The sequence below is a fragment of the Clostridium sp. D46t1_190503_E9 genome, from assembly GCF_015555225.1.
GTDB lineage: Bacteria > Bacillota > Clostridia > Clostridiales > Clostridiaceae > Clostridium.
On sequence record NZ_JADNKB010000002.1, the window covers coordinates 57,672 to 115,342 of the forward strand.

At 27.5% G+C, this 57,671-nt stretch carries 56 protein-coding genes, 1 tRNA gene and 2 other annotated features (2 of these 59 cut by a window edge); of the genes, 8 read left to right on the forward strand and 49 right to left on the reverse strand.

The window, feature by feature from the left end; translation table 11 throughout:
* From pyrR to ychF, 19 genes are all read right to left on the reverse strand, one after another.
* Window positions 1–23 carry the start of a bifunctional pyr operon transcriptional regulator/uracil phosphoribosyltransferase PyrR gene (gene pyrR, locus I2E83_RS02155; protein ID WP_195264057.1) on the reverse strand. The gene continues 517 nt to the left of window position 1, outside the view, so only the first 23 of its 540 coding nucleotides appear in the window; it begins with the start codon at window positions 21–23; the stop codon falls past the left edge of the window.
* An 11-nt stretch (window positions 24–34) separates the two neighbouring features.
* Window positions 35–949 carry an RluA family pseudouridine synthase gene (locus I2E83_RS02160; RefSeq protein WP_195264056.1) on the reverse strand — a complete coding sequence of 305 codons (915 nt, stop codon included), beginning with the start codon at window positions 947–949 and terminating at the stop codon, window positions 35–37.
* Between the two features lie 135 nt (window positions 950–1,084).
* A complete protein-coding gene (locus tag I2E83_RS02165) occupies window positions 1,085–1,678 on the reverse strand; it encodes a DivIVA domain-containing protein (protein ID WP_195264055.1) in 594 nt (197 codons plus the stop codon).
* Between the two features lie 17 nt (window positions 1,679–1,695).
* Window positions 1,696–2,466 (reverse strand): YlmH/Sll1252 family protein, encoded by a 771-nt coding sequence (locus I2E83_RS02170; RefSeq protein WP_195428382.1) that lies wholly within the window; start codon window positions 2,464–2,466, stop codon window positions 1,696–1,698.
* A gap of 260 nt (window positions 2,467–2,726) precedes the next feature.
* Window positions 2,727–3,179, reverse strand: a complete 453-nt coding sequence (gene sepF / locus I2E83_RS02180) for a cell division protein SepF (RefSeq protein WP_195264053.1) — start codon at window positions 3,177–3,179, stop codon at window positions 2,727–2,729.
* Window positions 3,172–3,849 carry a YggS family pyridoxal phosphate-dependent enzyme gene (locus I2E83_RS02185; RefSeq protein WP_195264052.1) on the reverse strand — a complete coding sequence of 226 codons (678 nt, stop codon included), beginning with the start codon at window positions 3,847–3,849 and terminating at the stop codon, window positions 3,172–3,174. Before I2E83_RS02185 ends, sepF begins: the two co-directional genes overlap by 8 nt.
* Before the next feature lie 93 nt (window positions 3,850–3,942).
* Complete coding sequence (locus I2E83_RS02190; protein ID WP_195264051.1) at window positions 3,943–4,677, reverse strand: DUF881 domain-containing protein; 735 nt, start codon at window positions 4,675–4,677, stop codon at window positions 3,943–3,945.
* A complete protein-coding gene (locus I2E83_RS02195; protein ID WP_195264050.1) occupies window positions 4,678–5,028 on the reverse strand; it encodes a small basic family protein in 351 nt (116 codons plus the stop codon).
* 14 nt (window positions 5,029–5,042) lie between these two features.
* Window positions 5,043–5,762, reverse strand: a complete 720-nt coding sequence (locus tag I2E83_RS02200; RefSeq protein WP_195264049.1) for a DUF881 domain-containing protein — start codon at window positions 5,760–5,762, stop codon at window positions 5,043–5,045.
* Window positions 5,763–5,778: 16 nt separating this feature from the next.
* Window positions 5,779–6,528 carry an FtsQ-type POTRA domain-containing protein gene (locus I2E83_RS02205; protein WP_195264048.1) on the reverse strand — a complete coding sequence of 250 codons (750 nt, stop codon included), beginning with the start codon at window positions 6,526–6,528 and terminating at the stop codon, window positions 5,779–5,781.
* 352 nt (window positions 6,529–6,880) lie between these two features.
* Window positions 6,881–7,999 (reverse strand): stage V sporulation protein E, encoded by a 1,119-nt coding sequence (spoVE, locus tag I2E83_RS02210; RefSeq protein ID WP_195264047.1) that lies wholly within the window; start codon window positions 7,997–7,999, stop codon window positions 6,881–6,883.
* Between the two features lie 22 nt (window positions 8,000–8,021).
* Window positions 8,022–8,996 (reverse strand): phospho-N-acetylmuramoyl-pentapeptide-transferase, encoded by a 975-nt coding sequence (mraY, locus tag I2E83_RS02215; RefSeq protein WP_195264046.1) that lies wholly within the window; start codon window positions 8,994–8,996, stop codon window positions 8,022–8,024.
* Window positions 8,997–9,030: 34 nt separating this feature from the next.
* Complete coding sequence (gene murF, locus I2E83_RS02220) at window positions 9,031–10,392, reverse strand: UDP-N-acetylmuramoyl-tripeptide--D-alanyl-D-alanine ligase (protein WP_195264045.1); 1,362 nt, start codon at window positions 10,390–10,392, stop codon at window positions 9,031–9,033.
* Window positions 10,393–10,407: 15 nt separating this feature from the next.
* Window positions 10,408–11,859 carry a UDP-N-acetylmuramoyl-L-alanyl-D-glutamate--2,6-diaminopimelate ligase gene (locus tag I2E83_RS02225; RefSeq protein WP_195264044.1) on the reverse strand — a complete coding sequence of 484 codons (1,452 nt, stop codon included), beginning with the start codon at window positions 11,857–11,859 and terminating at the stop codon, window positions 10,408–10,410.
* 101 nt (window positions 11,860–11,960) lie between these two features.
* Window positions 11,961–14,156 carry a stage V sporulation protein D gene (locus tag I2E83_RS02230; protein ID WP_195264043.1) on the reverse strand — a complete coding sequence of 732 codons (2,196 nt, stop codon included), beginning with the start codon at window positions 14,154–14,156 and terminating at the stop codon, window positions 11,961–11,963.
* 90 nt (window positions 14,157–14,246) lie between these two features.
* Window positions 14,247–14,684 carry a cell division protein FtsL gene (locus tag I2E83_RS02235; protein WP_195264042.1) on the reverse strand — a complete coding sequence of 146 codons (438 nt, stop codon included), beginning with the start codon at window positions 14,682–14,684 and terminating at the stop codon, window positions 14,247–14,249.
* 36 nt (window positions 14,685–14,720) lie between these two features.
* On the reverse strand, window positions 14,721–15,653 hold the full coding sequence (rsmH, locus tag I2E83_RS02240; RefSeq protein WP_195264041.1) for a 16S rRNA (cytosine(1402)-N(4))-methyltransferase RsmH: 933 nt from the start codon (window positions 15,651–15,653) through the stop codon (window positions 14,721–14,723).
* A gap of 11 nt (window positions 15,654–15,664) precedes the next feature.
* Window positions 15,665–16,093 carry a division/cell wall cluster transcriptional repressor MraZ gene (gene mraZ, locus I2E83_RS02245; RefSeq protein ID WP_195264040.1) on the reverse strand — a complete coding sequence of 143 codons (429 nt, stop codon included), beginning with the start codon at window positions 16,091–16,093 and terminating at the stop codon, window positions 15,665–15,667.
* Between the two features lie 213 nt (window positions 16,094–16,306).
* A complete protein-coding gene (gene ychF, locus I2E83_RS02250; protein ID WP_195428383.1) occupies window positions 16,307–17,404 on the reverse strand; it encodes a redox-regulated ATPase YchF in 1,098 nt (365 codons plus the stop codon).
* Between the two features lie 394 nt (window positions 17,405–17,798).
* Between ychF and pdaA the strand changes: the two genes are divergently transcribed.
* Window positions 17,799–18,581 carry a delta-lactam-biosynthetic de-N-acetylase gene (gene pdaA, locus I2E83_RS02255; protein ID WP_195428385.1) on the forward strand — a complete coding sequence of 261 codons (783 nt, stop codon included), beginning with the start codon at window positions 17,799–17,801 and terminating at the stop codon, window positions 18,579–18,581.
* Between the two features lie 22 nt (window positions 18,582–18,603).
* Here pdaA and I2E83_RS02260 read toward each other — a convergent pair whose 3' ends face one another.
* The 8 genes from I2E83_RS02260 to I2E83_RS02295 all read right to left on the reverse strand — a co-directional run bounded on the left by I2E83_RS02260 (window position 18,604) and on the right by I2E83_RS02295 (window position 28,005).
* Window positions 18,604–19,257: a cyclodeaminase/cyclohydrolase family protein gene (locus I2E83_RS02260; protein ID WP_195428387.1), complete on the reverse strand. Its 654-nt coding sequence runs from the start codon at window positions 19,255–19,257 to the stop codon at window positions 18,604–18,606.
* A 2-nt stretch (window positions 19,258–19,259) separates the two neighbouring features.
* Window positions 19,260–20,408, reverse strand: coding sequence for a glycosyltransferase (locus I2E83_RS02265; protein ID WP_195428389.1), 1,149 nt, complete (start codon window positions 20,406–20,408; stop codon window positions 19,260–19,262).
* A 2-nt stretch (window positions 20,409–20,410) separates the two neighbouring features.
* A complete protein-coding gene (locus I2E83_RS02270; RefSeq protein ID WP_195428391.1) occupies window positions 20,411–21,691 on the reverse strand; it encodes a glycosyltransferase in 1,281 nt (426 codons plus the stop codon).
* A 9-nt stretch (window positions 21,692–21,700) separates the two neighbouring features.
* A complete protein-coding gene (murJ, locus tag I2E83_RS02275; protein ID WP_195428393.1) occupies window positions 21,701–23,233 on the reverse strand; it encodes a murein biosynthesis integral membrane protein MurJ in 1,533 nt (510 codons plus the stop codon).
* Window positions 23,226–23,960, reverse strand: coding sequence for a WecB/TagA/CpsF family glycosyltransferase (locus I2E83_RS02280; RefSeq protein ID WP_195428395.1), 735 nt, complete (start codon window positions 23,958–23,960; stop codon window positions 23,226–23,228). The genes murJ and I2E83_RS02280 overlap by 8 nt, the downstream gene beginning before the upstream one ends.
* 221 nt (window positions 23,961–24,181) lie before the next feature.
* Window positions 24,182–25,216 carry a tetratricopeptide repeat protein gene (locus I2E83_RS02285; RefSeq protein WP_195428600.1) on the reverse strand — a complete coding sequence of 345 codons (1,035 nt, stop codon included), beginning with the start codon at window positions 25,214–25,216 and terminating at the stop codon, window positions 24,182–24,184.
* 336 nt (window positions 25,217–25,552) lie between these two features.
* Window positions 25,553–27,280 carry a phospho-sugar mutase gene (locus tag I2E83_RS02290; protein ID WP_195428397.1) on the reverse strand — a complete coding sequence of 576 codons (1,728 nt, stop codon included), beginning with the start codon at window positions 27,278–27,280 and terminating at the stop codon, window positions 25,553–25,555.
* 125 nt (window positions 27,281–27,405) lie between these two features.
* Window positions 27,406–28,005 (reverse strand): 50S ribosomal protein L25, encoded by a 600-nt coding sequence (locus tag I2E83_RS02295; RefSeq protein ID WP_195428399.1) that lies wholly within the window; start codon window positions 28,003–28,005, stop codon window positions 27,406–27,408.
* A gap of 205 nt (window positions 28,006–28,210) precedes the next feature.
* Between I2E83_RS02295 and I2E83_RS02300 the strand changes: the two genes are divergently transcribed.
* A complete protein-coding gene (locus I2E83_RS02300) occupies window positions 28,211–29,674 on the forward strand; it encodes an aminotransferase class I/II-fold pyridoxal phosphate-dependent enzyme (protein ID WP_195428401.1) in 1,464 nt (487 codons plus the stop codon).
* A gap of 103 nt (window positions 29,675–29,777) precedes the next feature.
* On the opposite strand, the gene I2E83_RS02305 is transcribed toward I2E83_RS02300, so the two are convergent.
* The 16 genes from I2E83_RS02305 to ytxC form a co-directional block, all read right to left on the reverse strand.
* Window positions 29,778–30,905: a M15 family metallopeptidase gene (locus I2E83_RS02305; RefSeq protein ID WP_195428403.1), complete on the reverse strand. Its 1,128-nt coding sequence runs from the start codon at window positions 30,903–30,905 to the stop codon at window positions 29,778–29,780.
* A gap of 76 nt (window positions 30,906–30,981) precedes the next feature.
* Window positions 30,982–32,034 carry a hypothetical protein gene (locus tag I2E83_RS02310; protein ID WP_195428405.1) on the reverse strand — a complete coding sequence of 351 codons (1,053 nt, stop codon included), beginning with the start codon at window positions 32,032–32,034 and terminating at the stop codon, window positions 30,982–30,984.
* 2 nt (window positions 32,035–32,036) lie between these two features.
* A complete protein-coding gene (locus I2E83_RS02315) occupies window positions 32,037–32,486 on the reverse strand; it encodes a DUF523 domain-containing protein (protein WP_195264027.1) in 450 nt (149 codons plus the stop codon).
* Window positions 32,487–32,577: 91 nt separating this feature from the next.
* Window positions 32,578–34,935, reverse strand: coding sequence for an endonuclease MutS2 (locus tag I2E83_RS02320; RefSeq protein WP_195428407.1), 2,358 nt, complete (start codon window positions 34,933–34,935; stop codon window positions 32,578–32,580).
* A 20-nt stretch (window positions 34,936–34,955) separates the two neighbouring features.
* On the reverse strand, window positions 34,956–35,315 hold the full coding sequence (locus I2E83_RS02325) for a hypothetical protein (protein ID WP_195264025.1): 360 nt from the start codon (window positions 35,313–35,315) through the stop codon (window positions 34,956–34,958).
* Between the two features lie 10 nt (window positions 35,316–35,325).
* Entirely contained in the window at window positions 35,326–37,677 is a 2,352-nt protein-coding gene (locus I2E83_RS02330) for a U32 family peptidase (protein WP_195428409.1), read from the reverse strand.
* Between the two features lie 164 nt (window positions 37,678–37,841).
* Window positions 37,842–38,699 carry a cell division protein ZapA gene (gene zapA, locus I2E83_RS02335; protein ID WP_195264023.1) on the reverse strand — a complete coding sequence of 286 codons (858 nt, stop codon included), beginning with the start codon at window positions 38,697–38,699 and terminating at the stop codon, window positions 37,842–37,844.
* 203 nt (window positions 38,700–38,902) lie between these two features.
* A complete protein-coding gene (locus I2E83_RS02340; protein WP_195428411.1) occupies window positions 38,903–39,712 on the reverse strand; it encodes a DUF368 domain-containing protein in 810 nt (269 codons plus the stop codon).
* Window positions 39,713–40,065: 353 nt separating this feature from the next.
* Entirely contained in the window at window positions 40,066–42,444 is a 2,379-nt protein-coding gene (gene pheT / locus I2E83_RS02345) for a phenylalanine--tRNA ligase subunit beta (protein ID WP_195428412.1), read from the reverse strand.
* A gap of 19 nt (window positions 42,445–42,463) precedes the next feature.
* On the reverse strand, window positions 42,464–43,483 hold the full coding sequence (pheS, locus tag I2E83_RS02350; RefSeq protein ID WP_195264020.1) for a phenylalanine--tRNA ligase subunit alpha: 1,020 nt from the start codon (window positions 43,481–43,483) through the stop codon (window positions 42,464–42,466).
* Window positions 43,484–43,531: 48 nt separating this feature from the next.
* Window positions 43,532–43,759: a binding site (T-box leader), on the reverse strand.
* A gap of 67 nt (window positions 43,760–43,826) precedes the next feature.
* On the reverse strand, window positions 43,827–44,609 hold the full coding sequence (locus I2E83_RS02355) for an RNA methyltransferase (protein ID WP_195428414.1): 783 nt from the start codon (window positions 44,607–44,609) through the stop codon (window positions 43,827–43,829).
* A 13-nt stretch (window positions 44,610–44,622) separates the two neighbouring features.
* Window positions 44,623–45,291, reverse strand: a complete 669-nt coding sequence (locus I2E83_RS02360) for a TrkA family potassium uptake protein (protein WP_195264018.1) — start codon at window positions 45,289–45,291, stop codon at window positions 44,623–44,625.
* Between the two features lie 13 nt (window positions 45,292–45,304).
* Window positions 45,305–46,645, reverse strand: a complete 1,341-nt coding sequence (locus I2E83_RS02365; RefSeq protein ID WP_195428416.1) for a TrkH family potassium uptake protein — start codon at window positions 46,643–46,645, stop codon at window positions 45,305–45,307.
* Between the two features lie 256 nt (window positions 46,646–46,901).
* Window positions 46,902–47,261 (reverse strand): 50S ribosomal protein L20, encoded by a 360-nt coding sequence (rplT, locus tag I2E83_RS02370; RefSeq protein WP_008679234.1) that lies wholly within the window; start codon window positions 47,259–47,261, stop codon window positions 46,902–46,904.
* 20 nt (window positions 47,262–47,281) lie between these two features.
* Window positions 47,282–47,479: a 50S ribosomal protein L35 gene (gene rpmI, locus I2E83_RS02375; RefSeq protein ID WP_008679235.1), complete on the reverse strand. Its 198-nt coding sequence runs from the start codon at window positions 47,477–47,479 to the stop codon at window positions 47,282–47,284.
* Window positions 47,480–47,732: 253 nt separating this feature from the next.
* Window positions 47,733–47,868, reverse strand: a sequence feature (ribosomal protein L20 leader region).
* A gap of 40 nt (window positions 47,869–47,908) precedes the next feature.
* A complete protein-coding gene (gene ytxC / locus I2E83_RS02380; protein ID WP_195428418.1) occupies window positions 47,909–48,799 on the reverse strand; it encodes a putative sporulation protein YtxC in 891 nt (296 codons plus the stop codon).
* A 136-nt stretch (window positions 48,800–48,935) separates the two neighbouring features.
* Here ytxC and I2E83_RS02385 point away from each other — a divergent pair, with 136 nt between their 5' ends.
* Entirely contained in the window at window positions 48,936–49,637 is a 702-nt protein-coding gene (locus tag I2E83_RS02385; RefSeq protein WP_195264015.1) for a DUF6873 family GME fold protein, read from the forward strand.
* A gap of 212 nt (window positions 49,638–49,849) precedes the next feature.
* Here I2E83_RS02385 and I2E83_RS02390 read toward each other — a convergent pair whose 3' ends face one another.
* Together I2E83_RS02390 and I2E83_RS02395 are read right to left on the reverse strand one after the other, a co-directional pair.
* Window positions 49,850–50,371 (reverse strand): hypothetical protein, encoded by a 522-nt coding sequence (locus tag I2E83_RS02390; protein WP_243242093.1) that lies wholly within the window; start codon window positions 50,369–50,371, stop codon window positions 49,850–49,852.
* A gap of 249 nt (window positions 50,372–50,620) precedes the next feature.
* The gene (locus I2E83_RS02395; RefSeq protein WP_195428419.1) at window positions 50,621–51,295 is read right to left on the reverse strand and encodes an HD domain-containing protein; all 675 of its coding nucleotides are present in this window, start codon (window positions 51,293–51,295) and stop codon (window positions 50,621–50,623) included.
* A 98-nt stretch (window positions 51,296–51,393) separates the two neighbouring features.
* Between I2E83_RS02395 and I2E83_RS02400 the strand changes: the two genes are divergently transcribed.
* Window positions 51,394–51,468 (forward strand) — tRNA-Cys (locus tag I2E83_RS02400).
* 39 nt (window positions 51,469–51,507) lie between these two features.
* Here I2E83_RS02400 and hslO read toward each other — a convergent pair.
* The 3 genes from hslO to I2E83_RS02415 form a co-directional block, all read right to left on the reverse strand.
* Window positions 51,508–52,389, reverse strand: coding sequence for an Hsp33 family molecular chaperone HslO (gene hslO, locus I2E83_RS02405; RefSeq protein WP_195264013.1), 882 nt, complete (start codon window positions 52,387–52,389; stop codon window positions 51,508–51,510).
* 13 nt (window positions 52,390–52,402) lie between these two features.
* Complete coding sequence (locus I2E83_RS02410; protein ID WP_195264012.1) at window positions 52,403–53,137, reverse strand: class I SAM-dependent methyltransferase; 735 nt, start codon at window positions 53,135–53,137, stop codon at window positions 52,403–52,405.
* Between the two features lie 223 nt (window positions 53,138–53,360).
* Window positions 53,361–53,612, reverse strand: a complete 252-nt coding sequence (locus I2E83_RS02415; RefSeq protein ID WP_195264011.1) for a small, acid-soluble spore protein, alpha/beta type — start codon at window positions 53,610–53,612, stop codon at window positions 53,361–53,363.
* A gap of 366 nt (window positions 53,613–53,978) precedes the next feature.
* Here I2E83_RS02415 and I2E83_RS02420 point away from each other — a divergent pair, with 366 nt between their 5' ends.
* From I2E83_RS02420 to I2E83_RS02435, 4 genes are all read left to right on the forward strand, one after another.
* Window positions 53,979–54,971 (forward strand): aspartate-semialdehyde dehydrogenase, encoded by a 993-nt coding sequence (locus tag I2E83_RS02420; RefSeq protein ID WP_195264010.1) that lies wholly within the window; start codon window positions 53,979–53,981, stop codon window positions 54,969–54,971.
* Window positions 54,971–55,849: a 4-hydroxy-tetrahydrodipicolinate synthase gene (dapA, locus tag I2E83_RS02425; protein ID WP_195264009.1), complete on the forward strand. Its 879-nt coding sequence runs from the start codon at window positions 54,971–54,973 to the stop codon at window positions 55,847–55,849. The genes I2E83_RS02420 and dapA overlap by 1 nt, the downstream gene beginning before the upstream one ends.
* A 10-nt stretch (window positions 55,850–55,859) precedes the next feature.
* A complete protein-coding gene (dapB, locus tag I2E83_RS02430; protein ID WP_195264008.1) occupies window positions 55,860–56,615 on the forward strand; it encodes a 4-hydroxy-tetrahydrodipicolinate reductase in 756 nt (251 codons plus the stop codon).
* A 258-nt stretch (window positions 56,616–56,873) separates the two neighbouring features.
* Window positions 56,874–57,038, forward strand: coding sequence for a hypothetical protein (locus tag I2E83_RS02435; protein WP_195264007.1), 165 nt, complete (start codon window positions 56,874–56,876; stop codon window positions 57,036–57,038).
* Between the two features lie 37 nt (window positions 57,039–57,075).
* Here I2E83_RS02435 and I2E83_RS02440 read toward each other — a convergent pair whose 3' ends face one another.
* On the reverse strand, window positions 57,076–57,671 hold the final stretch of the coding sequence (locus I2E83_RS02440; protein WP_195264006.1) for a peptide ABC transporter substrate-binding protein. It continues 1,051 nt past the right edge of the window; only the last 596 of its 1,647 coding nucleotides appear in the window; its start codon lies beyond the right edge, outside the window; the stop codon is at window positions 57,076–57,078.

A 57,671-nucleotide genomic window follows, 5' to 3' on the forward strand; every position in this document is an offset into this window, starting at 1 on the left:
AGCAAATTTGCTTTTAATTTCATTTAATCCACCTCTATTTTCTTATATTTTCTAATAGTTCTAAATAATATTTAGGTAAGTCTGAATCAAACTCCATATACTCATTACTTCTTGGATGAATAAATCCTAATGTTTTCGCATGCAATACTTGCCCTTGTAATTTAAATTTTTGCTTTTTATTACCATACAAAGGATCTCCTACTAAAGGATGACCAATTGAAGCCATATGCACTCTTATTTGATGTGTCCTTCCAGTTTCTAAAGTACATTTTACTAAAGCAGTTCCATTATTATATTGTTCTAGTACATTATAGTGAGTTACTGCTCTCTTACCATCCTCCACTATAGCCATTTTTAATCTATCTTTCTTATTTCTTCCTATAGGCTTATCTACTGTACCTTCTATCTTACTAAACTTACCTTCAACTAAAGCATAATATTCTCTTTTAATAGTATGATCTTTAAATTGTTTAGCTAAATGATTATGTGCATCATCATTTTTTGCAATAACTAATATTCCAGATGTATCTTTGTCTATCCTATGAACTATTCCTGGTCGTATAACTCCATTAATACCTGATAGATCCTTACAGTGATAAAGTAACCCATTTACTAATGTACCACTATAATTTCCTGGAGCTGGATGCACAACTACTCCTTGCGATTTATTTAAAACTATTACATCTTCATCTTCATATATTATGTTAAGATCTATATCCTCCGGTTCAACATCAAGTTCAATTGGTTCTGGCATAATTACAATAATTTCATCTTGGTTTCTCAATTTGTAATTACTCTTGACTTCTTTATTATTTACTAATACAACTCCTGAATCAATTAGTCCTTGTATAAATGATCTTGATTTTCCTTCTATAATATTAGATAAATATTTATCTATTCTAAGTCCTATATTTTCTTCTTCAGTTATTTTAAATATTAATTCATCCATTAATACGAATCTCCACTTTCTTCATAATTGTTAACTCATTATAATTCTTAACACATTATAATACATTAAAACATTACACTCAATAGTTTAAAATTTATTAAAAATAAAAAATCCGTATTAAACGGATTTTATGTATTAGTTTTTAGCGAAAAAGCTCTTTATTTCGTCCATATCCTCAGTATAAACTTCTTCTAATTCCTCTATGTTTTTACTGGATAGTTCTATGCTTTTTTCTACAGCTACTTCTTGTAACGGCTCTGCAATATTATAATTTTTAGTTAAATCTTTTTCCAATTCATCAAAAGTTTCAGTTTGAGCATTCATAAAGTTTCTAAATTTAGCTCTAAACTTTACAAATTCTTGCTTAACTTTCTCATATTCATCATTTATTGAAACTACATCGTTATGAGCCTTATCTAAAATTTTCTTAGCTACATCATTAGCATTTTTCAAAATCATTTCAGATTCTTTTTGAGATGCTTCTCTAGCTTGCTCAGCTGCATTTTGAGCCAATAGCAATGTATTTTGAATAGTATTTTCTATCTTAACATAATGTTCTAATTTTTCATTTACTCTTGATAGATTTTCTTTTAATCTTGAATTTTCTTTATAAAGCTCTTCATAATTTTCTATAATTTCATTTATAAATTCATCAACCTCATCAGTATCGTATCCTCTAAATCCCTTTTTAAATTCTTTGTTACTTATATCCATTGGAGTAAGCTTCATAAAATCACCTCTACACATTATATATATTTTTTAATTACAATTCTCTTTTTACCACTTCTAGTTCCGCCAATAACATCTCCAATTATAAATTTTCCAATTCCTCTAATTGTAATTCTAGTGTCTTTCACAATGTCTTGACTTTTATCTTTTGCTTTTACATAATTTATTAAAACCTTGCCACTATCTATAAGCTCAATAGCTTTTGCTCTTGACAGGTTGGAGAGTTTTGCAACAATACTATCAGCTCGTAAAGAAGAAACATTAATAACTATTTCTTCAAAATTAACAGATGGTATATCACTAATATTATCTATAACCTTTATCTCTATTGGGGATTTCCCAATATGAGATAAATTACTTATTATATAACCACTTATTTCATCTAAAACAGGCAAATATGCCTTATTTTCTTTTACAATTATATCACCTAATTTATTGCGTTCAATTCCTAAAGATAAAATTGAACCTAAATAATCCTTATGCTTTAAATTAGAAAAACTTGATTTGTTCTTAATTTCCAATATTTTTATAGGATAATCAACATTGTAATAATTATTAAAACAAATCATTCTTCTTTCACACTCTTCAAAGAAACCATTTGCTTCAAATGTAATTTCATTATTACAACAATAATTTTCAAAAAAGCTCCATATATTAGGTGAATAAAAGCTATTTGTAAAAACAGTTATGTCTTTTTCATAAGCTATCTTATATTTTTCATATATTTTTATAGCATCCTTTGCATCATCTTCATTAAAACTTTTTAATATTGTTTCTTTTTTAAGCATTAAAATAACACCCTAATATAAGATAATAACATAATAGCAAATAGCGGTGAGAAGTCAATCATACTATTTCTTAAAAGTTTATCTTGTAAAATCCTAAAAGGTTTTAATATCGGACTATTAAATGATGCAATCAGCCTATAAAAATCACTTTCTCTAATACTTGGTAAAATAGACATTATAACTTCTGCAAAGATAGTTATCTCTAAAACTCTTGTTATTAAATTTATTGCTGCAAATATTATTCCTATTTAAATCTCCTCCTACTTGTTCCAATTAAATAATGCCTTTGAACTAAGTTCATTTTTTAATTCATTTGTAACTTCTACATTTGAAGGTGATAATAAGTAAACTCTTTGTTCAATTTCTTGTAAAGTAGCACCTAAAACATAACAAGATCCACTTATAAAATCTACTAATCTTTGTGCTACTTTTGTTTCTAAAGTAGTAGCATTAACTAAAACTATTTTTCTTGCTTTAATTGCATCTGCGATTTCTCTAGCATCATCATAATTAGTAGGCTTTGTTACCATTACTTTAGCAGTTGATGCAGTATGAATATTTACCACTTTATTTCCTTTTTGCTTTGATATAATTGGCTCAATTTCCTCTTGTACTTCTTCTTCCTCTACTTCAGTATCTTCTAAATCTTCAAAATCATCCTCATATTCACCAAGACCAATTATTTCCCTAAACTTTCCAAACATATTACCCATTCTTCAATCCTCCCACTACATTTCTTTTACCAAATATTCCTTCTCCAACTCTTATCAAGTTAGAACCTTCTTCAATAGCTATTTCATAATCATTTGTCATTCCCATAGATAAAATCTCCATAGAAATATTGTTATATGATTTTTTACTTAAATCATCATATATACTTTTCATTTTCCTAAAATAATATCTATTTTTATCTTCATTTCCTTTTGGAATTATGGCCATTAATCCTTTAATCTTGCAATAATTGCAGATTTTAATTTCATTTATCAAATCATTTAGTTCTTCTTCAAAAATTCCACTTTTACTTTCTTCTTTACCTATATTAATTTGAATTAAAAGATTCGCTATACAATTTTTTTTAGAAAATTCGCTTTCTATCTTTTTTAATAGCTTAATACTTGATAAAGAATGTATTAAGTGAACTTTACCAACTAAATATTTTACTTTATTAGTTTGTAAGCTTCCTATGAAATGCCATCTTATATCTTTTTCAAGAGATTCTTCTTTATCAATAAGTTCTTGGACTTTATTTTCTCCAAAATCTCTTTGACCAGTTTTATACGCAATTTCTATATCTTCTATAGGCTTAGTTTTTGAAACTGCTACTAGTGTGACATCCTTAGGTAAACTTCTTTTTAATTTAATTAAATTTTCTTCTATATCCAAGTCATTTCCTCCTAAAGAAGTTATTTACACATTGTAAATATTCTTCAAAAAAACTTAAATTCCTTCAATTTTAAAATATTTTTTAATAAAATTTTATTTTTCTTCATATCTTTGCATATATCTTGCTTCTACGCTTTGCTTTGTAACAGGAACAATTATCTCATTCCTTACTTCTATTTCTACACTTATCTTTCTTATAAGCAATTTTTGTATAAAACTAGTCTCTGATAATAAATATGCCTTCATTTCTTCTGGATTACCTATAGCATAAATATAAAATGGGGCAGAAACACTTGATTCATCTTCAAATCCTATAGCAGCCGAAAAACAAGCAACTCCAGTATTAGGCAATATCCTATGATCATTTATAGCTATAGCTTCTGCACCCGCATTTTTTAATTCGTTTAGCACCATTGCCATATCTGCATCATGCAATATTTTTCTTGCTATATCTTCATTAGTATCAAATTTAAAATCTATATCTCCATCTTTTATCTTAATTACTAATCCTGATCCTTTAACTGATGCAATTCCACTTAAAGATCCATAATCAACTAGTTGACTTTTCATATCTTCCACTAATTTTTCTTTTTTTTCAGGATCATTTCCTTTATATTTACTTATTTTATATCTATAATCTATATTTTCACTTTTTATGCTTTCTATTTCCTTATATAATTTACTTCTTTCTTCTACTGCATTTTTATATTCTAATGCATTTAAAGAGATGCTTCTTCCTGTATTATTTAAATTAATACTATTTATTATTAAAAATCCTGTTATGATTGTAGCTATTAAAATAAAAAATCCTGATTTTATATTTTTCATTTATTCACCTCGTTTACGAGATTTTAACTTTTCAATTAATAGTCTTCTTATAACTGCAAAGTTATCAAATATTCTACCTCCAAAAACAATAACCGCTGCTATATACATTGGAATTCCAAGTTTATCTCCTAAGTAAGCAAGACCTGCTGCTAAAGCTGCATTACCAAAAAAACCAGAAATAAATATATCTGACTTAAAGTTTTTTGATAAAGATGCTCTTACTGCTCCAAAAACAGAATCTAAGCAAGCTAAAATTGCAACAGACATATAGGGAGATAATGTATCTGGTATATTTACGTCTAAAATTAAACCTAAAAGCACACCTATCAATAATCCTATAAATGCTATCATATAATCCCCCTCCTTTAATCCACAGGTCTAATAAATTCACTTTTTAGAGACTGTGTAGTTTTATTTATAATAATTTCATCACTTTCTTTTACTTCACTATTATAATTTTGCAGCGCACCATACTCTAGCACTCCAACAAAAGTTACTGCATTTTTTAAGATTTGTTTATCACCTATGGCCTTTATTACTATCTTATCATTTGGATCTATTTTCCCAGCAGTCCCTACCCAAATCCAATTACCTGAATTTTTAATACCACTTTGAGGAGTAATTATATAGTCATTTACAGATATAGCCTCTGCCTTTGCGAATTTTAAAGAATTAACTATATAAACTATTTCTTCTTCACTAATAATTCTAGTTGAAGTTGAATTATTTGATCCAAATATATTATTTTTAGAAGTTATAGTTATAACTATACCAGGCCCCTTTACATCTAGTAATCCTAAGTTCATTCTTGAACTGTCAAGTTGTTTTTTTATTTCCGCTTCAACTTCGCCTTCCTTAGCTGCTGTTTCTTCTAATTGTTTTAATTCCTCTGACAAGTTATTATTTGATTTAACTAATTCTTCTTTTTCCTTCTTTAAAGCTTCTATCTCAGCATTTATATTTAAATTTTGCGTTGCTATATTACTTTTATTTTTTTCATTCAACAGCTTAAATTGATGTGCAAGCAAAAATCCGAGAAACGCACAAACAATAGCTATAAATATTTGTGATGTAGTTCTTTTCATATAGTTTCCCCCTTATCTAGTTAATTTGCTTTATAACTGCTGGCCCATTAAAACTCATATCAATATAACCTTTTGAAATAACTCCTTGTTCAATAGCATTAAGTGCTAAATTCATTTTATCCGTCAAGTCACTACTATCACCAATCATTATTTCTATATTTCCTATATAACATACTATATTATTTAAATTTTCAATTTCTATTTGAGAAAAAATATACTCTTGTGGCATAACTTCTATTATGTTATAAAATTTTTCTAGGGTATCTGGAATATTTATATTCTCTGATATCTTATCTCCAACGGTTTTCCCAGATAAATCAATCCCTGTTAGCTTAATTAAGTTTCTATCATCCATTTTATCTAATTCCTCAACTATTACCCCTTCATTATTAATAGCTTTTATTTTTCCATCACTTTCGAAATAATATGCAATTTTATTTTCTTTTATGTTTATATTTAAAGAATTTATTCCCTTTTTATTAACTTTAATTTCTTTTATATATGGATTTTCTTTTAGCTCTTTTTCTATTTCATTATAATCTATAGTAAATATATTTTGTCCTATATAATATTTCAAGTTTTCTTGTAAGCTCTCATTAGATAATGTAACTAAACCAGTTATATCTATTTTCTTTAAATTAAAAATTGGAGATTTATATATAAATATTATAATACCGACTATAATAACAAATAAACCCAATATTAATCTCTTAATTATTTTATTCCTCTTTTTTCTTCTTATAAACTTATTCGACTTATTATTCATAATTCCCCTACTTTTACATAATATAATGACATACTATAATAATATCACTTTCTGGGTATTTTTTCATTATTATTTTTACTAAATTTAAATTTTTTATAATAATTTAATATTTTTTTAATTATTTTAATAACTGCAAAAAAGTGTATTAATTAGTTTCCTTATTATGTAACTTGAAATTTATCAGTATATACCAAATTAAAACTGTATAAAAGAAGGTATAAAGTCGTATATTGATTTTAAAAGTAGTAAATAATTTATATAACTTATTCTTTAAAACATTATACTTTACTGACTATTAAATAAAAAAAGAGTAAAGATCTTATTAATATCCTACTCTTTTTTTATTTAATAGTTATACTTCTTTTCCTTGTACTTGCCTTGATATGTTCAAAAGTATTCCCATTGCCATCATATTTATTACTAGTGATGTTCCACCATAACTAATAAAAGGCATTGGTACACCAGTTACAGGCATTGATCCTGTTACAACCGCAATATTAATAATAGCTTGAACTGCAATTATAGATGTTATTCCTATAGATAAAAGTGTTCCATAAGTATCCTTGGCTTTCATGGCAACTTTAATTCCCCTCCAAACAAAGAATACAAATAATGCAACTATAAATAAACATCCAATTAACCCAAGTTCTTCCCCTATAATAGAGAAAATAAAATCATTATGTGGTTCTGGCATATATAATGTTTTTTGTCTTGACTGTCCAAGACCAAGTCCTGTTATTCCTCCAGCTCCTAATGCATAAAATGATTGAATCAACTGATAACCATCTCCAGCTGGATCTTTCCATGGATTTAAAAAGTTAAGCATTCTTGCTCTTCTATAATCTTCTCCAAATATAAAAAACATAACAGCAACTAATAACACTGGAGCAACTTTCCCAAATAAATCTTGGATTCTTCCACCTGCTACAAATAACATTATAAATGTAACTATCATTATAATAGCTGCTATACTTAAGTTTTTTTCTAATAATATCATACCTGCGAAAAAACCTGCAACTCCTAAATATGGTACTATACCAGTCCAGAATTTTTTAACCCCATCTCCCTTTAAATCTAAGCTCATTGCTAAAAATAAAACTACTACATATTTAGTAAGCTCAGATGGTTGAAAAGATAATGGTCCAAGTTGTATCCATCTCTTTGCCCCATTTACTGCTGGAAAGAAAAATACTGCTACTAATAACGGTATAGTTATAATTAAAAGATGAGGAGTAAATTTTTTCAGCTTATGATAATCTATACTGGCAATAAACACCATAACTACTAACCCAGTAATAGCCCAAATCAGTTGCTTTTTTAAATATAGCATGCTATCGCCCTCTTTAAACATAGCATAATATGAACTTGCTGAATATATCATAATTACCCCTATTGCTAATAATAATATAACAGCATAAAATATACCATAGTCAATTTCGCCCATTCTTACTTTTGGCTTTTTTTCTCTCATAAAAACTCCTCCAATCTAGTGATTAAAGGGCTATAAATCCTACAAAGCATAATATTACAGTTACTATAGCAAAGACTGTAACGATTTTTGTTTCACTCCATCCTACTTGCTCAAAATGATGATGAATTGGTGCCATTTTAAATAATCTTTTTCCTCTTAACTTGTATGATGAAACTTGTAAAATTACTGATAAAGTTTCAAATACATATATTCCACCAACAATAAATAATATTAAAGGTAATTCTAAAATCAATGCAATAGTTGCTATTGCACCTCCAATTGCTAAAGATCCAGTGTCACCCATAAACACTTTTGCAGGATATGCATTAAACTTTAAAAATCCTAACAATCCTCCTGCTAATACAATTGAAAATACCGCTAATGATTCATGCTTCATTGTAAATGCTATAACTGCAAAAAATGTTAAAACTAAAACACTAACAGTAGATGCTAATCCATCTAATCCATCTGTTAAATTTACTGCATTTGTCGCACCAGCATAGTATACTATTACAAAAGGAATATAAAGAATTCCAAGTGGAATTTTTGTATCTATAAATGGTATTCTTAAAGCCGTTCCTAAATTAACATATCCATATACTGCAATTGCAGTTGAGAAAATGATTAATAGCAACATTTTTTGCCATGCTTTTAATCCTTCATTTTGTTTCTTTATAATCTTTAGAATATCATCTAAAAATCCTATAAATCCAAAAGCAAGTAATGAATATAGTGCAATCATTGCTTCATCTGTAGGACTAAATCTCATTACCACCATAACTATTGCTGTTGAAATTATAAATATAATTCCCCCTATAGTTGGAGTTCCTGCTTTTTTTAGATGGCTTTGAGGCCCTTCTTTTCTTATATTTTGACCAAACTTTAATCTTCTAAGCATTGGTATAGTTATAGGACCCAGTATTAATGATACTATAAATGCTAATACTAACCCTATTGTTAAGTTAGACGTAAATATGTCTATTATTTTATCCCCCATTGTACCTGCCTATAAAGGCAGTTCACCTCCTTCGTTATATTGAGACTTCTTCTAATGAACTAACTATATCTTCAAACTTCATACCTCTTGAAGCCTTTACTAAAACTACATCATTTTCTTTTATTATAGTATCTAATTTATCTATACATTCTTCTTTTGTAGTAAAAGTAATTATATTTTCTTCTGTAAATCCTTTTTTAAAACAATCTTTGTATTCTCCTATTGCTATTAATAAATCAACTTTATTTAAAGCATAGTTTCCTACTTCGATATGTGACTTTACAGCTTCTTCACCTAATTCATTCATAGTCCCAAGTATAGCTATTTTTCTTCCTATTTTATAAGTACTAAGTACATCCATTGAAGATTTCATTGAATCCGGGCTAGCATTATAACAATCATTTATAATTGTTATTTTATTTTTCTTAATAACTTGTAGCCTCATTGATGTAGCTTCTAAATTTTTTATACCTTTTTTCATTTCATCAAAAGTAACATTTAATTTTTTAGCTACCCCTATAGCAATCATTGAATTTAATATATTATGCTTCCCCGCCATAGGAATTGTAAATATACTCTCTTCATTTTTATCTTTAACTGTAAATGTTGTTTTATCTTCCTCTAGTATAATATTAAATGCACATACATCATATTCATGATTATAACCAATTTTTAGAATTTCAAAACACTTATCTTTTATTTTTAATAAATTTTCATCTTCTCCATTTATTATAAGAGTGTTTGTTTCATCAAAATAATTAAATATTTCACTCTTAGCTTTTAATATATTTTCTTGAGTTTTTAAATTTTCTATATGAGATAATCCTATATTTGTGATAACTGCTATATCCGGTCTTGCACAATTTGCAAGAACATCTATTTCACCTAAGTTACTCATTCCCATCTCTAAAACAGCTACATCTATGGAATTATCAAGTTCTAAAATCATAAGAGGCAAGCCTATTTGATTGTTGAAATTTCCTTTAGTCTTAAAGACATTGTATTTCTCGCTTAAAAAAGCAGCAATCAAGTCCTTTGTAGATGTTTTTCCACATGATCCAGTAACTCCAACAACTTTTACACCTAGCTTCTTTCTATAATAATGAGCAAGATTTAGTAAAGCTTTCTCAGTATCTTCAACTTTTATTATTGTTTGCAGATTTTGGGTGTTATTTACATCAAATAATATTTCATCAACTATTGCTATAGAAGCTCCTTTTGAAAAAGCTTCCACAACAAATTTATTTCCATTAAACCTTTCGCCTTTTATAGCAAAATATATATTGTTCTTTTCTATTTTTCTTGTATCAATACAAACTCTATTGAAATCAGTTTTTCCTTTAACTATTAATTCACCACTCACGGCTTCTAAAAGTTCATTTAAAGATAATTCCAATTCATCCACCTCTAATTATTTCTTCTTACTTATTAAAATTTCATCTACTACTTCTCTTTCATCAAAATGAATTACACCTTCACTTGTGATTTGATAATTTTCATGACCCTTACCAGCTAAAACAACTACATCGCCTTCTTCAGCCATTCCAAGGGCAAGCTTAATTGCTTCCACTCTATTTTCAATCGCTAAATAATTTGATTTTGTAATACCTGCAACTATTTCTTTTATAATTGCCATCGGATCTTCTTCCCTAGGATTATCTGATGTAATTATAGCTAAATCTGCAAGTTCTGTTCCAATCCTTCCAAGCTCAGCTCTCTTTACCTTATCTCTATCTCCACCACATCCATATACAGCTATTAATCTATTTTTAGTAAATCCTTTTAATGTTTCTAAAATATTTTTTAATCCATCAGGAGTATGCGCAAAATCTATTATTATGTCATAAGGTATGTCATATTTATAACCTATTCTTTCGCATCTACCTGGTACAACAACATCTAATAAGCCTTTCCTTATTGACTCATTGCTAATTCCTAAAATACTCATTGCGCCTACTGCACCTAAAGCATTATATACATTATATTCTCCTGGTAAAACTGAATTGAATTCTTCTCCATTTATTTTAAAATGTATATCTCCTTCTTTTAACATAAGATCTGATGCTTTAAAGTCACTATTATTTTTTATTGAATAAGTTTTGATTTTCTTATTTTCTAATTTTTCAACATCTTTTAACACTCTATATCCAAAATCATCATCAACATTTATTACGCAAGCTTTACTTCTTTCAAACAATTTAAATTTTGCATTGTAATAATTATCAAAAGATTTATGGAAATCTAAATGATCTCTTGTTAAGTTTGTAAATATTCCAACTTCAAACTCACAACCATAAACTCTATCTAGCTGTAATGAATGTGATGAAACCTCCATAACACAATACTCACAATTCGCATCTACCATATCCTTAAATAATTTTTGAAGTTCTAATGATTCAGGAGTAGTTCTTTCAGATTTAAGCTTATTTTCTCCAATATAATTAGCTATTGTTCCAACAAGACCTACTTTCTTCCCTGCTTTCTCAAGCATTGATTTTAGTAAATATACTGTTGTAGTTTTACCATTTGTACCTGTAACACCTATTAATTTTAAAGCTTTTGTTGGATGACCATAATAATTTGCTGACATCGTAGCAAGCGCTTTTCTTCCTTCCTCAACAAGAAGAACTGTTATATCTTTACTTTTTATATCTATTTTTTTCTCACAAAGTATTACTTTTGCCCCTGCTTCTATAGCTTTATTTGCATAATTATGTCCATCAACTTCGAAACCCGTAAGACATACGAATAAGTCACCTTCATTTACTTTTCTACTATCATATTGAATGTGATTTACTTCTTTTTCTACTGTTCCTTCTAATAATTTATAATCTACTCCCTTTAATAAATCTAATAACTTCATTTCACCATCTCCTTAATATTCTAAAAAGAACTCCCTATGTCTTTTGTATAAAAATTTAGCATGTGAGTGTCCCACATGCTAATGTAAAGGGATATTCTAAATTAATCTCCATATTCTTCGTTTAATACAAGTTTTACATTCGTTCCTTTTATTATCATTTCACCCTTTGGAATACTTTGCTTAACTATTGCACCTTCACCTTCAAATGTATAATTTATACCTAAATCATTTAATATTTTAGATGCAGACTCTAAGGAGTACCCCCTTAAATCAGGCATAACGACATTTTTATTATAAGACTCTGAGTCTCCTGTGTCTATATTAATCTTAGAATTTTCTTTAACTGTGTATCCTGGATAAGGCTTCACACTTGTTATTATAGACCCATTTCCTTCGATATTATACTCTAAATTATATTCTTTTAATATTTTTTTTGCTTCTTCTATTTTAAGTCCTCTTATTTCAGGAATAACTACATCTTTAACAATACTATCTATATCATCCTTTGATATTTCTGAGTTCATATAATTAAATATATCTGTAAATAATTCATTAGCAAGTGGAGCTACTATTTGTCCTGCATAATAAGTCCCTGTCCCAGGTTCATCTATAGAAATAAACACTGAAATTTGTGGATCATCAGCTGGTGCAAATCCTGCTAAGGAAGATATATATTTACCTGATTCATATCCACCACCATTTGGATTAACTTTTTGAGCTGTTCCTGTTTTAGCCGCAATATGATATCCTTCAACGTAAGCCTTGCTTGAACCTCCATATGAAACTACTCTTTCTAAATAATCTCTTAAAATAGCAGTATTTTCTTCACTTAAAACTTCTGTTACTTTTGGTTCAAATGTTTTATCAACAACGACATTTCCATTTTCATCTTTAGAAACAACTTCCTTCATTATATGAGGTTGGATTAACTTTCCACCATTTACAATACTATTGAATGCTGTCATATATTGAATTGCATTTACTGTGTTTGTTTGACCAAATGAAATTGTTGCAAGATCAGCTTCATTAATATTTTCTGTTTTCTTAACAATTCCCTTTGCTTCTCCTGGTAAGTCAACTCCACTAACTTTACCAAAGCCTAATTTAGCTATATACTCATTTAACTTTTCTTTTCCTATTCTTTTACCAATTTCCATAAATCCAACGTTACATGAGTTTTGAAGTATTTCTGGTAGTATTTGTGTTCCATGACCTGACGTTTTCCAACATTTTATAGTATGAGGACCAACCTTTAAACTTCCGTTACAAGTAAATGTATCTGACTCCTTAACAAGACCTTCTTCCAAGTTTCCAATCATAGTTACAACTTTAAAAATTGATCCTGGTTCAAAAGTATCATTTACTAAATGATTTCTCCACATTTTTTGAACTTTTTCCCCTGTAGTTGAACCTTCATAATTTTCTGCGCCTTCATATGGATTATTTGGATCAAAATCAGGTTTATTTACCATTGCTAATATTTCACCATTATTAGGATTCATTATAATTATAGAAACTTGTTTTGCCTGGTTATCTTTATAACCTTTTTCAGCTATTTTCTCCGCAAAAGACTGCAAATTAGCATCTATTGTTAATGTAACATCCTTTCCATCTACTGGAGCTGTAAATTTGGATATTGTATATGGTAATTCATCATTATACTTATCTAATTCTGAAATACGAAGTCCTGGAGTACCTGATAAATAATCATTATACTGTAACTCTACCCCAGTTAAACCTTGACCATCAATATTAGTACTACCTAAAACATGGGCCAAAAAGTTTCCATTTGGATAATATCTTTTTGTATCTGGCGATACTATTACTCCTGGTATGTTTAAATCTTTAACTTTATCTGCCTGTTCTTTTTCTATTCTTCTAACTAATGTTGCTGCACCAGCATTAGCCCCACTTGGTAGCTTTGTATTTAGCTTTTTTAAAACTTTTTCTACATCCATTTCTAAGGCTTCTGATATTTTAGGAGCTATGGAATCATTTGTTAAATTTTCTTTCCTTAAATGTGATCTTATTGAATTTAAGTCAAAATCTACTCTATAAACATTTGCAGATACTGCAAGTTCTACCCCATTCCTATCAAGTATTCTGCCTCTTCTCGCATCAATTTTAACTTCACTTGTCCACTGTTCTTCAGCCCTTGCTGAATAATCTCCTCTTTTAACTATCATTATGTAGGAGAGTCTAATTATTAAAAGAGCAAATAAACACGTTAATGCGGTAAGCGCTAATGATATTCTTTTTTTCATTAGCGCTTTATCTCTATAATTCTTCTTATTCACATCAATGCCTCCATGTAATTTTTTAAAAACATGTCGAGTGTAAACTTAACACTCTTTATCTTGGCAAGTGTACTATTTTATAACTTATGTTTATTCCCCTAAGTTAGCAAAAAAGTTTTTAGTTAAATCCACTTCTACTGAATCATTTTTTTCAGGAATTTTCATTCCTGATTTATTTGCTATATCTTTTATATCTGCTAGTGATGAATATCTTAGTAAGTTTACCCTCAATGCTTCTCCTTCCGCAGTAACAGTCTTTATTTCACTTTTTACTTTTGAAAGATCATTTTGCATTCTATAAACTTTGCCATCTCTTGCAATAGTACTAACACCTAATATTAAAGCAATACAAGATACTTGTAATATACTTTTTACAATAGCCTTCTTTGCTGCCTTTTCTTTTCTTTGTAGCTCTCTTTGTTTTCTTTCTTGTTTTTCTCTCTCTATTCTCTTGTCTATCTCATTATACTTTCTCTTTGGAGTTGTTACTGTATTACCCCTTATATAATCATATTCTCTATCAACCATTTTATTACATCCCCCATACATTTTACTTAACTTTTTTTAAATTCTCTCTATAACCCTTAATTTAGCACTTCTACTTCTTGGATTTTCCTCTACTTCTTCTTTTGTGGGTTCAATAGCCTTTCTACTAATTAATTTAACTTTTGCTTTCCCACCACAAACACAAATTGGAAACTCTTTTGGACAAGTACACGATGTTGCTAATTCCTTAAATTTTAGTTTAACTATTCTATCCTCTAAAGAATGGAAAGTTATTATAGCCATTCTTCCACCTTTGTTTAATCTATTTACACCATCTTCAATGGCCTTATTTAGTATAGATAATTCACTATTTACTTCTATTCTAATAGCTTGAAAAGTTCTTTTTGCCGGATGCGGCCCTTCTCTTCTAGCCTTAGCAGGTATAGCAGCTTTAATTATTTCCACTAACTCTAAGGTAGTTTCTATCGGTTTATTTTCTCTATTTTCTACTATAAATCTTGCAATCCTTTTAGCGAACTTTTCTTCACCATAATCTCTAATTATTCTATAAATTTCTTCTTCAGCATACTCATTTACAACTTCATATGCAGATAAAGAGTTTTCTCTATTCATTCTCATATCTAAAGGTGCATCTTGCATATAGCTAAATCCTCTATCACCCTCATCTAGTTGATAAGATGACACACCAAGGTCCATCAGCATTCCATCTATTTTTTCAATTTCTAAATTATTCAAAATAGAATCAATATTATAAAAATTACTATGAACAAACTTTACATTTTTATAGTTTTGTAGCCTTTCTCCTGCTGCTTTAAGTGCATCTTTGTCCTGATCTACCCCAATTAAAGTTCCATTCTCAGATAACTTTTTTAATATTTCTAAAGAATGACCTCCACCACCAAGTGTTCCATCAACATATATTCCATCTTCTTTGATATTTAATCCCTCTATGCACTCATTTAAAAGTACCGATACATGTTTAAATTCCATAATACTACTCCTTATATTCCTAAATCGCTCATTTTTTCAGCAATAGAATCAAAATCTATATCTGATTCATTATATTCTTGCCATTTTTCTTTGCTCCAGATTTCAACTCTAGTTAATACTCCTATACTTACTATTTCCTTTTCTATACATGCATATTCCTTTAAATTTTGAGGAATTAAGCCTCTTCCTTGTTTATCAACTTCAACTTCACAGGCTCCTGAAAAAAAGAATCTAACAAATGCTCTTGCATCTTTATTTGTAAGTGGTAAAGATTTCAATTTAACTTCTAGAGCTCTCCATTCTTCCATTGGATATGCGTAAAGACATCCATCTAAGCCTTTAGTAATAACAAAATTACTACCTAACCCCTCTCTTAGTTTTACAGGGACTATCATTCTATTTTTAGCATCTATTGCATGTTGATATTCTCCTATAAACATCTTTACCCCTACCTCATAATAATATATCCGCTCCACTTTCAACCACTTTTAACCACTTTATAATACTATTTTATAGAATTTAAACCAATTCTTCAAGGCTTATTTGATTTTTTAAGAATTTATTTTACATAATTAATAAAAAGTTATAATTTTTGTAATTATTAGTTTGAAAATAAAAAAGGCTGATACAAAATCAGCCTTTTTAAGAAGTAGCTATACATTAAATCTAAAGTTTACTACATCTCCATCTTTCATAACATATTCTTTACCTTCTAATCTGTAAAGTCCCTTTTCCTTAGCTGCTGCTTCTGAACCACATTCTACTAAATCATTATATGATACTATTTCTGCTCTAATAAATCCTCTTTCTATATCTGAATGTATCTTACCAGCTGCTTGTGGTGCTTTTGTTCCTTCTTTTATAGTCCAAGCTCTTACTTCTTGAACTCCTGCTGTTAAATAACTTATTAAACCTAATAATTTATAACTAGCTCTTATAAGTTTATCTAATCCTGATTCTGTTAAGCCATATTCACTTAACATTTCTTGTTTTTCTTCTTCTTCTAATCCTGATAGTTCTTCTTCTAGTTTTGCACAAACAACAACAACTTCTGAATTTTCACTTTCTGCATGTGCTCTTACTTTTTGAACATACTCATTATTTGTGTTACCTTCCATCATATCATCTTCTGATATATTGCATGCATAAAGAACTGGCTTTGAAGTTATTAAGAATAATCCTTTTATTATTTCTTCTTCCTCTTCTGTTACTTCTAATGTTCTTATAGGTAAGTTTTTCTCTAAATGAGCCTTAACTTTTTCCATTAAAGCATATTCTTCCTTAGCCTTTTTATCTCCAGATCTAACTTGTTTAATTGATCTTTCCATTCTTCTTTCTAAAACTTCTAAATCAGCAAATATAAGTTCTAAGTTTATAGTTTCTATATCTCTTATTGGATCAACTGACCCTTCAACGTGTACAACATTTCCATCGTCAAAACATCTTACAACATGAACTATTGCAGAAACCTCTCTTATATGAGATAAAAATTTATTTCCTAATCCTTCACCTTTAGAAGCACCTTTTACAAGTCCTGCTATATCATAAAATTCAACTGCAGTATAAACCTTCTTTTTAGTATTATACATTTTTTCTAAAACATCTAATCTTTTATCTGGTACACTAACTACTCCAACATTGGGCTCTATAGTACAAAAAGGATAGTTTGCTGACTCTGCTCCAGCTTTTGTAATTGCATTAAATAAAGTACTTTTACCTACGTTTGGTAAACCAACTATTCCTAAATTCATCTATGTACATTCCTTTCTTCTCTTAAATCATATCCTTAAAATTATACTCTACAATATTAATTATTTCAATATATATAAGTTTTAATATAAATTTAGAATTTAATAAAAACGAATATTGATTAATATTATATAAATTGTAAAAAAGCTTTCATTCTCTCATTTTTTTCGTAAAATATTATTTTTTCTCAAAATTCTACCTTCTGAAATAATGCTAATTATGTAGTTTATTAACTAAAGATATATGAACGGTAATTAATAGCATTTATACATTGTATTTCTATGTGTAAAAGATTTATTTTAGATAAAAATAAATTTATATAAGTTGCAATTAAAAATTCTATTTTTATAGACAACTTATAGAAATAGAGATTATTTATACAAAGGTGGTGAACTAATGAAAAAAATAAATATTTTTGCTACTTTTATACTATCTTTAATTATTATCTTTACTTCATCTTTTATACCTGTTAATGCTCTAGCCTCTGATGATTTAGAGCTAAATTGGTATTTTGTAAACAGAGAAAAAGGTAAAACCCCAGAACCGCCTAAAGAGTCTGCTGACTTTTTCAACGACTTTGGAGCCTATTATGTAGGTGATACAAATTCAAAAGTACTATATTTAACTTTTGATGAAGGCTATGAAAATGGCAATACTCCTAAAATCTTAGATATTTTAAAAGATGAACAAGTTCCTGCTGCATTTTTTGTAGTTAAGCCTTACATAAAGGAGCAACCTGAAATAGTTAAAAGGATGGTAGATGAAGGACATTTAGTTTGTAACCATACTTCGCATCATCCATCTATGGCTAGTATTTTAGATAATGAAAAATTCAAAAAAGAATTCACTGATGTAGAAGAAGAATTTAAAACATTAACTTCACAAGACATGCCAAAATTCTTTAGACCTCCGATGGGAAAGTATTCTAAAAATTCTTTAAAGAAAACTCAAGATTTAGGATATAAAACAATTTTTTGGAGTTTTGCTTATAAAGATTGGCTTGTTGATAATCAGCCTGAAGAATCTGCTGCAGTAAAAAAGATAGTAAATGGAGCTCATCCAGGTTCTATAATGTTATTACACGCAGTATCTGATACAAATACCAAAATATTAAAAACTGTAATTCAAGAACTTAAAGCTCAAGGATATGAATTTAAAGCTTTAAATGAATTACCCTAAAAAAATATAGTCTCTTTTGAGACTATATTTTTTTAGGGTATATCATATTTTCGACTTCATTCATTAAGTTAGACTTTTTAATATAAGAATCATTAAGTATATTCTTACATTTATTTTCTATTTCCTCACAAATTTTTTCTTCTCTTAAGAAATTTAAATTAACTTTTACATTAATTATCGAACTTTCTATTGCTGAATGTAATAAAACAGTTGCAACACCAGCATCAGAAATCAAGTTTTTATTACCATATTTAATTGCAAATTCAATATTATCATAAAACTTAATACACTCTTCTGCTAATAATAGTGGTGTCTCCATTGCTTTAATGGTGTTTTCTTTAATTTTCGCTTTCCTTATTATAATCTCTTTTTCATTATCTTTAGATAATTTATAGCTATCCATTAAACTTAAAAAATCATTTCTATCTTGTTCCATGAAATTTTGGGCTTTTTTAGTAAACTCTTTAGCTTCTTCTTGCAGTTTAATCATCTTATTTTTTTCATTATCACTTAGTTTTTCAAAAACCTTTTTGCCTATTGTTAATGAATAAACCATAGAATTTAAACTACTAGATAAAGCTGCAACTAATGCAGCAGTACTTCCACCTCCTGGAGAAGGCGCATCTGAAGATAATTCTAATATAAATTTATCTATATTATAATCTTTAAACAACATAATTAACCTCTCTTTTCTAATACTAAATCATAAATCTCTAGTATTTCATTTGTTATTTTTTCTTTAGAAAATTTTGATATACAATCTTTTCTTATATCTTCTGCATTATAGGAATTAATATTTTTCATTATATATTTCATTGCATTTCCTAATTCATCAACATCGTCAACTTTAACAATTAATCCATTTTTAGAATTTATAATATCCTCAGCTCCACCATTATAAGTTCCTATTATAGCTTTTCCTGATGCTAAGGCTTCAATATAAACAACTCCAAATGTTTCATATTTTGATGCTAAAACAAACGAATCACATTTACTCATATAATGTGAAACTTCTTTTCTAGATAAGGCTCCCAAAAACTCCACTTGATTTTTTACTTTTAAATCCTCGCAGAGCTTAATTAAAAACTCCTTTTGACTTCCATCACCACCTATTAAAAGCTTAGAGTCAGTCCCTTTGAAGTATTTAGCATATGACCTTATAAGAGTATCCATACCTTTTTCACCTTCTAAAAATGCTAATGAAAAGAAAGTGAAATTACTATTTTTATTTTTACTTAAATAGAAATTCTCTATAGGTATTAGGTTATGTATAACCTTTATATCTTTTCTTCCACAAAATTTTGATATTTCTTTCTTTAATCCATTACCAACAGCTATTAATTGATCCGCTTCCAAATAAGATTCTTTTATTAAAGGTTTGTAACTTTCTTTTATATACACTGCTTTTTCTAAAGAAGAATGCTCAGTAATTATTAATGGTATATTATACTTTTTGGAAATATAATTCGCACTTATCCCTGCCCAAAATGAAGATTGACAATGTATTAAATCTACTTTACCTTCTTTTTTTACTATTTCCTTATATAACTTTTCTAATCTCCTATTAAATACTTTAAACATCAGAGGATTTTTAGGAAGGTAATTGAAATTTTTATATCTATATGTTTTTAAGCCTTCTTCAACATCATAACTTAATCCCATTTTTTCTTTTACCTTAAAAGCTAATGTTAATGGCCAAATTTCGTTATAAGCAATAGTAATTTTTATTCCACGCCCTTGAAGTGCTAACGCTTGTTCTTTAAAAAAGCTTCCATGAACGGGGTTTCTTTTATTATGATACCATGATGGTATAAACATAACGTGCATAACTACTCCCCCTTTAAAATAGAATTTAATCTTTTAGATATATTTTCCCATTCGTATTCTTTAACTTTATTTGATTTACTTCCACTTAAAATATTTTGTGATAAATTAGAAATACATTTATAGATACCTTGCTCATTATTTAAAGCTATACTACACTTATCTAATTTATTTACCACATCAATTATCGGGTCATTTTCATCACCTAAGATAACTAGAATATATCCATTACAGCCAAAGTAATCATATATCTTAGCTGGTATTTGCTTTGAATTCTTATTACCAAAAAGTAATAATATATCAGCATTAACCATATATGCTAGTGCTTCCCTATAAGGTATTCTATTTGATACCTTCACATTACTTATACTAGCTAAGTCATTTTTTATATTTTCATCATCTATATTTCCAAAGAAAAGAATATTTAAACTTTCATATAACTTATTATTTTCCAGCTTAAGTTTATTCATAACATTAATAAATGGTCTAATATCTCTAAGCTTTGAAAAGATTTCTCCAGTATAAACTATATTTATTTTGTTCTTATCTATTAATTTAGGATTTTCCTTTTCTTTTATATCTGAATATATTTTTTCATCATATCCTCTTGTTATAATATAAGTATCTTCTCTTTTTATATTATATGTTTCTATATAATCATCCCTATTAGCATTTGTAACAAAAATATATTTGTCAGCTAAAGAAATTACATTTTTTTCGTAACTTTTTTCGAAGCTTCTTCTTATTAAATTAGATCCTTCTCTTGTAGAATCCTTAAGCCAAGGATCACTCCAATACGTTATCCATTTAAGACTAGGAAATTTTTTCTTAATTTTATATGCGCATATATGACTAGATGGAGGTTCGTGCATAGAAAACATAACATCAAACTTTTCCTTTTTCATAAGTTCAATTCCATATTTACTAGCCTTAAAAGCCCAATATAAATACATATCTGGCACTGCAAGTATCTTTTTCATCTTTTTTAAAGCGCCTTTAACTTTAACCTTACCTAAACTAGTAGTAACAACTGCTGTTTCTTGAGTTTTTCTCGGCATTATTGCTTCAAATAACTTTCCACCTGAAATTATATGTAATTTAATTTTCTTATCTAACATATTAAATATATGTTCATCATAATAAATTGAATTTGAAGGAAAGTTAACTGTTAATAAATGAATAGTATTATCTTCAATTTTGGCTAAATTATTTAAATATTGAAGAGTTTCAATTGATGCTGAGTTGTTAATTAATGGTGAGTAACATGCAATAAATAATATTTTCATTTTACTAGTTTAAACCTCCCTTTTAAATTTTCCCTTTATCATATTTAAAGCCTCATCAAATTCTTCTATTTTTAGAATTTTACACATAATCATAAATAATACTGCTCCAATGCTTCCATCGATTAAAATAATAATAAAAGAACTTTCTATCCCTAATAAATTATTAATAAAATAAAGAATTAAAATCATTAATGATGAACTTAGTATAACCTTACTAATCTTTATTATAACTTCTTTTACATTAAAGCCGCCAACTAGCCTCCTAGTTGAATTTAATAATAACAAAGCTATTATTAAGGATGAAGTCGATGTAGCTGTAGCTATACCTAACACCCCTATGTATTTAGATAAAATTATACTTAAAATTATATTTATAATAACACCTATCAGTCCATTAATTGTAGTAAGTTTTGTTTTTTTCATTGAAAACAATGAAGAGTTTAAAATATCTCTTATTCCTGCAAAAGGTAGCTGCAAAGAATATCCAAGTAGTGCCATAGAAGTTAAAATAACAGCACTTGAATCAAATTTTCCTCTTTCATAAAATACTGCAACTATTTCTTTACTTAAAAATAACATTCCAAAAGTTATAGGAATCAGAAATAAGCATATTATTACAATTGATTTAGTTAAATATTTTATAAATCCATCATTATCTCCAGAATTCAACCTGTTTGCCATTAAAGGATAAACTACTGAAACTATTGATGTTGTTATTGCTGTATTTGCAAATGTGACTATCCTTTGAGAGTACTCTAGTGAAGCCATTGCACCTGTAGTTAATCCTGATGCCAAACTTTTATCTACTAGCATATTAATTGAGTTTGCTCCAGCACCAACTATAACTGGAAGTATTAAAGTCATCATATTTCTAAGTTTTTCATCTTTCAAATCGATATATAACTTAAATTTATATCCTTGTTTATATAATGAAGGAATTTGAACTAATACCCTTAATAAATTTCCTAATACATTTGCAATAGTTAAACCAACAATACTTACTTCTCCGAAAAAAGCTAAATACACTATTATTGGAAGATTAAAGAATAATCCTAACAATGACGGAACAATAAAATCCTCACATACTTGTAGCATTGAAGCAAAACAAGCGTTAACACATAATAAAACTATATTTATTAATGTTATTCTAGTCAAAAATATAGTTAATTCAATTTGCTCTTTAGTAAACTTAGGTACAAAAGCATTAACTATTTCCTTTGTAAAAATCAATCCTAAGATAATTACAAATATTGATAATATGCTTAAAATAGTAACAACATTATTTGAAAATTTAAACATCTCGTCTTTACTTTTATTATGTTTAATTTCACTTAACATTGGTATAAAGGTAGTTGATATTGCAAGGCCAACTATCATAAATACTGACTCAGGTATTGCAACTGAAGCAACATATATGTCATAAGAACCTTCTACTCCAAAGTGATATGCTGCTAACATATCCCTACCGAAACCTATTATTCTACTTAATATAGTCATAGCCATTACTATAAAAGTTGCTTTAAAAATCCTATTCTTACTCATACTTCACCTTTTTATTTTTAGCAACGAGCAATAAAAATTTAGGAATACTTCCAAGTCTCTTTATCCTCCATGGCTCCTTGGAAACTCTATATAACCATTCCAAACCAATCTTTATCATCCATTTAGGAGCTCTATTAACTTTTTCTGCAATAACATCAAAGCTTCCACCAACTCCCATAAATATTTTACATGGCAACTCTTCCATATATTTTACTATAAACTCTTCTTGTCTTGGACAACCCATGGCAACAAAAATTGCGTATGGCCTTCTTCCTTTTATTTCATTTAATATTTCATCTGCTTTATTTAAATCAAAATAACCATTTCTATATCCTACAATATTAATTTTAGGATACTTAACAATTAAGTTTGCAACACAGGAATTAAGGTTTTCGTCACTTGTTCCTAATAAATATATCCCTTTATTTTCTTTTGAGCACTTTTTAATTATTTCTTTCATTAAATCTATCCCTGCTATTTTTTCTTCAACAGGAGTTTTTAAATATTTAGCTGCTATTTGCAAACCTACACCATCAGGTATTATAAATGCTCTATCACTTTTAAAATTTTCTAATAATTCCTTGTTATGAAGACCATTATATAATACTTCTGGATTTCCAGATATAATATGAATTTTTTCATATTTATCAATATATCTTAATGCATCTGATAATTTATTTTTATATACTTTATATCCTAATACATTAATAAAATTATTATCTTTCATCTTTTCTCCTTAATGATACATATATAAAATTATTCATAAATATAATACCATATTTATCTAATTTACTAAAGTTATAAAATGCAAAGCAATTTATTAATGAAAAGTTAATAATGAAAGAGTGAAAAGTTAAGAATATTTTTGCTACGCAAAAGTGAAAATCACCTATTATTAAAAAATCCTGTAAGGATTTTCTCCTTAACTTTTTTCTCTTAACTATTTCACTATTTATTTAATATCTTCTCCAAGTCTTTTACAATTTCATCTTCTGGATCTAACTTTTTAGCTATATCAAGATGTAGTTTAGCTTCTTCTAAATTATTTAAATTCATATAGCACATAACAATATTTGTGCAAATTTCTACTTCTTTTGTAACTTCAAAAGCCTTTTTAAAGTATTTAATTGCACTTTCAAAATCATTTATACACGCATAGTTTATTCCAAGTTCAACAACTACTTCATATATTCCACTTTCTCTTGCTAAGCTTTCATTTAAATAATAAATAGCTTTTTCATAATTTTCAAGTTTTCTATAGGCAACCCCTAAATAATAATAAACCAATGGATTATTTTCAAATTTCTCTAATAATTCAAGTAATAATTTTACTGTTTTAACTGGATCGTCTTTTAAATGTTCTATTGCAACTTCATAATTTGAAATATTAGTAATATCATCAATTAATATATTTACCTCTTCTGTTTTCTTACCACCATTATTTATATATTCATTGATAGCAACCTTTGATCCTTTAAAGTCTCCATCATCTTTTAATATTAAGGTTTTATAAAGATATGCTTCTGGAATTTTCAATGAGTTTTCTTCGCAATATTCAATATCTTGCAATAGTATATTTTTAAAAGCATTATCCTTTTCTCTTAAATTTTCACCAACTAATAAAACCTTTTTCATGACATCAATATCTTTTGAATATCTATAAAAACCTTTTAAAAGTAAGTAAGCATCTATCAATTTATCATCATTTATTTTTTTAGAAATTATGCTTTTTATGCAACTTTCCGTATCTTTTATATACGTTAATATTGTTTCATAATCATCATTAAATCTTAAATTTTCATCGGCACCCATTGCCAAAAACATTCCCTCGATAAAATAATATATAGGCAAATTTTTCAACTTAATTTCATCATTAACATTTGATGTTATGTATTCTGGAGAAATAGGTAAATATAAATCTTTATTTTTAAAATCTACATAACTAGGTATGTTTACACTTTCCTTAAATCCTTTTTTATCCATTTCTAAAAATAATAACTTACCTAATTTTTCTTTAAATGCTGCATTATAATCCAATACAGATACCTCCTTAAAAATTACTTTATTATAAATAATACTATATATTTTACTAGCTTTCAAATAAGAAAGTGGATATATATAAGTTTACTTACTTTTATACTAAATTAATTAACTTATATATATCCACCTAAATAAAATTTTTAATATTAAGTATTTATTCTTTTTATACTTTATATTTAAGCTTATTATTTATTATTACGCTTTATCTATTACACTTTAAAATGTTAAATAAGGTAAGTTATTTTAACAATAACTTACCTTATTATCACTATATAGTTCTTAGTTTAATTTGCTATTTACTAAAGCAACAACTTCATTTTTAAAGCTTTCTAATAGCTCTTCTGAATCCTTTAAGCTATTTCCTTTAACAGCAACATAAGCTTTCATCTTTGGCTCTGTTCCTGAAGGTCTAACTACAAACCATGCTCCATTATCTAAAACAAATTTTAAAACATTTGATTTTGGAAGATTAATTTCTTTCTTTTCTCCATTAACCATATTTTCTTCAACACTTAGTTTATAATCGTATTTAGTAGCTACTTTTACTCCATTAACTTCAACAAGTTTTTCATTTCTTAGTGAATCAATGCACTTAGCTATCTTTTCGCTACCTTCTTTACCTTTTAACTCAAAAGATACTAGAGTTTCTTTAAAGAATCCATACTTTTCGTATAATTCTACTAATCCATCGTATAAACTCTTTCCTTGTTCTTTATAGTATAAAGTCATTTCTGCAATTAACATAGCAGCTACTACAGCATCTTTATCTCTAGCAAAATCTCCTGCTAAATATCCATAACTTTCTTCAAATCCAAATAAATAAGTTTTATCTTTATTTACTTCGAATCCTTGCATTTTTTCGCCTATATACTTAAAGCCGGTTAAAACTTCCATAAGCTCAATATTATAAGCCTCAGCAATTTTCTTAGCTCCATCTGTAGTTACTATAGTTTTAATGATAACACCATTTTCAGGCAGTCTCTCTTCTTCTTTTAAAGCATCTAATATATATTGAGTTAATAATAATCCTGTTTGATTTCCAGTTAATACTTTGTATTCACCTTCGCTATCTTTTACAACAACCCCTATTCTATCCGCATCTGGATCTGTTGCAAAAATAACATCTGGATTTTCTGTTTTAGCCATTTCTAATGCTAGTTTAAATACTGCAGGCTCCTCTGGATTTGGATATGATGCTGTTGGGAAGTTTCCATCTGGCATTTCTTGTTCTTTAACTACTGATACTCCAGTATATCCAAGCTCATTAAGTACTCTTCTTACAGGCATATTTCCTGAACCATGTATTGGAGTGTATATTAGCTTTAAATCGCTAGCATTTTCTTTTACTAAATTCTTTCTAATAGTTAAACTCTTAATTGCTTCAATATAAGCCTTATCTACTTCTTCTCCAATATATTTTAATAAACCTTTTTCTAAAGCTTCTTCTTCATTTATTGTATTTATTTCAGCAAAGTTATTTATTTTGTTTACTTCATTAATTATTATGTTAGCCTTTTCATCAGTAACTTGACCACCAAATTCATCATAGACCTTATATCCATTGTATTCTTTTGGATTATGTGAAGCTGTAACTACAATTCCACCTGTACAATCTAAATGTCTTACTGCAAAAGAAAGCATTGGTGTTGGTCTTAAGCTTTCATATAAATATACTTTAATATTGTTTGCACAAAGAGTTAAAGCTGCAGCTTTTGAAAACTCCTTTGACATGTTTCTTGAGTCATATGCTATTGCAACTGAAGGATTTTCAAATCTACCATTTAAATAATTTGCAAATCCTTGAGTTGCTTTAGAAACAGTATATATGTTCATTCTATTGCTTCCAGCACCAATTACACCTCTAAGTCCACCTGTACCAAACTCAAGATCTTTATAAAATCTATCTTCAATTTCCTTTTCGTCCACTATCGCTCTTAATTCATCTTTAATCTTTTCATCTACTATTTTTGATTCTAACCAATCATTATATTTTTCTCTGTATACCATGCTACCCCTCCTGAAACTAATAAACTAATAATCAGGTAATATTATACACTAAAGAATTTAATTATGGAATAAAAAAATGTAAAGAGACAAAACATTGTATATCTTTACATTTTTCGAAATTATTTTTATTGTTTTTTACTATTTTCTGCTTCTATTTCTTCCATATCATCACTTACAGTTTTTCTTTCATAGCTTACTGAAGCAATTACAGTATTTAAATCATCCATTATTGAAAGTTCAGATGCTATTTCTAAATCTCCTACTCTATAAACATAACCATCATTACTTCCATTAATATTTATATCTACATGTTTTGGTAGTGTATTAGGTGTACATTCTATTCTTATACTATCTTTTTCTTTTTGTAGCACCATCCCTCTTTTGCTTAAATGATTTTCTCCTACATAATGAATTGGTACAGAAGATACTATTTTTTGATTTTGTTCTAATTCTTCTAAATCTAAGTGAATTATTTTGTGTGATACTGGATCTCTTTGAACATCTTTAATTAAAGCTTTGTGAGCACTTCCATTTAAATCAACATCCAATACCCCGTGCTCTCCATTTTTAGAAATTTCTCTACATAATTCTAATTCTCCAACCTCAAACATAAAATCATTTAAATTCTTGCCATATAATATTCCTGGAACCTTTCCAGCTTTTCTCACCTTCTTGGCATTATTAGGTATGTTTGCATCTCTCTTATTTAAGTTTAAATTATTCACAGATAATTCCTCCTATTATTCATCTTCTCTTCAAATATTGTTGTCAGAAATACTATTTTTTATTCAAACTTCACTAATTTACATATTTCTTTTAATTAAATTGAGTATTTTATTGCATAGTTTAAACTAATAAAATATAATATTATTGTTTGTATAAAACTTATTGGATAACCAATAATAGTTATAAGAGAGAAGGTGTTCTAAATTGTATAAATTAAATCAAAACGAAACTCCTCTTTTTGATGCCCTTAAGGAGTATGTAAATAGAGAAACACTACCATTCCATGTTCCTGGACACAAGAAAGGAGTAGGTATAGATAAAGAGTTTAAGGATTTTATAGGTGAAAATCCATTTAAAATAGATGTTACGGTATTTAAACTAGTTGACAGCTTACATCATCCTACTGGTCCTATAAAAAAGGCTCAAGAATTAGTAGCAGATGCTTATAAATCACATGCTTCATTTTTCTCAATTCATGGTACATCAGGTGCTATACAAGCTATGATACTTGCAGTAGTAAATGATGGTGATAAGATAATTGTTCCTAGAAATGTACATAAATCAGTTACTTCTGGTATTATTTTAAGTGGTGCTGTTCCAGTATTTATGGAACCTGAAATTGACAAAAAATTAGGGATTGCTCATGGTGTAACTCCTGAAACTATTGAAAAAACACTTAAAGAAAATCCAGATGCTAAAGCTGTGTTAATTATAAACCCTACTTATTATGGTGTAGCTACAGACATAAAAAATATTGCTGATATAGTTCATAGTTATGATATTCCATTAATAGTTGATGAAGCCCACGGTCCTCATTTAGCATTTTCAGAAAAATTACCTATGTCAGCATTAGAAGCTGGTGCTGATATTTGTGCTCAAAGTACACATAAAATAATAGGATCACTTACTCAAGGTTCTTTATTGCATGTTAAAAGCAAATATGTAGATCCTAAAAGAGTTCAACAAATTTTAAATTTAATGCAGACAACTTCTCCTTCATACATACTAATGGCCTCTTTAGATTGTGCTAGAAGACAAATTGCATTAGAAGGAAAAGAGTTACTTGAAAAAACAATAGAACTTTGCAAGTACACTAGAGATGAGATAAATAAAATCCCTGGATTCTATTGCTTTGGTGAGGAAGTTTTAGGCAAGCCTGGTTCGTATTCATTTGATCCTACAAAGCTTACTATTTCTTCTAGAGAACTTGGAATAACAGGATTTGAACTTGATATGATTCTTGCAGATAAATATCATATTCAAATGGAGTTATCTGACTTTTATAACGTTTTAGCTGTTGGTTCATTTGGAGATACTAAAGAAGGTATGGATAGATTACTTGCTGCACTTAAAGAAATATCTAATGAGTATTATGGTAAAAATAAACCAGTTCAAGATTTCTTAGACATTCCTTCAATACCAATAAAAGTTCTTAATCCAAGAGAAGCTTTTTATAGCGATAAAATTTCAATTCCTTTAACTGAAAGCATAGGTAAAATTTCCGGTGAATTTTTACTTGCTTATCCTCCCGGAATTCCAGTACTTTGTCCTGGAGAAGAAATAACTCAAGAAGTTGTAGATTATGTTCATGATTTAAAAAGAGCTAATTTATATGTTCAGGGAACTGAAGATTTAACTGTAGAAAATATTAAAATTGTAAATAAATAAAACTTACAAAAACCTTATTTATTTATAACAAAATTAAAAACATTTTTATAAATTTCGTAAATAACAAAAAAGGTAATTTGATAAAATCAAATTACCTTTTTTATTACAATCCTAAATATTCTTCTAAAGTCAAATCATTATCTTTAAAATTTTTACTATGATCAACTCCAATATATCTAAAGTGCCATGACTCATACATATATCCCGTTTTCCATTCCTTACCTTCAGGATATCTTAAAATAAATCCATATTTATAACTATTATCTTTTAACCATTTTGCTTCATCTGTATATTTAAAGTCCTCTTCGGCCCAAAGCGATCTATCAACACCACCAATATCGAAAGCTAGTCCTGTTTGGTGCTCGCTAAATCCAGGTTTAGCAGAAAATGTGTCTGTAGGATCCTGACCATAATTAGATACATAGTTCCAATATAATCTATCTTGACTCCAATAACTTCTATAAGTTGAAAATGCATTTAAATAAATACCTTCGTTAGCCGCATCTGCTTTCATATTCTCAAATGCTTGCCTTGCTTCTGCACTTTCTCCTGGTGCAAAACTATCTGGTAGTCCAAATTCTTTGTTAACAATTAAAACTCCATTTATATATTTGGCCTCTCTTAAACTTGCATCTTCACTTGATTTTTCTTCATATGTTTCCTTTATTCGTCTTTCATTAGCAATCTTTTTAGTTTCGTTTATATAATTAATTAATAAATTTAATGTTTCTTTAGCTTGTTTATATTTTTTTTCACTAAATAATTGATTATATTCATCAATAATTTCATTAACCTTATTCATTTCTTCTTCTGAAAAACCCTTTAGGTTGTCCCCATTTATATCATTAAACATATTTTCAAGTTCTATTTGATTAGAAGCACTTAATTCATTTATTTTTGATTTTAGATTTGAAATTAAACTTTCTAACTCTTCAGTTATTCCTTTAGACATATTCTTTTCAATATTTTCTATGAATGTATTAACTTCATTTAAGTTTTCATCTGTAGTATATATATTGTTAAAACTATCTTTAATAGCTTTAAAGTCATTTAAAGCTCCCATTTGAAGAGTAAACTTTTCATTCGCTTCTGTTTCTGAATTCAATAAACTAAAGTGTTTAAATTTAATAGGTGTATATAAAAAAATTCCAATTATAACTCCAAAAATAGTTAATGAAGTAATTCTTCGTTTTAACATTTTCCTTTTTCTACTTGTTTTATTATTTTTCAAAATTTATCCTCCATTACTTTTCAGCATTCATAAGCATACATAAAATAAAAATATAATTTATATTTTTATAAGATAATTACTCATTTAACAAACTCTTAATTTTTTCTCTCAAATTTTTATCTAAGGAATATTCACTTAAATAATATAGTTTGCTATTTATATCAGCATCATTATTATCTAATGTAAAATAAGTTATTGCTGCATCAATCCTTAAAGAATCATCAATCTTATCAATTGAAATAGTTCTTGGATCATCTTCTTCTATCATCATAATTTCTTCTAAATTTATTGTATTATTTCCCATAGCTATTGCTTTTAGAAATTTTAAATGTCCTTTAGTAAATCTTTCTGCAGCATTTATTAAATGTTTTAATGTTCTATAAGCATTTCTTATTTCTCCATTTTTTACGAAGCTCTTATAAAAATGTTGTATTAATCCAATTACTTGATTATTTTCCTTGATCTGAGACATAAATCCTAAAATAATAATTTTATTTTCATCATTAAAAGCAATTAAATTATTCATAATTGAATTAATTATCTCATCTGTTTTTACATTTTCACTAGCTAACTTGCATAATAAATTTGTAGCCTTTAAATTTAAATTTGAATTCCTTTGAGAAACTCTTTCTAAAATAGGAACTGCTTCTTCCTTGTAGCTATAAATTATCATTAATACTGAATTTTCAACAACTATAGACCACTCTCCTATTTCATCGTACTTATCTATAAACCTACTTGGCTTATGTATTTTTCCATTTAAGTAATTTGGTAATTCACTTAAATATTCTCTACCTATATTATTTGCTGCTTCTCTTGCTGCTACCCTAACTTGATTAAAATCATCATATAGTTCAATTACCTTCAAAATTTCACTGCTAATTAAACTATCTATTTCTTCTTTTGATAGTTTAACCTGTTCTTTTAAATTTATTTCTTCAAAATTTTGAATAGAATTTTTTTCTTCTTTCAAATCTATTTCTTCTTTATAATTAATTTCTATTTCACAATTATTATCCTTTGAATCATCTATATATTCTTCATATTCTTCATATTCTTTATATTCTTCATCATAATCATCTTCAAATTCTTTTCTTTTTGCTCTTTTAAAAATGTCTAGTATCCCCATAATTATTCTCCTTCCAAATCAATATCACTTATAACATCTATTCCATTTTTTTTTAAAATAGTAGCTGTCAAACCTTTTCCCTTTATTTTCGTTCCATTAAAATTCCCATCATAAACATAATTAACTCCGCATGATGGACTTCCTTCCTTTAAAATGGCCTTATTTATATTACTTAATTTTGCTATATGTAAAGTTTCATATGCTCCCTTTAAAAACTCTTTGGTAACATCTAAACCTTCTTTAGTTATAATTTTATGATTACCATTTAAAATTCCTTCTGAATCTCCTTGAATTTCTGCAGGAGTTCTAGGTGTAGGAAGTCCTCCGAGTTGTTCAGGACATATCAATATGGCTTTACCTTCTTTAAAAAGATCCAAGCACTTACTATTTACGTTATTACCGCCATTATACTTACAATTAATCCCACATAAACAACTGCTTATAAGATACATATATACACCTCTTTTCCTATATAATTATAGCATAAAAAAAGACTCTAAAACACGAGTCTTTTCTTATCTTAATAGTATTTTAATTATTATTTTATTTAAGAATTGCTATTGTTACTCCATCTCCACCTTCACCATATTCGCCTAATCTATAGCTTTTTACATGAGGATGTCTTTTTAACATGTCATTTATAGCTTTTCTTAAAACTCCTGTTCCTTTTCCATGAACTATTGTTACCTCTCCTAAATTAGCCATATATGCTTCATCTAAATATTTATCTGCTTTGTAACAAGCTTCTTCTGCATCCATCCCTCTTAAATCGACTCTATTTTCTACTGATTTTAAGTTTAACTTAAGCTCTCTTTTCTTCTTTTCTTTTTTAGTTGGTGCATTATTAACTTTTCTTAAATCTTTCAACTTAACATTTATCTTCATTATACCTGCTTCTACTTGAACTTCTCCCCTTGAATCAGGCATTGAAATAATTATTACATTTTGATTTAAAGAAGGTAAATATGCATCCATTCCTAAAATTACTTTTTCAATAACTTCTCCTGTATTTTCTCTTGTTTTATATAATGATTCTTCTTTCTTTTCTAAACTATCTTTAAGTTTTTTTCTTTCTTCTTCTAATCTAGCTCTACCACCTTGAGAAATTCCGAGTTTCTCAAGTTCTCTCATTGCCTTTAAGATTTCATCTGCTTCATCTTTTGCTTTTGCTATAATATCCTTTGCTTCTCTTCTTGCTTCATTATAAGCTTTATCTCTAACTTCCTCTAATTTTTTAAACTTTTCATCGTACTTCTTTTTAAGTTCTTCCGCTTCTGTTTTTATTCTTTTAGCTTCTCTTGCATCTCTATTAGCTAAAATACTTTTTTCTTGAAGATCCCTTATTAAATCTTCAAATTGAAGGTTTTCTGATGAAATATTACTTTTAGCTTTATTTATTACATCATCTTGAAGTCCTAATCTCTTTGAAATTTCAAATGCATTTGATTTTCCAGGAACACCTATTAAAAGCCTATATGTAGGTCTTAATGTTTCAACGTCAAATTCAACAGATGCATTTTCAATTCCAGGAGTTCTTAAAGCGTATCCTTTTAATTCGCTATAGTGTGTTGTTGCTATTAATCTAGATCCTTGATCTCTCAATGTATCTATTATAGCTATTGCTAGTGCTGCTCCTTCAACAGGATCAGTTCCTGATCCTAATTCATCAAATAAAACTAATGAGCTATCATCTGCTTCTTTCATTATTTTTACTATATTTGTCATATGAGATGAAAAAGTAGATAATGATTGTTCTATACTTTGCTCATCTCCTATATCTGCAAATATCTTTGTGAAAAAGCTTATACTTGAAGCATCTTTTGCTGGAATTAAAAGTCCACTAAGGCCCATTAAATGCAGTAATCCAACAGTCTTTAATGTCACAGTTTTACCTCCAGTATTAGGTCCAGTAATCATTAAAGTATTAAATTCTTTACCTAAATAAATATCAGAAGGCACAACTATCTTAGGGTCAATTAATGGATGTCTTCCTTGAATTATGTCAAAGCTTCTATCTTCATTAACTTCTGGGCAAATGGCATTTAAACTAGACGCATATTTCCCTTTTGCAAATATAAAATCTAATTCTGTAAGAATTTTATAATTAGATTCTACAGTTTCAATGTTTTCATAAACCTTATTAGATAAATCCATTAATATTCTTTCTATTTCTGCTTTTTCTTTTAATTTAAGTTCCTTTATTTCATTATTTAAATTTACAAGGCTCATAGGCTCAATAAATAATGTTGCTCCAGTTGAACTTTGATCATGTACAAGACCTGGAACTGCTCCCTTATATTCAGCTTTTACAGGTAAAACATACCTATCTCCTCTCATTGTATATAAAGCATCTTGAAGGTACTTTGCATTTGCTCTTACAATTGAATTTATTTTATCTCTTACAGAAGAATTCTTTTCTTTTAAACTTCTTCTTATTCCATTTAATGTACTACTTGCTTTATCACTTATTTCCTCTTCAGAAATTATAGACATTTCTATAATATCTTCAAGATTTTTTATAGGGGTTAATATATATGCCAAATCTTCTAAAATTATATGAGGAACTTCATCTTCTCTTCTAGCTATATATTCCTTAAATCTTCTTGAACATTTAAGCATACCACCAATTCTTAATAGCTGTCCTGCTGATAATACCCCTCCCTTTTTAGCTCTTTCTACTCCTTCTCTAACATCAAATAATCCTTCAAATGGAGGATTTCCTTTTGTTATTAATAAATCTAGTGCTTCATTACTTTCTTTAAGCTTATTTTTAACTTCAAATACAGTATCATAAGGTATAAGATTATCTATAATATTTTTCCCTCCATGTGTTACTGCATATTCTTTTAATTTTTCTTTTATTTTATTAAATTCTAATACTCTAAGAGTTCTTTCTTCCATAATATCTCCTCTTCATTACCCTAGCCTTTAATTTTATTTAATAAATTAACTATTCCTCTATTAAAATTATTATAGTTATATGTAGCTAAGAATGCTGAAATTAGCACATATAAATTACTTATAACTGCAAATGTATTAATTGCAATCTTATTATCATTTTCTCTAATCAATATAGCTAATAAAAATAATGTTACTCCTATAGCAATCATTATAATTTGATTTTTCCAAAGATCTTTTAATAGTTTACTAAATTCTCTTCTATATTCAAGAGTTGTATTTACTATTTCAATATTCTTTTTAAATTTTCTACTTCCTAATATAACCAGCAAATTTAATAAAACTACTCCTAAAAGTAAATATTTAAGTACTGTAATACTCATATCTTCGCCTCTATTCTATCCCTCTTCTATAATGACCTTTTGTATAATTATTAGTATTGACTTTTTCTTCTCCTCTTATCATTCTAAGTACCTTTTTTACTTCATTCGAACTTTCATCCCTAAATTCAACTCTAAAAGAATTTACTCCAAGATTTTTTAAATCCTCTTTTTCTTCAATAAGATTCAATGGATGAGGATTTAAAATATAGCTTCTACAAAAAATATCAGTCATTACTCTAAACTTTTCATTCATTCTATCTATTAGTGTAAATTCATCCCTTGTACATGCCAGATTACAGTCGCTGCAAGATGACTTTTCACCAAAAGTACTTCCAATAGGACAATATTCACTTATCATAAGCTCAGTTTTACCATATATTATTCCTTGTACATTCCCCTTATTTTCCTTTAACATATGTTTAATTTCTTTTCTATTTAGCTCTAAACTTAATGTAGGAATATTGATTTCATTTTGATAAAACTTTAAAGCTTCTGAATTTATTATATTCAGTTTATAATCACCTATTATCATCATTTCATTTTGATATTTACGAATTACTCCAACATTAACAGTCACTATACCTTTAATATATTCTTTTACCTTTTCTATTATATTTATTACATTATTAAATTCACTTTTAATTATATTTGGAACTTTTAAATATATGTTTAGATTTTTATTTTGAGATACTTCTATTAGATCTTTAACCTTTATAGCATCCTTATCTCTATTAAACACATCAACTATTATATCCTTAATTCCTTCTTCTATTAAGGTATCAAGTTGTTCTCTAGTAATACATTGATATACTATCTCTAAATTGATGTCATTACTTTTAATATTATTAATTTTTTCTAATTTTTGTGGTCTTTTTCTTCTAAATGATTTCGTAATAGATTTTTGAATTCCTTCTAAAGCTTCCCTTCTTAAGTTATTTAAATCACTAACTCTTATAAATCCCTCTTCAAAAGATTCAAAGTTAACTTCATCTATTTTAAAAGTACACTCCCCTGATTTACTTAAAGCTTCTATAACTCTATCTTTTTCTAAAGGTCTCTTTTCTGCCTTTTCAATAACTTCACCTAAGAATTCATAATTCTTATTATTATATTCTATTCTCATCTTTAATGGTTCTGAAACCTTAAAAGTAACCTCAGCCTTTAATGAAATCTTTCTATTATATGGTTTTATAGAATCCTCCAAAGAATCAAATAGCTTTTTATCTAATGATTTAAATATCTCATCGCCTACCTTATAAGCAGTTGGAAATATTTTAACTTTTTCTCCTCTTTTGGCTTCTTTTACTTCTTTTCCATTAGCAATAATTTTATTTATTGAAAAGCCACTTTCCCTAAATCTAAATCCATCACCTAATGCAATATCTTCTTTTAAAACTATTTCTCCATTTTTTTCTATTCTACCTAGAGGTACTCCAGTATTTCTTGGATGCTTAAAGCTCATCATATCCCTGCCAACATTTTTATGTAAATAAGCTTTAGAAAATCCTCCTCTATTAAATAGTTGAAGTAACTCTCTTTTTCCCTTACTAACATTATATTCAGTATCATATAATTCTTTTTCTACTGCATTTTTATAATTTTCTACTACTCCTGCAACATATTCTGGTCTTTTCATTCTTCCTTCTATTTTTAATGAATATGTTCCTGAATCTATAATATCTTTAATATCTTCTATTGTACATGTATCCTTAGGACTTAGAAGATACGCCTTTCTTTCTCCAGCTGTATTTCCCTTTAATGTATATTCCATTCTGCAAGGTTGTGCACATCTACCTCTATTTCCACTTCTACCACCTATCATAGAGCTCATAAGACATTGTCCAGAGTATGATATACATAATGCACCATGAACAAATATTTCTGTTTCTATTCCTAAATCTTTAGAAATATATTTAACTTCATCTACAGATAATTCTCTAGATAAAACTATCCTATGAAAACCTCTTTCTTTAAAAAATAGCGCACCTTCTCCATTATGTATTGTCATTTGTGTAGATGCATGTATTTCAAAACCTGGATAATCTTCCTTTATTCTTTTAAATAACCCTAAGTCCTGAAGTATTATTGCATCTACTCCTATTTCATATAAAAAACCTACATATCTAACAGCTTCTTCTAGTTCATTTTCCTTCAATATAGTATTTAATGTTACATAAACCTTAGCTCCATAGCTATGTACATAATCAACAGCTTTTATCATATTATCATTATCAAAGTTAGATGCATATGCTCTGGCTGAAAATTTATTTCCACCTAAATAAACTGCATCTGCACCTTTATTCATTGCTGCAACAAGACTTTCCATGCTCCCTGCCGGAGCTAAAATTTCTATCTTTTTCATAAATACTTCTCCTAAACTTTAGTTTCTTATGCTTTTATCTTTCTTAAATATATATATCATAAATTCTAACTTTTTTCTATTATAGTTTTAAACTTACTCTCTAAATATAAAAAACAGCTTAATAATAAGAATCAAGCTGTTTTAAAACATCATATACATTATAATTAAACATCTTTAAGTAAGACATTTTTTTGCTTTTTTTCACAGGCTAGCTTTACTTGTATATCAATCAATTTTTTTTCTAAATCTAAAACTTTATATTTTGAATTTTGTAGTTGGAATTTTATTTCTTTATTTCTTTGCTTTAACAAATCTTTTTCTGCTTTTGTCTTTTTAAAATCATCTTCCATTATCTTGCACTCTTCGTTAAGCTTAATAAACTTTTCTTTATAGCCAACCTCATTATTCTTTAATAATCCATTAGTTTCTTTTAAGTTATCTAACTCTTTATAGCAGTTCTCTACTTCTTCTCTTAAACTTAAATTTTCATCTTTTAAAGAATCTATTTCTAATTTTAAAGAATCTTTTTCATTTATCTCTACTTCTTTAGCACTTATTTCTTCCTCTAATTTTGATATTTTTTCTCTTAAAAGATTATTTTCTTCATTTTCATTTTCAAGAAGTGTAACTTTGGTTTTTATTTCTTCTGCCTCTAGAAGCTTTTTATTTAATTCATCTATTATTTGATTTAGTTTATCAATTTCTCTTGAGCTATTAAATTCTATCCCCTCAACCTCTTCTCTAATTTCTTTTATTCTCTCCTTCAGTGTCAAGTTTCTTTCATCTAAAGAAGTATTTTTCTTCATTAGTCCTTCTATTTCTATATCTGCTTTAAATAGTTCGTCTGCTATATTTAACGCAACAAGAGTAGCGGCTGCTGTAGAACTTAGCTTTCTATTGTTTGCCATAATATCTTTCACTTTTCCATCTACATATCTTGCTACTTCTAATAAGTATTCTTCATTTTCTCTTCCCTTTAGATTGTATTCAATCCCATTTATCTTTATAGTTACAGTATTCATAATACACCTCGTTAACATAATAATATACCTAATTTAATTTTAACATAAATATTCCAAAGAATGTATATATGTTGCAATAAAGATTTAAATTTAACTAAAAATATACAATTGATTACTATGTTTGCTTAACTGAAAGAGTTATTTTAAAAATAAAAAGATATTTTAGACTTAATAATATAAAAACCTAAAATATCCTTTGTTATTTATATTTCACTTCTTCCTATAACATAAGCAATAACAAATCCTACTATTAAGGAAATAATAGATACTATCCCCATTAACCCAAATGTAAAACCTGGATAAATTACAAATACTGAACCTACTACTAACCCAAAAATTATGCAGTAAGCAGTTTGAGGATACTTATTAAATATTTTTTCTATAAGTTTAGTCATTAATAAAAATCCACCAACAACTCCTACTCCAACAATAGCCATATTTACGATATCAAAGTTTTTTACTATTTCTATTATCGGTTCATACAAACCTATTAATAATAATATAAATGAACCACTTATTCCAGGTAATATCATTGTTGCAGCTGCAATAAATCCAGCTACAAAGAATCCTATTGCATTAGGCTTAAATATTGAGCTTAAAAATGCGGCATCAGGATTTATTTTTTCTAATAACCCTAGTCCAGCAACAATTATAAATCCTATTACTAATCCTATCCAATTTCCACCACTTACTTTTGTTTCTGTTGCCTTTTTTAATAATAATGGTGCTGTACCTAATATTAATCCAATAAAGAAAAAGTTAGTTTGTTCATTATAACTTTTAAGTAAATAATCAATTAAATTAGTAAATAATAATATTCCTACTACAGTTCCAATACCAAGAGAGGCTAAAAATAACATATTTTTCTTTATATCTTTAAAGAAGTTATTAACAGAATATATTATTTTATCGTAAATCCCCATTACAACAGCCATAGTTCCACCACTTACTCCTGGAATAACATTTGATACTCCTATAACCATTCCTTTTAATACATTAATTAAATAATTCATATTTTTCTCCTTTACATAAATATAAATATGTTTTATTTTATCACAAATTTTATACTGTAAAAAATATATTATATATAAATATTTCAACTTATAATATACAAAATTCAAGTAATAATATAATGAATAGTTAAGATATATTTTTTGTTTAAATAAAATGGTTTATTTCCTTTTATGTATGTTTCCAAATAGCAACTATATATTGGATATTAATTATTTAAATAAAATTTTAGTAATTAAATGTTTATTGTATAATTATATAAAAATAATAAAGCTGTATTTTAAGAATTTTTCTTATAATACAGCTTATTAATCTTCTTATATAAATTTATTTATTATATAAATAAATTTATACATTATCTTAAAGTAGCACCTAATTTATACTCAAGACTTCTTAATATTTTATCATGAACTTTATTAACATCATTATCTGTAAGTGTCTTCTTTTCATCTCTATATGCAATTGCATAAGCTATACTCTTTTTACCTTCTGGTATTTGAGTTCCTTTGTAAATATCAAATAATTTTACTTTTTCAACTAAGTTTCCACCAGCTTTTTTAATAGTATCTTCTATTTCTTGCACTAATACTTCATCATTTACTAATAAAGCTATATCTCTTGTAACTGCTGGGAACTTTGGAAGTGGCTTATATTTCTTAGTTGTTTCAGCACTATTAAATAATAAATCTAAATCTAATTCAGCTAAATAGCAATTAACATCAACGCCATAGTTTTCTGAAACGTCAGGGTGAACTTCACCTAATACCCCTACTTTTGATTTACCAATCATTAAAGCAGCAGTTTTACCTGGGTGATAGCTAGGATTTTCAGCTTCACGAGCAAATGTTACTTTATTTAAACCTAAAGCTTCAACAATATTTTCTACAACTCCCTTTAAATCTAAATAATCACAATTTCCATACATACCAATTGTTAATATATTTTTTTCAGTTGGAAGAACAGTTTCATCTTCATTTGGTATATATATCTTACCAACCTCAAATAATCTAGCATATTCATTATTTCTTGAATAATTTCTTCCTAAAGATTCCATCATTGAATGAATAGTAGTTGTTCTCATTACAGAATAATCTTCGCCAAGTGGATTTTTAATCTTTACAACATTTCTTAGCTCACTATTTTCTGGTAAATTGATTTTATCAAAAACTTTAGGTGATACAAAAGAATAGCTTATAGATTGATTTAATCCACTTCCTATCATAGTATTTATAACTTCTTCAGTTAATATTTCATTTTTATATTTAGGCTCTCTTTCAGTAGATACCTTAAATATTGTAGTTGGAATCTTATCATATCCATATATTCTTGCAACTTCTTCAGCTATATCTTCTTTAATTGCTATATCAATTCTAAATGTTGGTATATTTATAACTAAATCATCATTTACAACTTCTGTTTTTAAATCTAAAGAATCAAGATATTTTTTCATATCTTCTTTTGCTATTTCTGTTCCTAAAAATTTATTTATCCAGTTAGAATCTACTGTAATATTTCCTTCTTCTTTCTTTTGAGTATATACATCAATAGTTCCTTCCATTACTTCACCACATCCAAGATCGCAGATTAAAGCACAAGCTCTATCTATTGCAAGACTTGCAAGATTTGGATCTATATCTTTTTCAAATCTTGATGAACTTTCAGTTCTTAAGTTAAGTTTTTTAGAGTTAACTCTTATATTAGTTCCATCAAAGTTTGCACATTCAAAAATAACTTCAGTTGTATCTTCTTTAATTTCTGAATTTAATCCACCCATTATTCCTGCTAAAGCTATAGTTTTATCTCCATCTTTTATGCATAAGAAGCTAGAATCTAAGTTTCTTTCAGTTTCATCTAAAGTAACGAAAGTTTCTCCATCTTTAGCTCTTTCTACAACTATTTTTCCACTTTGAATTTCTCTTGCATCAAAAGCATGCATTGGTTCCCCAAGTTCTAACATTACAAAATTAGTTATATCAACTATATTGTTTATAGGTCTAACCCCAGCTTCTAATAGTCTTTCTTGCATCCAACCTGGTGAAGGCATAACCTTAACATTTTTAACTCCTCTTGCCATGTATCTTCTACATAAAGAATCTTTAACTTCAACTTTTAATTTATCATTAATATTTTCAGAATTCTTTACTTCATAGTTGAAATTTGGCATTTTATAAGATGTAGAAAGAGTTGCTGCAGTTTCTCTTGCCATCCCAACTATACTTAAGCAATCTGGTCTATTTGAAGTTATTTCAAAATCTAATATAGATTTGTTAAGGCCTAAATATTTTTTAATATCCATCCCTAGCGGTGCATCTTTAGGTAAAATCATTAAACCATGAACTGGTTCATCGCCAGCTATTCCAAGTTCTTCTTCTGAACAGAACATACCATTAGACACTACCCCTCTAAGTTTACCTTTCTTAATTTCTGTTCCATCTGCTAAAATTGATTTATGAAGTGCAACTGGTACTACGTCATCTTCCTTCATATTTGTTGCAGCTGTAACAATTTGAATCTTTTCATCTGCTCCAATATCAACTTGGCACACCTTTAATTTATCAGCATCTGGATGTGTAGTTATCTCAACGATTTTTCCAGTAACTACATTTTTAATTACATCCCCTTGAGTAATAACTTCTTCTACTGCTGAACCTGTTAATGTTAATCTATCTCCAAGCTCTTTTGCATCTATATTCACTTCAACATAATCTTTTAACCAATTAAATGGTACTTTCATCTTTTTTTACCTCCTCTAATTAAAATTGATTTAAAAATCTCATATCACTTTCGTATAATAGTCTGATGTCATCTATTCCATATTTAAGCATAACCATTCTATCAACGCCAAATCCGAAGGCAAATCCGCTATAAACTTCTGGGTCTATACCACAATTTCTTAATACTTGTGGATGAACCATTCCACAACCTAAAAGTTCTATCCATCCACTTCCTTTACAAACTCTACATCCTTTACCTTCACATACGAAGCAAGTTGCATCCATTTCTGCTGAAGGTTCTGTAAATGGGAAGTGGTGAGGTCTAAATTTAGTTTTAACCTTATCTCCAAACATCTTCTTTGCAAAAAGCTCTAGAGTTCCTTTTAAATCTGCAAATGTAACTCCCTTATCAATAACTAATCCTTCCATTTGATAGAATATAGGTGAGTGAGTTGCATCAACTGCATCTGATCTATATACTTTACCTGGCGCTATCATTTTTATTGGTGGAGCTTGATTTTCCATAACTCTAATTTGAACTGGTGAAGTTTGTGTTCTTAATACTAAATTATCATTTATATAAAAAGTATCTTGCTCACTTCTTGCTGGGTGATCCTTTGGAATATTTAAGGCTTCAAAATTATAATGATCTAATTCTACTTCTGGTCCTTCTTCTACTGTAAAACCCATTGATATAAAGATACTCTTCATACTTTCTAGAGTTAAATCTAATGGATGTCTCTTACCAATTAAGTTCTTTTTTCCTGGAAGAGATATATCTATAACTTCAGATGCTAATTTAGCATTTTTTTCTTTTTCCTTAATTCCTCTTGATATTTCTTCAATTCTATCTTCAACTTCTTTTTTTACTACATTTACAAGCTTTCCTACTATTGGTCTTTCTTCTTGAGATAATGATCCCATTCCTCTTAATATAGTAGTTAGCTCTCCTTTTTTACCCAAATATTTTACTCTTATTTCTTCTAATTCTGAGCTAGTGTTGACATTTGTTAATTCATTAAATGCATTTTCTTTAATAGCCATTAACTTTTCTTGCATATTTGTTCCTCCTTTTTGATTAAAATAAAAAAACTCCGTCCCCTATATAAAAGGGACGAAGTGCCGCGTTACCACCCTAATTGGTTATAAAATTTTGTAATTTTATAACCCAACTCAAATTTAAATAACGGATAAAACCGCTAGAAACTACTGTTAATTTCACTTCTAGGACTCCTGAGGGAACTTCAATATAAATTTCTTTAAAATAGCTTCCAGTCTTAGACTATTTCTCCCTGCAAAGTCCTTTATATCTACTTTCTCATTCACAGTCTTTTTATATTTAATTTATAATTTATTATACAAATAAACTTTATTAATTTCAATAGAAAGTTTCTATTTATTTCTATATTAAATTTTGTCTTACTTTTTCAAATAAAATTATGGATGTTGCTACTGCTACATTTAAAGATTCCGCTCCACCTGGCATTGGAATTTTAACTTTTTTATTTGCAAGTTCAAAAAGTTCATTGCTTATTCCATTCCCTTCATTACCTACAGCTAACATAATCTTTCCACTTAAATCTTCTTCAAAAAAGTTTTTAGATTCCTCAAGAGATGTTGTTACTAATGAAACTCCACTATATTTAAGTTCTTTAATAATACTAAAATCTTCATTATCATAAAAAATTGGAACATAAAATATAGATCCCATAGTAGATCTTATTGCTTTATCATTATAAATATCTACAGTTCCTTTTGTAAGTATTATTCCATCTACTCCAGCTGCATGACCAGTTCTTATTATAGTGCCCAAATTTCCAGGATCTTGAACCTTATCACATACCAAGAAAAACTTACCTTTTAAATCAATAGACATTTCTTTATTTTTAACAACAGCTACAATTCCTTGAGGATGCTCTGTAGAAGATATTTGTGAAAATAAATTATTTGAAAAAACATATATATTATTACCATTAATAGTTTCTTTTAAACTGCTACTATTAAATTTTTCCTCATCACCCTGAGATAAAACTATATATTCTACTTCCATATTAGCTTTCACAGCTTCTTCTATTAATCTAAATCCTTCTAAAATAAATTTACCTTCTTTTTGTCTAAATCTTCTTTCCTTAAGTTTTTTTGTAGACTTAAAAAAATTATTATCCTTACTTTCTATATAAATCAAAATTTACACCTCGTTAATTTGATTTAGCTATCATACCTTCTAATCTATTTAGATCTTCTGCTGATCCTATAGCAACAATTACGTCATTATCTTCAACTATATCTTCTGCTGATGGTGATAAATTAACATCATCACCTCTTTTAATTGCCATAACGTTTATTCCATATTTACTTCTAAGTCTTAATTCATTTAGAGTTTTGCCTGACCATTCATCTAAAGCTTGAATTTCCATAACGCTGTAATCTTCTGAAAGTTCAATATAATCTAATATATTTGCAGAAACTAAATTATGAGCAACTCTTACTCCCATATCTTTTTCTGGTAGTACAACTCTATCTGCTCCTATCTTATAAAGAACTTTTGCATGTAAATCGCTATGCCCTTTAGCTATAATATATTTAACTCCCAATTCTTTTACTAATAACGTAGCCATAATACTTGATTGAATATTATCACCTATAGTAACTACTGCTACATCAAAATTTCTTATTCCTAATGCTCTTAAAGCATTTTCATCTGTTGCATCTAGCTGTACAGCATGTGTAACACTATCAGCTATTTCCTGTACTATATCTTCATCTCTATCTATTGCTAACACATCATTACCTAAAGAATATAAGGTTTTTGCTATTGAAGACCCAAATCTTCCAAGTCCTATAATTACAAATTGTTTGTTAGACAATTGAATTCATCTCCTAACCAATCAAAATTTTTCCTTCTGGATATTTATAACCAGATTTTTTACGTTTTCTTGTTAATGCAAGCATTACAGTAAGAGGACCAACTCTTCCAAAATACATCATAAGCATAATTAAAATTTTACCTATAGAACTTAGGTTAGGAGTAAGACCTAATGTTAAACCTACAGTTCCAAATGCAGATGTTGTCTCATACAACAAGTCTATAAAGCTAGAGCCAACTTCAGTATAAGATAAAATCATTGTTGCAAATATTACTAAAGATACTCCTATAAATAATAATGTAAATGACTTATATACGATTTCTTTTGTAAATCTTCGTCCAAACACTTCAGTATCTTCTCTTCCTTTTATTACACATATAACAGTTAATACTAATATACCGAAAGTTACTGTCTTCAAACCACCTGCAGTTGATCCAGGAGACCCTCCAATAAACATTAATATTATAGTTAAGAATTTACTTGCTAAAGTCATACCACTAGTTGATACACTATTAAATCCTGCAGTTCTCGGGCTAACAGATGCAAAAAATGAATTTAATAGTTTATCTTTAATATTCATATTTGCTATTGTTTCAACGTTATTATATTCAAATATAAACATTAAGATTGCTCCACCGAATACTAATATTGCCGTAGTTATCAGTACTAATTTAGAGTGAAGTGACAATTTCTTAATCCCTTTAAATTCATATATTTCTAAAAGAACTGTAAAGCCTAATCCTCCAATTATTATTAGCGCACTTATTACTAAAATCACTACGCTATTACTTGAATACCCTACAAGGCTTGTTCCAAGCAAATCAAATCCTGCATTACAAAAGGCTGAAATTGAATGGAAAACACTGTAAAAAACACCTCGAGCAATACCATATTCAGGCACAAATTGAGTTGATAACAATAAGGCTCCAAAAAATTGGACTGATACAGTAAAAACTAAAACATACTTAACCATTTTTACAAGACCTTGAATTGAATATGTGTTCATTGCTTCTTGCATAACAAGTCTTTCTCTTAAAGTTATTTTCTTACCTAATATCAAGGATATAAGAACTGCAAAAGACATAAATCCAAGCCCACCAATTTCTATCAATGTCATAATAACACTTTGCCCAAAAACACTCCAATGTGTACTAGTATCTAATGTTATTAATCCAGTTACACATACTGCAGATGTAGATGTAAAAATAGCATCTAAAAAATTAGTTGGCTCACCTGTTCTCGATGAAATAGGTAGAGATAGTATAATTCCACCTATTAAAATTGCTATTAAGAATCCTAATGCTAATATTTGAACTCCTTTTAGCCTAAATTTTTTTTTCAAACTAAACTGCATATCTTCACCTCTTAGATATACTAACTATATATATTTAAATTAATAATCATATAATTAATATTAGTATAGTATAAATTAAATTATTTAAAGAAAATATAGTTATTATTTTTATATAAATTGTTAACATAACTTTATAAAAATCATATTAAATATTATATTTTTATAATTTATATTCTAATATTAATTATTATAAACTGTTTATATATATATTATTTATATTTATTTACAAAAAATGCGACCCTATGGTCGCAATAGATTATTTGTTTAGTTGGCTTTTTGCTACTTCTACTAAATCTGCAAATGCCTTAGGATCATTTATAGCTATTTCTGATAACATTTTTCTGTTCATATCAATTCCAGCTAACTTGATTCCATTTATGAATTTTGAATATGAAAGACCATTCATTCTTGTAGCAGCATTAATTCTTGCTATCCATAGTCTTCTGAAATCTCTCTTCTTTAATCTTCTTCCAACATAAGCATTTCTTAAAGCTCTTATTACTGATTCATTAGCAGTTTTAAATAATCTGCTCTTTCCACCATAATAACCTTTTGCAAGCTTTAACACTTTTTTATGATTTTTACGTGAATTTACTGCTCTTTTAACTCTTGCCATGTTTCAAACCTCCTACTATCTTATAAATATGGTAATAATTTCTTCATTGCTTTTTCTTGAGTAGTTGAAACATAAGCAGTTTTTCTTAAGTTTCTCTTTCTCTTAGAGCTTTTCTTTGTTAAGATATGACTCTTGAAAGCTTTTGCTCTTTTTAACTTTCCTGTACCTGTTTTTTTAAATCTTTTTGCTGCACCTCTGTGCGTTTTCATTTTTGGCATAATAAAATCCTCCTCTCAGATTATGCTATATTAAGGGGAATAAAAACTAATAATAAAAAATATCATAAATCAATTAGAAAAATATTTACTTAATAATTTTCTGATCTTTATTGACCCCTTAACTGTAAGTAGTAATTTTAAATTAACTCTATTATATCGAATTATTTAGAATCACTTTTAAATTGCATTTTATGCATCTCTAATAATGCTAAATATTAAACCTCTTTTTTATCTTGTAACTTACTATATTTAGACAAAATAAAAAAGACAGCAATATGCCGTCCTCATAATACTCACGCTTTAATTTAAATAATAAATTAAAATAAGAATATACTACCTTACTAAGCTCTGCCGTAAGGTGAGAAACGGCTTTGTTTCTTCTTAACACTTGTAATTATATTATCTGTCAAAAAACTTGTCAACATAATTTTAAAATTTAACTTGTTTTTCTATACATAAAGAACACCCAGTGCAATAGCTTACCTTATCTTCAAATACATTTTCTATAGTATCTATAAATTCTTTATTTAAGCAATTTTTCTTTCCATGTATTATTACTTTTTTAGGAGCATTGGTTATTAATCCACTTATTATTATATCTTCCATCTTCGCATCTGTATCTATTCTACACTCTACTAATTCTTTCATAAATTCATTAAATATATCCTCTTTATTTTTATCTTTTATTGAGTAATTGCCAATTTCATCGATTAATATATTTACTTCATCTATTTTACTTTCTTGAATATCTACAAAATATTTTAGTAATTTAACAAATTCCCTATATTCTTTTTCTACCATGTAGCTTTCAATAACCTTATCTATTATGTTTTCTATATCTTCCCTTAACTCTTTCATTCTAAATCTGATAAATCCATTTATATTTATTTCAGAATTTTCTTCTAAACAATTTTTAATTTTTTCTATAATACTATTCATTTTATTCATACAATAAATCAAGTTATCAAACTTTAATGATTCTTCACCTAATAATACTTTCATAATTTCCTCTTCAACTTCTATTACTTCCTCTTGTTTAAGAAAGAAATAATTTTCAGTTAAAAAATCAAAAATTTCTTTATCTTTATATTCCTCTATAACAATTTTGTATAACACATTACTTATATATAAATTTATGATATCTTTTATTCTTTTATTATAACTATCATCATCACATAATATTTTAACTATATGATTATCAAGTTCCACACTTTCTACTATCCCAATCTTTATGTCTTTTTTCTTTAGAATAGTCCTTAATTCCTGAATTTCACTTACAAAGTCTAGATTGTCGTTATAAACAAGCTTTAGTACAAGCATGGATTCCACTCCCTTCCTAGTAATAGTATGTATAAATTTTAAAACTATATTCAAAAAATATTTCTTAGCAATCGACAAAGATACATATCTAATCTATAATTAATTTATATTTATTATTAATTTTAGGAGCCTATCTATGATTTGTTTTGTTGATTATAGAATCACTGAATTAGAAAAAAAAATACTTAAATCTCTTGATTTATCAATATTAGAAATACCAAAGTGTAATAATTTGTACAAAGCTATTGATGGTCATGTGGACATACAATTGAATATATTAGATAAAAAGTCGAAAAAAGTAATAATTCATAAAGATATATCAAAAGATTTCAAGGAAAAACTTGATTTTTTTAATATAAATTATATAGAAAGTTCAAGCTCTTTAAAAAATGCTTACCCTGATAATGTCTTTTTAAATGCATTGATATTAGAAGATCATTTTGTACATAATTTAAAATATACTGACAAAAATTTATTTTCAACTCAATCCAATAAAAATTTGATTAATGTTAAACAAGGATATACTAAATGCTCTTGCTTACCTGTAAGTGATAAAGCTTTTATAACAAGCGATATAGGAATATATAATGCATTAAAAAATCATGGTTTTGATATTTTGCTATTACCTCCAGGCGATATAATATTAGAGGGTTTAGATTATGGCTTTATTGGTGGTGTAGGTGGCCTTATTAATAAAAATTTAATGGCTTTCTATGGTAGTTTAGATTTATATATTTATGGTGATAAAGTAAAATCATTTTTAAAAAAGTATGGAGTAAGCCCTATTTATTTGATGAATGAAAAACTCCATGATAGAGGAAGCCTACTTGTTTTATAGCCTTTTATATAATACGTTTCATATATATAAATGTTTCTAGTATTAATTTAACAATTTAATTTATAATTCTTTATTTATTGTAAAGTTTTGAATATGATAAAAATAAGATAAGAAAGTTATAGAAAAATATATAAGATTTTTTAATTTTTATAGCTATATAATTAGAAAATTATATAGCTATAAAGTAAACTAAGAAATTATATAATATACTTTTACTGCAATACATCTTTTATTATTAAATCTATTGAATCAATTTCTTTATTTGTATAAGAATTAATCTTATAATCATAAGAATAATCCTTAAGAGCTACTTCTGTATTATGATTACTTTGTTCCTTTGTTAAAGTACTATTATAATCCATCCTAGTAATATGTATTGATATAGTTTTTCCTATTGATTTTAAACATTCTATTTCTTTAGGAAATCTTGCATCTGGTATAATTGCTACATCAAAATCATTTTTAACTAAATTAAGTATTTTTAATAGTTCATTTATTAAAAACATTTCATCACTTTCTCTCATTCTATCACCTAATTTTTGAAGCAGATCTCTTCCATACTCATCCTTTAAACCGTTCCAATTGTATACTTGTGTTGCAATCATTTTTAAGTAATCAGCATAATGAATTATAAATACTCTTCTTCCTTCTTTCTCAAGTATATTTTTTAATTTATTAGCAAGAGTATCTTTTCCATGTCCTGCCCCTCCCGATATTGATATGTACTTCATCATAAGTATCCTCCTTAAAGTAATAAAGTTTTTAATTTTTTTGTCATTTTTTAACTAAGTACATAATTATTTTGTATTACAACAATATTTATTTTAAATATTATATAAAATTCATTTTTCTAATTATAGTAATGCTAAAATGATAATTATTCAAGCATTACTATAATTAGCACTTTGAATCTAAAATATTATAAATAAAATTTGCTTATACAAGATTGTATTAGCTAAATATATTATATTTAAAATCGGCCTCTAACTTAATATAATTTTCTCTATTTCACTAATGTTTTTTCTTAAATCTTGATATTTTTTATTGCTTTCTTTTTCAAGTATATCTAGTATAGTAATAACCTCTTTTATACTTTTCCTATTTTCATGTATTTCCTGATTACCTCTACCTAATTTATCACAAATAAAAAGTAAAATTATATCATTAAAATTTTTACTATCCAATAATTTAGTAATATTTGAGAAAGGTAAATTTTTCAATATATAAATGTGATGCATATGAAATCTTACAATTTCCCTTATATCTTCTACGAATCTAATATCTTCATACATTTCTAGAAGTTCATATGCCATTTTTGCTCCTTCTATATCGTGCTCATAAGATCTATATCTTTCTTTAATAAATTTAGTTGTAGGTATTTTACCAATATCATGCAACAATGCAGCCCACATGAATTTTCTACTATCACTAGAAAACCCTTTTATCTTAGCCGCCACATCTATTACCATTTTAGTATGGTTCCAAACATTTCCTTCAGGATGAAACTTTTTTTCTTGAGGGATATCCTTAAGCTTAGATATTATACTAAAGTCACTATTTTTAAATTCTTCACTTTTCATTAGTTTATCTATTTCTATAGATGGTTTATCGCTTTCAATTAATATTTTATTTATTTCATCAAATATTTCCACTTGCATACTTTCACCTCCTAGTTTATTATTTGTACTAATTAATTTTTTTATTTTAATTTGGTATCAAAATAAATGTTATTACATAAGATATAATTATAAAGCTCGGCGCTATAGCCAAGTGGTAAGGCAGAGGTCTGCAAAACCTTTATTCCCCAGTTCAAATCTGGGTGGCGCCTCCAAATTAAAAAGGCTTAGATTAATCTAAGCCTTTAGTTTTTCTATTTTCTTGCCTTATCTAATAATTCACCAATTTCTTTATTTGAAAAATTATATGCAGTATTACAGAAATTACATTTAATTTCCTCTTCTTTTCCATCATCATATATTTCTTGAAGCTCTTTTTCTCCAATAGATATTAAAGCTGCTTCAACTCTTTCTCTTGAACAATTGCAAGTATATTCAGGTGTCGCATCTTCTAAAATTTTTAAATCCATACCTTCAAAAATATATTCTAATACCTTATCTATACTTCCATGTTCTTGTAACATTTGAGTTATTGAAGGAATTTCTTCTAATCTATATGTTATTAAATCTGATAATAAATCGTCAGCATTTGGCATCATTTGAATTATAAATCCTCCTGCAACCTTTATTGAATAATCCCTATCTACTAAAACCCCTAAAGCTACTGCAGATGGTGTTTGTTCTGAAACTGTAAAGTAATATGCTAAATCTTCACCAATTTCTCCTGTATATATAGGAACTTGACCTACATAAGGATCTCTCATTCCTAAATCTTTAATAACTGTAAATTCACCATTTACACCTACATATCCACCTACATCTAATTTTCCTTTTGCGTTTAAAGGAAGATTTCCATATGGATTCCCAATAAATCCTTTAACCTTTCCTCCTTCATATGCTGTTACAGTAATTCCTTTAGCTTCTCCACCACCATTTATTTTTAAAGTCATTACTTCCTTTTCTGATTTTAATGTAGTCCCCATTAGAGCTCCTGCAGTAAGCATTCTACCAAGTGCAGCTGCTGCTACTGGTGTACATTCATGTATTTTACTTCCTGTATTAACTAAGTCGGTAGTTTCTCCAGCAATAATTCTTACCATTCCATCTTTTGCTGTTGCTCTTATAATCTTATCCATTTATATTCCTCCATTATTTTTTAACTACGTACATTATTCTTTCTGTTTGATTTTCTACTTTTTTATTTGAATATCCATCAAATTTACCTATTATTTTTAAATCTAATTCTTTAAGCTTATTTTCTATAAAATCTTCTTTGTATGCTCTTTCTAAATGCTCTTCTTCGAATCTTTCGTACAATTCACCTTTTTTAACAAAAAAAGTTAAAAACATACTCAAAAGATCATCTTCAAAGGTATTTTCCCAAGTATAAAATACCTCATCTTCACTATATGTATATATATTATTACCTAATATTTCTGAAAGCTTATAATATGAATTTATATCAAATATAAAGATACCATTATCATTTAAATGCTCTTTTACTCTTGTTAAGTAATCAACAAATTTAGATTCTTCTATTATATAATTAGACGAATCCAAAACTGATGTTATTAAATCAAATTTTCTATTTAGACTTAGTTCACTCATATCTTGACAAATTAACTTACATTTAATTTTTTCTTTTTTCAATTTATCAAAAGCTTCTCTAAGCATGTCATCCGATAAATCTACAGCAAAAGATTCTTTGAAATTTCTAGCTAACTTCACTGTAACATTTCCAGTTCCACATGCTATGTCTAAATAATTATTGAAGTCTATATTTTCTTCTTTACAAATTTCAATAATCTTAAAGCACATTTCTTCATAATTTATATCTTCATTTATTAGCTCATCATATATTTTAGCAAACTCTCCATATGTCAAAAAAATTTCCCTCCCCCTTTTTATAGAGTTTTCTAAAACTATATTAAATGTAAAATTTCCTTTAGTCAATCTATACAAAAAAATAAAAATTTTTATGTACTTTTTATTATATACTTTTTCTCTATATAAAATTTGATTTTAAGTTAAAACACATAAATAAAAGTAACATTTATTTTATTCTTTATTTTTCACGTTGTTATTTGCATATAGTTTAGAATTATTTTTATTTTCTGCCTAGTATTTCATCATTTGTAGGTATCTTTAACATTCTCTTTCTTTTTGTCATTATACCTCCTATACGGCCTGTTTCCTCTGCTGTTAAACCTCCCCATCCATATTGATCTACTTTATCCTTTAAACCTAATTCATCAGCTATTTCATACTTTATTTTTTCTCTTAAAACTTCTGCTTCTGATAATTCTTTATTTGATTTTATTTTTGATTTTATTATTTTTTTTAATGGTGTTTTACTCATTTTAATACCCCCTATAAATATAATATTTATATTTTTTCCAAAAGTTTTTCTAATATACTATTAAAATTAATTATTCACTATACACTTCAAAATTCTATATATTATAATAAAGTATTGAATTTATAGAAATATTTAACTATAGTATTAGTAAGTATATTTTTATAAAAGTACTATAAACATTAACATTTAGATAGTTATAAATAACTATTTACATCTTAGTAACTTATATAAAAATAGAACAATATATGTTTTCAATTTTGATATGTTATTAAAAACAAATGTATCAATCATTTATATACTATTAATTCGAATTATGTATATTATTGGAACATATATATCTAGATTAGTAAAAAGGGGGACAAACTTATGTACAATGTTGCAATAGTTGGGGCTACTGGTAATGTAGGTAGAAAGTTTTTAGAAATTTTAGAAGAAAGGAACTTTCCAATAAAAAATCTATATCTTTTTGCTTCGAAAAGATCAGAAGGCACTAAACTAAGATTTAAAGAAAACGAGATAATAGTAGAAGAAACTTTGGAGGAAAATATTAAAAATAAAAAAATAGATTTTGCTTTATTTTCAGCAGGTGGAGATGTAAGTTTAAAATTTTCACCAATTTTTGCATCTTATGGTGCTATCGTAATTGATAATTCTAGTGCATTTAGAATGGATAAAAATGTTCCTTTAGTAGTTCCTGAAGTTAATCCTGAAGATATAACTTGGCACAATGGTATTATAGCAAATCCTAATTGTTCTACTATACAAGCTATGGTGCCTTTAAAAGTTCTATTGGATAATTACGGTATTAAAAGAATTGTATATTCTACATACCAAGCAGTTTCAGGCGCTGGTATGCAAGGTATAGCTGACTTAGAAGATGGAATTAAAGGTATTGCACCTAAAAAATTCCCTTATCCAATATCAGGAAATTGCTTACCTCATATAGACGTTTTCCTAGATAATGGATATACGAAGGAAGAAATAAAAATGATTGAGGAAACAAAAAAAATACTTCATAATAGTAATTTAAAAATTACAGCTACAGCTGTCAGAGTACCTGTTCTTAATAGCCATAGTGAAAGTATAAATGTTGAACTAGAAAAGTCTTATGAGTTAAATGATGTAATTAAACTGTTTAACAGCACTAAAGGGCTTACTGTTTATGATAATATAAACGAACTCAAATATCCAACTGCTTTAATGGTATCTGGAAAAGATGATGTTTTCATTGGTCGTATAAGAAGAGATTTTAGTATAGATAACGGATTAAATCTATGGGTAGTTGCTGATAATATTAGGAAAGGAGCTGCTTTAAATGCAGTTCAAATAGCTGAATTATTAATAAGGAGTGATATATAATGTCAATTTTTAAAGGTTCTGCTGTTGCTATAATTACGCCATTTAAAGAATCAGGTGTAAACTTTGACAAACTTAAAGAATTAATAGAATGGCATATAGAAGAAGGAACAGATGCTATTGTAATTTGTGGTACAACTGGCGAAGCTAGTACAATGAGTAATGAAGAGAGAAAAAAGGCTATAAAATTCACAGTTGATGTAGTAAATAAAAGAATACCTGTAATAGCCGGAACAGGTACTAATAACACTAGTGCCTCTGTTGAAATGAGTGAGTATGCTCAAAGTGTAGGCGTAGATGCACTTTTAGTTATAACACCTTATTACAATAAAACAAACAATAAAGGACTTCTTAAACATTTTGAAGCGATAAATAATGCTGTAGATACCCCTATAATATTATATAATGTTCCAAGTAGAACTGGAGTAAATATTACCCCTATTCAACTATTAGAATTATCTAAACTTAAAAATGTTGTTGCCATAAAAGAAGCTAGTGGCAATATAAGTCAAGTTGCTCAAATGAAGGCTTTATGCAAAGATAGTATAGATATATACTCTGGCAATGATGACCAAGCAGTTCCTATTATGGCTCTTGGCGGTTTAGGAGTTATTTCTGTCTTAGCCAATATAATGCCTAAAGAAGTTCATGATATGGCTACAACATTTTTGTCTGGTAACACTAAAAAAGCTCTACAAATTCAATTAGATACTTTAGATATAGCAAATAAATTATTTATAGAAACTAATCCAATCCCTGTAAAAACAGCATTAAATTTAATGGGAAAAGATGTTGGTACATTTAGATTGCCATTATGCGATATGGATGATAAAAATCTAGATATACTAAAACATTCTTTAAAAGAATATAATTTAATTTAAGGAGTCTATTATGATAAAAATTTTACTAAATGGTTGTTGTGGAAAAATGGGGAAAGTAATTATAGAAGCAGCTAAAAACTTTCCTAATATAGATATAGTGGCAGGAATTGATAAATATCCAAATAATCAATTAAGTTTTAAGATATATACTAGTACTAATGATGTTGATATAGATTACGATGTTTTATTGGACTTTTCTAGACCAGAAGCACTTGCTGATATTTTAAAATTATCATTGAAAAATAATAAACCTGCTATATTATGTTCTACAGGATATACAGATGAAGAATTACTACTTATTTCAGAAAAAAGTAAAGTTATACCTTTATTTAGATCAGCTAACATGTCATTAGGAGTGAATTTATTAAATTCATTGCTAAGGAAAGTCGCTCCTATACTATATGAAAATTATGATATTGAAATAATAGAAAAACATCATAATCAAAAGGTAGATTCACCAAGTGGAACTGCCCTTCTACTTGCAGATACAATAAGTAATTCTATTCAAATAAACTCAAATTATGTATATGGCAGAAGTGGAAAAAGTAAAAGAGAAAAAAATGAAATTGGAATTCATGCAATTAGAGGTGGTTCAATAGTTGGAGATCATGACGTTATATTTGCAGGTTCTGGAGAAATAATCGAATTATCTCATAAGGCAATATCAAGGGAAGTTTTTGCAGTTGGTGCATTAAAAGCATGTGAGTTTATGAGTAATGTTAATACTCCTAAACTATATAATATGGATGATGTATTAGGAATTTAAATAAAAGTATACAGGGGCTGTTTCATAATTAAAATGTAAAAGTTAGAATGTAGAATTAATGTGAAAACTATTGAAAGTAATTTTTAAATAATATAAATTTAAGTATTTTAGTATGAAATACTACTTTAATTTTAAATTTAAAACTTTACATTGTATTACTTTATGCGACAGCCCCTTTTAACTTAAGAATCTTTTTCCAGTTTAAAAATTTATTATAGTGAAAAACTATAATATCAATAATTATAAGGAGGTTATATTATGACTAAAGATAGTCAACCCGATAATAAAAAAGCTAGAATGGAAAAATGTAATTATCAAACTCCTTTAACTGAAGAAGGACATAATCATAATCCTAATGCAAAACATAAATCTATCAAACAAGAAGGAGTTTCAAGTCAACATTTTAATAGAGCAGGTAATTAAAAAAAGAAGAGTCATATGACTCTTCTTTTTATTAAAATTATTCTTCGCCTTCGATGTATGCTTTATCAAAGAATACGTGTCCTAAAGTTGAAACTCTAACGCCCTTAACTTCTGGCTTAAATCCTTTTACTTTAGTATAGTAATATAATGGGATGATAGGCATATCTTCCATAATAATATCTTCTGCTTGTCTCATTAATTCCCATCTCTTATCTTGATCATCTTCTACCTTAGCTTGTGCAACTATCTTATCATATTCTGGGTTTGAATATCCAGCATCGTTATTTCCTCCGCCAGTTACCCATAAATCTAAGAATGTCATTGGATCAACATAATCTCCAGACCAACCATGTCTAGCAATTTGGTATTGTCCTTGTTGTCTTGAATTTAAGAATACTTTCCATTCTTGGTTAGCTAACTCAACTTTTACACCAATCTTAGCCCAGTCTTGTTGAACCGCTTGAGCTATTAAACTGTGGTCTCCTTCAGTGTTATACATAAATTCTAATGTTGGAAGACCTTCTCCATTTGGGTATCCTGCTTCTGCTAATAACTTCTTAGCTTCTTCGATATTAGCTACATTTGCATCATAGTACTCTTTGTTTGCAAATTCTTCGCCCTTTTCATTTAAAA

Coding starts and splice junctions, on each gene's coding strand:
- mraZ (WP_195264040.1), bottom strand. CDS start 16,093: ATGTTTATAGGAGAATATCAACATGCAATAGATGCTAAAAATAGAATG.
- sepF (WP_195264053.1), bottom strand. CDS start 3,179: ATGGGTAATATGTTTGGAAAGTTTAGGGAAATAATTGGTCTTGGTGAA.
- rplT (WP_008679234.1), bottom strand. CDS start 47,261: ATGGCAAGAGTTAAAAGAGCAGTAAATTCACGTAAAAATCATAAAAAA.
- pdaA (WP_195428385.1), top strand. CDS start 17,799: ATGAAAAAAATAAATATTTTTGCTACTTTTATACTATCTTTAATTATT.
- zapA (WP_195264023.1), bottom strand. CDS start 38,699: ATGAATACTGTAACTATAAAGATAAATGGGATTGAATACAATCTAAAG.
- I2E83_RS02200 (WP_195264049.1), bottom strand. CDS start 5,762: ATGAAAAGAACTACATCACAAATATTTATAGCTATTGTTTGTGCGTTT.
- I2E83_RS02160 (WP_195264056.1), bottom strand. CDS start 949: ATGGATGAATTAATATTTAAAATAACTGAAGAAGAAAATATAGGACTT.
- I2E83_RS02390 (WP_243242093.1), bottom strand. CDS start 50,371: ATGATGAAGTACATATCAATATCGGGAGGGGCAGGACATGGAAAAGAT.
- ychF (WP_195428383.1), bottom strand. CDS start 17,404: ATGAATTTAGGAATAGTTGGTTTACCAAACGTAGGTAAAAGTACTTTA.
- dapA (WP_195264009.1), top strand. CDS start 54,971: ATGTCAATTTTTAAAGGTTCTGCTGTTGCTATAATTACGCCATTTAAA.
- I2E83_RS02270 (WP_195428391.1), bottom strand. CDS start 21,691: ATGAAAATATTATTTATTGCATGTTACTCACCATTAATTAACAACTCA.
- I2E83_RS02290 (WP_195428397.1), bottom strand. CDS start 27,280: ATGGTATACAGAGAAAAATATAATGATTGGTTAGAATCAAAAATAGTA.
- I2E83_RS02265 (WP_195428389.1), bottom strand. CDS start 20,408: ATGCACGTTATGTTTATACCATCATGGTATCATAATAAAAGAAACCCC.
- I2E83_RS02395 (WP_195428419.1), bottom strand. CDS start 51,295: ATGCAAGTGGAAATATTTGATGAAATAAATAAAATATTAATTGAAAGC.
- I2E83_RS02435 (WP_195264007.1), top strand. CDS start 56,874: ATGACTAAAGATAGTCAACCCGATAATAAAAAAGCTAGAATGGAAAAA.
- I2E83_RS02385 (WP_195264015.1), top strand. CDS start 48,936: ATGATTTGTTTTGTTGATTATAGAATCACTGAATTAGAAAAAAAAATA.
- I2E83_RS02310 (WP_195428405.1), bottom strand. CDS start 32,034: ATGGGGATACTAGACATTTTTAAAAGAGCAAAAAGAAAAGAATTTGAA.
- rsmH (WP_195264041.1), bottom strand. CDS start 15,653: ATGGAATTTAAACATGTATCGGTACTTTTAAATGAGTGCATAGAGGGA.
- murJ (WP_195428393.1), bottom strand. CDS start 23,233: ATGAGTAAGAATAGGATTTTTAAAGCAACTTTTATAGTAATGGCTATG.
- rpmI (WP_008679235.1), bottom strand. CDS start 47,479: ATGCCAAAAATGAAAACGCACAGAGGTGCAGCAAAAAGATTTAAAAAA.
- I2E83_RS02340 (WP_195428411.1), bottom strand. CDS start 39,712: ATGAATTATTTAATTAATGTATTAAAAGGAATGGTTATAGGAGTATCA.
- hslO (WP_195264013.1), bottom strand. CDS start 52,389: ATGGATAAGATTATAAGAGCAACAGCAAAAGATGGAATGGTAAGAATT.
- I2E83_RS02205 (WP_195264048.1), bottom strand. CDS start 6,528: ATGAATAATAAGTCGAATAAGTTTATAAGAAGAAAAAAGAGGAATAAA.
- pheT (WP_195428412.1), bottom strand. CDS start 42,444: ATGAAAGTACCATTTAATTGGTTAAAAGATTATGTTGAAGTGAATATA.
- I2E83_RS02285 (WP_195428600.1), bottom strand. CDS start 25,216: ATGGATAAAAAAGGATTTAAGGAAAGTGTAAACATACCTAGTTATGTA.
- I2E83_RS02170 (WP_195428382.1), bottom strand. CDS start 2,466: ATGCTTAAAAAAGAAACAATATTAAAAAGTTTTAATGAAGATGATGCA.
- I2E83_RS02280 (WP_195428395.1), bottom strand. CDS start 23,960: ATGAAAGATAATAATTTTATTAATGTATTAGGATATAAAGTATATAAA.
- I2E83_RS02315 (WP_195264027.1), bottom strand. CDS start 32,486: ATGTATCTTATAAGCAGTTGTTTATGTGGGATTAATTGTAAGTATAAT.
- I2E83_RS02260 (WP_195428387.1), bottom strand. CDS start 19,257: ATGTTGTTTAAAGATTATAATATAGATAAATTTATATTAGAATTATCT.
- spoVE (WP_195264047.1), bottom strand. CDS start 7,999: ATGAGAGAAAAAAAGCCAAAAGTAAGAATGGGCGAAATTGACTATGGT.
- pheS (WP_195264020.1), bottom strand. CDS start 43,483: ATGCAAGAAAAGTTAATGGCTATTAAAGAAAATGCATTTAATGAATTA.
- I2E83_RS02190 (WP_195264051.1), bottom strand. CDS start 4,677: ATGAAAAATATAAAATCAGGATTTTTTATTTTAATAGCTACAATCATA.
- dapB (WP_195264008.1), top strand. CDS start 55,860: ATGATAAAAATTTTACTAAATGGTTGTTGTGGAAAAATGGGGAAAGTA.
- I2E83_RS02320 (WP_195428407.1), bottom strand. CDS start 34,935: ATGGAAGAAAGAACTCTTAGAGTATTAGAATTTAATAAAATAAAAGAA.
- I2E83_RS02225 (WP_195264044.1), bottom strand. CDS start 11,859: ATGAAGTTATTAGATTTATTAAAGGGAGTAGATTATAAATTATTAGAA.
- ytxC (WP_195428418.1), bottom strand. CDS start 48,799: ATGCTTGTACTAAAGCTTGTTTATAACGACAATCTAGACTTTGTAAGT.
- I2E83_RS02165 (WP_195264055.1), bottom strand. CDS start 1,678: ATGAAGCTTACTCCAATGGATATAAGTAACAAAGAATTTAAAAAGGGA.
- I2E83_RS02330 (WP_195428409.1), bottom strand. CDS start 37,677: ATGAAAAAGATAGAAATTTTAGCTCCGGCAGGGAGCATGGAAAGTCTT.
- I2E83_RS02195 (WP_195264050.1), bottom strand. CDS start 5,028: ATGATAGCATTTATAGGATTATTGATAGGTGTGCTTTTAGGTTTAATT.
- I2E83_RS02420 (WP_195264010.1), top strand. CDS start 53,979: ATGTACAATGTTGCAATAGTTGGGGCTACTGGTAATGTAGGTAGAAAG.
- mraY (WP_195264046.1), bottom strand. CDS start 8,996: ATGGGGGATAAAATAATAGACATATTTACGTCTAACTTAACAATAGGG.
- I2E83_RS02415 (WP_195264011.1), bottom strand. CDS start 53,612: ATGAGTAAAACACCATTAAAAAAAATAATAAAATCAAAAATAAAATCA.
- I2E83_RS02325 (WP_195264025.1), bottom strand. CDS start 35,315: ATGAGTATTACAGTACTTAAATATTTACTTTTAGGAGTAGTTTTATTA.
- I2E83_RS02365 (WP_195428416.1), bottom strand. CDS start 46,645: ATGCAGTTTAGTTTGAAAAAAAAATTTAGGCTAAAAGGAGTTCAAATA.
- I2E83_RS02235 (WP_195264042.1), bottom strand. CDS start 14,684: ATGGTTGATAGAGAATATGATTATATAAGGGGTAATACAGTAACAACT.